We start from the raw sequence: 55,594 nt of genomic DNA on the forward strand, positions 1-55,594 counted from the left end.
ACGGCGACCCGCAACGGCCCTTCGAGGCCCGCCTGTACCTGGGCCTGGATGTACTGATCCGCATGGAGATCAGCCTGGCCTGGGCTCGCGACGGCCTGCTCGGCTTCGAATGCCAGCACATCGACCTCGACTCCATCAGCCACCTGCGCCGCCTGGTGGAACTGAACCTGGGCGACGAGGAACTCCTCGAGCGCGAGCTGGCCCTGCTGGTCAGCGCCCACGACGACTGAGGCGGGTCACTCGAAGAGGGCGTCCAGGGCCTGCTCGAGGCGCGTCACGGCGATCACCTGCAATCCCGCCGGCGCCTCCTTCGGCGCGTTGCCGAGGGGTACGATGGCACGCTTGAAACCATGCTTGCCGGCTTCCTTCAGGCGCTCCTGGCCGCTCGGCACCGGACGCACCTCGCCGGACAGCCCGACCTCGCCGAACACCAGCAGGTCGTGCGGCAGCGGGCGGTTGCGCAGGCTGGACATCACCGCCGCCATCAACGCCAGGTCGGAGGCGGTTTCCAGCACCTTGACCCCACCCACCACGTTGAGGAACACGTCCTGGTCGTAGGTCGGGATACCGCCGTGCCGGTGCAGCACCGCCAGCAGCATCGCCAGGCGGTTCTGGTCGAGGCCCAGGGTCACCCGCCGCGGATTCGCCAGGTGACTGGTGTCGACCAGCGCCTGGACCTCCACCAGCATCGGCCGCGAGCCTTCCCAGGTGGCCATCACCACGCTGCCGGGCACCGCTTCCTGGGCCCGCGTGAGGAAGATCGCCGAAGGGTTGCTCACTTCCTTCAGGCCTTTGTCGGTCATGCCGAACACTCCCAGTTCGTTGACCGCGCCGAAGCGGTTCTTCACCGCCCGCAGCAGGCGCAGGCGGCCGTCTGATTCGCCCTCGAAATACAGTACGGTGTCGACCATGTGTTCGAGCACCCGCGGGCCGGCCAGGGCGCCTTCCTTGGTCACGTGGCCGACCAGAAAGATCGCCGTGCCGCTCTGCTTGGCATAGCGCACCAGCATCGCGGCGCTCTCGCGGACCTGGGCGACGCCGCCCGGCGCCGATTGCAACTGCTCGGTGAAGATGGTCTGGATCGAGTCGATCACCATCACCCGCGGCTGCTCCTGGCGCGCGGTGGCGATGATGGTCTCGATGCTGGTCTCGGTCATCACCTTGAGCTTGTCTTCCGGCAACGACAGGCGCCGCGCGCGCATCGCCACCTGCTGCTGGGATTCCTCGCCGGTGACGTACAGCGCCGGGACGCGGCTGGCCAGGTTGCAAAGGGTCTGCAGGAGAATGGTCGACTTGCCGATGCCGGGATCGCCGCCGATCAGCACCACCGAACCGTCCACCAGGCCGCCGCCGAGAACCCGATCCAGTTCGGTGGAGCCGGTCGTGAAGCGCGGCATTTCCTCGACGCTGACCTCCGCCAGGGTCTTCAGGTTGGCCTGCTGGCCGGCCCAGCCGCCGCGGCCGGAGCCGCTCGGCGCGGCCTCGACGACGGTCTCCACCAGGGTGTTCCAGGCCCCGCAGTCCGCGCACTGGCCGGCCCATTTCGGGAAGGTCGCGCCACACTCGGTGCAGCCGTACATGCGCTTGGCCTTGGCCATGGGAACTCCTCTCGCGGGCAAAGCGCAGATGATAGCCGCTGGCTTGATTCCGATCAGCCTCGATCGACCGCGCTTCGCGCGACACTGATGGCCGGACAAGGAGACTTCCATGCGCACACTGCTGTTCCTGCACCTGCTGGGTGCCGCGATCTGGGTCGGCGGCCACCTGGTCCTGGCCCTCGGCATCCTCCCCGGCGCCCTGCGCCGCCGCGATCCCCAGGCGATCCGTGCCTTCGAGCAGGTCTACGAGCGGATCGGCATCCCCGCCCTGCTGCTGCAGGTGGTCAGCGGCCTGTGGCTGGCCAGCCTGTGGCTGCCGTTCGACCACTGGTTCGGCGCCACGCCGGTGGCCCGTGCCCTGCAGCTCAAGCTGCTGCTCCTGGCGGCGACCGCCGCCCTGGGCGTGCATGCGCGCCTGCGCCTGATCCCGAACCTGGACGCCGAGAGCCTGCCGAAGCTGGGCTGGCACATCGCCGCGATCACCCTGGTGGGCCTGGGTTTCGTCGCGGTCGGACAGAGTTTCCGTTTCGGCGGCGCCTTCTGAGCATGCCCACATGAAAAAGGGCGCCGGAGGCGCCCTTTTTCATGCCGTTGTCGTGAATGAATCAATGGCCTTTTCCGTTGGCCTTCCTCAGCCTCTCGGCGATTTCGTCCTTGAGTTGCACCCGTTGCTGCTTCAACCCCTGCAGCGCCAGGTCGTCGAGGGGTTCGCGACCGCCCTCGACCTCGTAGATGCGCTTGTCGAGGCTCTCATAGTCCGCCGCCAGGCGAGTGAAGTGGGCGTCGTTGCCATGAAGTTGCTTCAGTTCGGCATGAAAATCCGGAAACTCCCGGGAAAGCGGATGTTGCTCGAGCGGCATGACGGACCTCCTCTGACGTTGTATACGACACCTCCAGACTAGCCCAGCAGGCCTCCTCCGAACATTGCCCCCGATCACCTCGCCGCCGCAGTGCCGTTCAGTTCGCCGCGTCGCAGGCTTTCCACGCTGTTGCCCAACGCATCGCGGGCGCCAAGGTCGGCACCGCGCGCCGACAGCGCCTGGAGCAGCTCCTCGCGCTTGAACAGCGCCGCGTACATGGCCGCGGTCTGCCCTGCGCCGTTGCGCTGGTCGGGGCTGCATTGCGCGCCGATCAGGCGCCGGGCGATGCGGACCTCGCCCTTGAAGATGGCGCCCATCAGGGCGGTGTTGCCGCGCGCATCCTGGACGCAGGGGTCGGCACCGGCCTCCAGCAATTGTTCCACCGCTCCGCCATGGCCGTGGTAGGCGGCCAGGATCAGCGCGGTATAGCCCTTGGCATCCTGCACATCGAGGTCGAAGCCGGCCTCGACGAACTCCTTCAGCATGGCCTGGTCACCGCGTCGGGCGGCATCGAAGAAGTAGTCGCGCAACCGCGCTTCGACCTCGACCCCATGCACCTCGCCAGCTTGCGCGGCCAGCGCCGCGAGCAGCAAGCCTGCCAGAATCCAAGCTCGCATCGTCGTCATCTCCCACCAAACCGATAGAGGAAGGGCGGCCTGGATGGCCGCCCCGGTTGCGATCAATCCTGGAGCTTCGCCGCCAGTTGCCGGACGCGCTGCAGATCGGCCCCGGCCACCTTGGCCAGGCCCGTGCCGTAGTCGCTGTCAGCCTTGTAGAAGTAGGAAAGCATGATGTACTTGCTCTCGTCGTCGGTGATCGCCAACGCCCCGCCGAGACTGGCGATCAGGTCGGCCTGGTCCTTCTTGCCGTAGGAGCGGAACAGCTCGCCGGTCTGCTTGAAGTTCTGCTCGCGCTGGATCTTCGCCTGCTGGGTGGTGCCGCTCAGCGGGGTCCGCACGTAGCGGGCGCTGGCCTGCTCCTCGCGCGGATCGAGCCGGCTCGGCTGGTAGTTCACCCCGCTGGTACTGTGTCCGGCGTTCAGCGCGCCGTCCTGGTTGACGGTATTGACCTCGCTGCGCGGGCGGTTGACCGGCAGGCCCAGGCCGTTGGCGCCGACCCGGTACATCTGGGTATCGGCGTAGGCGAACAGCCGTCCCTGGAGCAGGCGATCCTCGGAGGGCTCGATGCCCGGCACCAGGTTCGACGGCGCCATGGCGACCTGTTCGGTTTCCTGGAAGAAGTTGTCGACGTTGCGGTTCAACACCATCTGGCCGATCTTGCGCTCGGGAATGCCCGGCCAGATCTTGGTCGCGTCCAGCGGGTCGAAGTCGAATTTCGCCAGGTCCTCGGGCTTGAGCACCTGGATGTACAGGTCCCATTTCGGGAAGTCGCCCTTCCGGATCGCGCTCACCAGGTCATTGGTCATGTGGCTGTAGTCGCGCCCCTGGACTTCCGCCACCTGTTTCGGATCGAGGTTCTTCTGGCCCTGCAGGCTCTTCCAGTGGAACTTCACGTAGTGCACTTCGCCCCTGGCGTTGACCAGCTTGTAGGCATGCACGCTGTTGCCGTCCATTTCCCGGTAGCTGGCCGGGGTGCCCTCGTTGGAATACAGCAGGGTCAGGGTGCGGGTCGCCTCCGGCACGTGGGAGAAGAAATCGAAGCGTCGCGAGTCGTCGTCGAGGTTACTGCGCGGGTCCGGCTTGAAGGCATGGACCATGTCCGGGAACTTGATCGCATCGCGGATGAAGAAGGTCGGGAAGTTGTTGCCCACCAGGTCCCAATTGCCGTCTGCGGTATAGAACTTGGTGGCGAAACCGCGCGGATCGCGCAGGGTTTCCGGGGAGTGGTTGCCGTGCACCACCGCGGAGAAGCGCACGAATACCGGGGTCTTCTCGCCCTTGCGGAAGACCTTGGCCATGCTCAGGTCGCTGATATCGGCACTGGCGACGAACTCGCCATGGGCGCCGGTGCCGCGGGCATGCACCACGCGTTCGGGAATACGCTCGCGGTCGAAACGTTGCAGCTTCTGCAGCAGTTGCACGTCCTGCAGCAGCACCGAACCGTTGGGCCCGGCGGTCTGCGAGTTCTGGTTGTCGCCCACTGGCGCACCGTTGTCACGGGTCAGGGTCGCGGCCTGCACGGACAGCGACAGGAGGCTGGCGGTCAGGCTTGCCGCCACCAGCAGGCGGCCGGGACGGAAGGCGTTCAGGGAAGGGTTCATGGAAGAGCTCCTAATGGCTTGTCAGGCGTCTTGTTGCGCCCGACCAAGGTAAGGAGCGCCGCCGGCGACGCTAAATTGAAAAACCTCACCGCGCCGATTAGGAATATCAATGCGCCCATGAATCGCAAAAAGAAATAAAAAAGACCGCCAGCCGAAGAAAGCCCGCGCTGGTGCACCAGGCACTCCCAGTTCGCTCGCCGGTAAACGAGTTCACCTTCGTTATTTGCCTGCGAAGTTAGGTCGGAGAACCTCGCCACTCCAACTTCAACTTCCGGCATCTGCATGGCGCAGTTCCAAGTTGCCGAAGTTGCTTTGTCTTCTTTCTTGGCGAATTCCTGAAAATCGACATGAGTGTAATGTTTTTCCTCTAAACTTCGTTTCTCCCCACAAGACCCGACGCAAACGTATGCCTTGCGAATTTTCGCGTTGCCGGGGGGAACCAAAACACCAATCTTCCAGCCTGAGCAACTTGCCGAAGGCTGCATTAGACTGCCTTTACCTATTAGCGAAATACAGGGAGTGAACCCATGGGTCTTCTGAGTGAATTCAAAGCCTTTGCCGTCAAGGGCAATGTCGTGGATATGGCTGTCGGTATCATCATCGGCGCGGCCTTCGGCAAGATCGTCTCGTCCTTCGTGGGCGATGTGATCATGCCGCCGATCGGACTGCTGATCGGCGGAGTCGACTTCTCCGACCTGGCGATAACGTTGAAGGCCGCCGAAGGCGACGTGCCGGCGGTGGTGCTGGCCTATGGCAAGTTCATTCAGACCGTACTCGACTTCGTCATCGTGGCCTTCGCCATCTTCATGGGGGTCAAGGCGATCAACCGCCTCAAGCGCGAAGAAGCCGTCGCGCCGTCCGAACCGCCAGTGCCGAGTGCCGAGGAAACCCTGCTGACCGAGATCCGCGATCTGCTGAAAGCCCAGCAGAACAAGTCGTGATCGCGTCGGCGGAACAATGAAAAAGGGCCCGAACGGGCCCTTTTTCATTGCCGGACAACACGCCGGGCGGCAGCGTTATCCGCCGCTACTGCGCGGGCACGCACCTACCAGTAGTTCTCCACCGCCACCTGCCCCGGGCGCCGCGTCAGACTGAGGTTCATGCCGCGAGCCTTCAGCACGGCGCGGGTGTCCTCGATCATCTGCGGGTTGCCGCAGAGCATCACTCGCGAATGCTCCGGGGTCAATTCCAGGTCGGCGACACGCTCCAGATCGCCGTTCTCGATCAGCGTGGTGATACGTCCGTTCAGGCAACCGGGTACCTGCTCGCGGGTCACCACCGGAATGAACTGCAGCTTGTGGGCATGCTCGGCCAGGTATTCGCGCTCGGCGAGGCCGGCGATCAGCTCGCGGTAGGCCAGCTCCTTGCTCTCACGCACGCTGTAGACCAGCTTGATGCTTTCGAAGCGCTCCCAGACTTCGAAGTCCTGCAGGATCGAGACGAACGGCGCCACACCGGTACCGGTGGCCAGCAGCCAAAGGTCACGACCATCCACGAAGCGGTCGAGGGTGAGGAAGCCGAAGGCCTGGCGATCGACCAGCAACTGGTCGCCCTCGCGCAGGCGGCTGAGTTCGCTGGTGAACTCGCCGTCCGGGACGACGATGGAAAAGAAGTCGAGGAATTCGTCATGAGGCGCCGAAACCATCGAGTAGGCGCGCCAGACGATACTGCCGCTGGGCTTGTACACGCCGAGCCGGGCGAATTGCCCGGCGCGGAACCGGAATCCCGCGTCACGGCTGGTACGCAGGGTGAACAGGTTGGGAGTCAGAGGCTGCACGTCGAGCAGCGTCTGGCGGGTGAATTTCTCTTCGCTGGCGGTCATGGTCCGCTCCGGATACCGATACTCCCCTAGTGTCCCGCAAAGCACCCGGCAGAAACACCCGCAAGGCTTGTGGCTATCCCCGCTGACGGGAATAGCCAGCGGCCGATCAGCGCTTGCGGTTGACCACCTGGGCCGCGCGCAACACGTCACTACCGATCTGCGCCTCGTAGTTCTTCCACAGCGGCTTCATGGCGTTGCGCCAGGCCTCGTGCTCTTCCGCGCTGAGGCTGACCAGGCGACTCTTGCCGGCTGCCAGCAGGTGCTCGCGCTCCTTCTGGTTGAGCGCTTCGGCTTCCTTGTTCACCACCAGGGTGACCTCGTCGACGATGCTCTCCAGTTCGGTGCGGGTCTGGTAGGGAATGCCGGTCCAGAACGCCGAACTGGTGATCAGCATGTAGCTGAGCGCGCCGTGATTGGTCTCGGTGATGTACGGCTGCACGCTGTCGATCTTCTGTCCGGCGAGGTTCGACCAGGTGTTCTCGGTGCCCTGCACGCTGCCGGCCTGCATGGCCTTGAGGGTCTCGGCGTAGGACAACTGCTTGGCGGTGGCGCCGAGCATGGCGAACTGCGCTTCCAGCACCGACGACGGCTGGATACGGAAGACCAGGCCCTTGGCATCGTCCGGCCGGTGCAGCTCGCGAGTGGCGGAAAGCTGCTTCATGCCGTTGTTCCAGTAGGCCAGGCCATAGATACCGTGCTTGGCCATGGAGCGCAGCAGTTCGCGGCTCTTGTCGCGCTTCTGGAAACGCTTCAGGGCCTCCAGGTCATCGAACAGGAACGGCAGGTCGAACACCTGGAGTTGCTTGGTATAGGGCTCGAACTTGGACAGCGAGGTGGCCAGCATCTGCACCTTGTTGGCGCGCAGGGCCTCGATCTCGTCGGCGTCGCCGAACAGCGTCGAGTTGGGGTAGACCTCGACCTTGACCTTGCCCGGCAGACGCTCCTCGGCAAGCTTCTTGAACAACAGCGCCCCCTTGCCCTTGGGCGTGTCGTCGGAGACCACATGGGAGAACTTGATCACGATCGGGCCGGCGTCCTCGGCATGGGCGACGGCGGAAACGGCGAACAGTGCGGCGAGCGCCACACCGACAAACGGCTTGAACATCGATGTACCTGTGCGATGGCAACGACGAGCCCCGCGACGGCTCGCACGGGTCTCGTTCGGGAAACGGGTTGGGTGACGGTCACCGCTCGAAGTGGCGAAGGCGCCCGTCCAGGCGCTACCGGGTCATGACAGGCGCTATCGAAGCCCTAGCCCGGTTATTATTGGCGTGCCCGGCTGGATGACTCGTCGGTAAGGAAACGACTAACCAGAGCCGGGTAAAGAATTTTTCGGCATATCCGTGTGCCGCACAAGCTGGAGAACTCCAACCAGCTCTCAGTTTCGACAGATTGTTAATTGACGAGCGGGATTCGCCCCGCCGGGAACCCGATGCCTCTATTCGCCACCCCCTTCGCCCAGCTCGACCTGGTCCGCCAGCCCGAGCAGGACGGCGAGCCCCTCCAGGCGTTCGACGCCGCCGACGAATACCTGCTCAACCAGTTGCACGAACGGGGCGTGACGGCGCAATGCCGGGTGCTGGTCCTCAACGACGCCTTCGGCGCCCTCGCCGCGAGCCTGGCGCCGCACGTCCAGGTCACCAGCAGCGGCGATTCGCACCTGGGCTTCCTCGCCCTGCGCAAGAACCTCGCGCGCAACGGCCTCGACCTGGGCTCGGTGCGCTTCGTCCCGGCCAGCGAAACCGCCGTGGGGCCCTTCGATCACGTACTGGTCAAGGTGCCGAAGACCCTCGCGTTGCTGGAGGAGCAACTGATCCGCCTGCACGGCCAACTGGCACCGGGCGCGCAGGTCGTCGCCGCGGGGATGGTCAAGCACTTGCCGCGCGCCGCCGGCGACCTGCTGGAACGCTACATCGGCCCGATGCACGCTTCGCTGGCGGTGAAGAAGGCCCGCCTGCTGATCGCCGAGGCAGCGGAGCGCCCGCAACCGCGCTCGCCCTATCCGACCCGCTATCGCCTGGAGCAGCCGCCGCTGACGCTGCTCAACCACGCCAACGTATTCTGCCGGGAGGGTCTCGACATCGGCACCCGCGCCTTCCTCCCGCACCTGCCACGCAGCCTCGGCGCGCTACGCGCCGCCGACCTGGGCTGCGGCAACGGGGTGCTCGGCATCGCCTACGCGCTGCTCAACCCGCAGGCCGAGCTGACCCTGGTGGATGAGTCGTACATGGCCGTGCAGTCGGCGCGGGAAAACTGGCGAGCGGCGCTGGGCGAGCGGCCGGCGACGTTCCGCGCCGACGATGGCCTGGCCGGCCAGGCGGCGGGCTCGCTGGACCTGGTCCTGTGCAACCCGCCGTTCCACCAGCAGCAGGTGGTCGGCGACTTCCTCGCCTGGCGCATGTTTCTCCAGGCTCGCGATGCCCTGGCGGCGGGCGGCGAACTGTGGATCGTCGGCAACCGCCACCTGGGCTACCACGCCAAGCTCAAGCGGCTGTTCCGCGGGGTCGAGCAGGTCGCGGCGAATCCGAAGTTCGTGATCCTGAAAGCGGGAAAATAGTCAGCCGAGCGCCGCCGGGGTGTCCACGTCGCGGAGTACGCCCGGATCGTCGCACGGCACCTCGCACCAGGCCGGACGATGGGCCTGCAGCACACGGCGCGCGCCCTGGTCGCCGTCCAGTTGCGCAAGCGCGTCCCAGAAAGCGCGGCCGAACAGCACCGGATGGCCGCGCTGACCGTCGTACAGGGGAAACACGATGGCTTCGGGAGTGGCCATCGCGGCCAGACGCTCGAGGGTATCGGCGGCGATCCAGGGCATGTCGCCGAGCAGGACGGCGATGGCCCGGGCCGTGCTGTTCCTCGCCGCCGCGACGCCGGCGGCCAGGCTGTGGCCCATGCCCAACGATGCATCGAGGCTGTGGACAAGCCGCTGCTGCGCCGGCAGGCCCAGGCTCGCCGGGGTGTCTCCGGCACGCACCACCACCCGCACCTCGGCGAACGCCTCGCGCGCCCGCGCCACGCTGGCCGCCAGCAGGGTCGTGCCATCAGCCAGGCGCGCCAGGCGCTTGTCGCTGCCGAAGCGGCGCCCCTGCCCGGCCGCCAGGACCAGGCACAGCACCTCGTCGGCGGCGACCATCAGAGCCGCTCGCGGGGAATGCCGTTGCGGATGCGAAGAATGTCCGCCAGCACCGCCAGGGCGATTTCCGCCGGCGTCTTGCTGCCGAGGTTGAGGCCGATCGGCGCGTGGATCCGCGCCAGTTCGGCATCGCCCAGGCCGCCGATGCGCCGCAGGCGCTCGAAGCGTTTCTCCGAGGTCGCCCGCGATCCCATCACGCCGATATAGAAGGCTTCGGTACGCACCGCCTCGAGCATCGCCAGGTCGTCGATCTTCGGATCGTGGGTCAACGCCACCACCGCCGTATCGGCGTGGCAACCGCCGTCGGCGATGAACAGCGAGGGCAGCTCGCGACGGATCTCGATGCCCTCCAGCACCACGCCGCGCAAGGCTTCTTCGCGCGGGTCGCAGAGGATCACCTCGAAGCCCAGGCCCTTGCCGAACTCGGCGCAGGCATGGGCGACGCTGGAATAGCCGGCCAGCAGCAGGCGCTGGGCAGCGCCGACGCGCAAGCGCACGCACTCGCCGTCGCGTTCAGCCCGAGAGCCGTGGCTGGAATCGTCGCGCAGGCTGCGCGCGCCGCTGCCCAGCTCGACCTCGCGCAGCAGGCGGCGCTGACCAAGCAACGCCGACTCCAGCTCGCGCAGATGGGCCTGGACATCGCAGTCCGGCGCCAGGTTTTCCACCAGTACGTCGAGGATGCCGCCGCAGGGCAGGCGGATGTTCGAGTTCGGGTCGTCGCCCTCGCCGTAGCGCACGATCACCGCGGGATCGGGGAAACCGCCGGCGGCGACCCGCTCGAGGAAATCATCCTCGACGCAGCCGCCGGACAGCGAGCCGATCCATTCACCGCTGGCGTTCACCGCCAGCAGCGATCCCGGCGCGCGGGGCGCCGAGCCGTAGGTCGTGAGCACGGTACAGAACCACACCCGTTCGCCGCCCACGGACCACTTCAGCGCCTTGCGGACCACCTGTAGATCGAGGTGTTGCACGATTCACTTCACCTTGACGGTATGCGCCGAAGCGCTCTCCATCTTCAATTGCACGACCTGTTGGGGACCGAGGTCACCGGGCAATCCGCCCCAGGTCTGGCGCAGGTAGTTGAGCAGGTCCGTGAGTTGCTCGTCGTCGAGTTTCCCGGCGAAACCGGGCATCGGTTGCATGCGTTCGAAGCCGGTGAACTGCTGTTCGACGATGCCGTCTTCGATCACTCGCAACAGATTACGCGGGTCTTGCAGGCGCAGGGTAGTGTTGCCGTTCATCGCCACCGCGATATGCGGCTTGCCCTCGCCTTCGCCGCCGTGGCAGCCGGCGCAGACGTTGAGGTACTGCTGGCGACCGCGCTTGCCGCTGTCGTTCAGCTGCGCCTCGGGCAGCGCCTGGACCACCTTGGCCGGCGGCGGCTGGTCGCCGAGCAGGTAGGTGGCCATGGCTGCCAGGTCGCTGTCGTCGAGGTGCTGGGTGCTGTGGTGCACCACCGGGAACATCTCGTTGAACATGCTGCCCTGGGCGCTCATGCCGTGCTTGAGGAAGCTCGCCAGGTCCGGCTGGGTCCAACCGCGCGCGGCAAGGTCGCCGGGCAGCAGGCTGGGCGCCAGGTAGCCGTTGAGCAGGCCGCCGCTCAGGCGCTTGTCCTGCTCCAGGGCGCCGGCCAGGTTGCGCGGGGTATGGCACTCGCCGCAGTGGCCGAGCACCTCGACCATGTACTGCCCGCGCTTCCAGGCCTCGCTGCGCCCTTCCTCCGGCTGCAAGCGCACGCTCTTGCCGTAGAGCAGGTTCCAGCCGGCCAGGCCCATGCGCACGTTGAACGGGAAGCTCAGGCTGGTCTGCGGCGCCGGCCGGGCGATCGGCTCCTGGGCCATCAGGTAGGCGTAGATGGCGTCGGCATCCTCGCGCTCGATCAGGTGATAGGAGGTGTAGGGCATCGCCGGATAGAGGTAGGCGCCGTCCTTGCGCTTGCCCTCGGTAAGAGCGGCGAAGAACTCGTCGGCGCTGTAGGCGCCGATGCCGTGTTCCTTGTCCGGGGTGATGTTGGTGCCGTAGATGGTGCCGAACGGCGACTGGATCGGCAGCCCGCCGGCGAACGGCGCGCCGCCCTCGGCAGTATGGCAGGCCATGCAGTCGGCGGCGCGGGCGAGGTATTCGCCGCGCTTGACCAGCGCCGCGTCGGCGCCGGCGGCGGAGGCCAGGAACGGCGACAGCGCGGCCAGCGCCAGGGCGAGGCCGGAAAGGGTGCGCTTCATCCTCAAGCCTCCTTGACCAGGCCGAGTTCGTCGAGCACGTCGCGGGTGGCGCTGTAGTAGCGCACGTAGCCGGTGCACCGGCAGATGTGATGGCCGAGGCTGTCCTCGATCGCCTGCTCCAGCTCGCTGCGCTTGATCGGCTGGCGCTGGGCTTTTTCCACCAGCACGGTGGCGGCGTTGACGAAGCCCGGCGCGCAATAGCTGCACTGGAAGGCGAACTGGTCGACGAACTTCTGCTGGATCGGGTTCAGCTCGCGGATGTCGCCATTCTCGTCGCGCTGGGCATGGCCCTCGATGGTGCGAACCTTCTTGCCGTCGAAGTAGTGCGCGCCGGTGATGCAGGTGCGCACTTCCTCGCTGGTGCCGTCCGGATTGTCGACGATCACCACGCAGGCATGGCAGATGCCCTGGCCACAGCCCAGGCGCGAGCCGGTGAGGTTCTGGTATTCGTGCAGGTAGTCGATCATCGGCAGGTCTTCGGCGACCTCCACCGGACCGACGGCTTGACCGTTGAGGGTCATCTGGAGCTTGCGGTTAGCCATGGAGGGCCTCCTTGATGCGGGCGGGAGTGATGGGCAGGTCGCGGACGCGCTTGCCGGTGGCGTGCGCCACGGCGTTGGCGATGGCGCCGACCACCGGGATCATCACCACCTCGGCGATGCCCTTGGCCGGGTCGGTCGGCGACAGCGGCGGGAGGATCTCCGCCGTCTGGCTCCACACCGCCACGTCCTTCGCCCGCGGCAACCGGTAGCGGTTGAAGTTCCAGTCCCCTTCCGCGGGGCCGCCCTCGTAGAGCGGCATTTCCTCCAGCAGCGCATGGCCGATACCCATGGCGATGCCGCCCTCCAGCTGGCCCTTGACCAGCTCCGGCACCAGCACCCGGCCGCACTCGATCCAGGAATGGTGGTCGAGCACCTGCACCTCGCCGCTGCCCTTGTTCACCTTCAGCTCGACCAGGGTCGCCACCGGACTGTAGTAGGTGACCATCGCGTTGTTCAGCTGGGTCGCCGGATAAGCCGGATTCTGCCGGTCGAGCAGGTGGAAGCCGGCGCTGTTCATCATCGCCTTCTTCACTCCCGGCGCGCCGTCGCCGTACTTCACCGCCATGGCGTCGAGCGGCAGGCGCTCGCGCACGCCATCGATGACGAAGTCCGCCTCGGCCCAGCTCCAGCGGTTGAAGCCGTGGACGCTGACGCCGGTGACCAGGCCCATCTCGTGGGCCTTCTTCGCCAGCTCGGTGAAGGGAATCGGCGCCAGGCCGTTGCCGGTCAACTGGCCGTCGACCCATACCGCGTTTTCGCGGCGCACCACATAGGGATTGGCCTGGCCGCCGAACGGACCGCTGCGCCACAGCTCCAGGGCCGCCGGCCACAGGCCGTGGTTGAACAGCACGCGCGCGGCTTCGCGGGTGGCGTGGCTGAAATAGAACGCCGAGTTGGTCGCCGACGACGGCGAGGCCAGCTTGCCGACCCAGCGCGGATCGCGTAGCGCGGCGTCCTGCTCGGCCTGGCTCATCAGGTAGGGATTGCCCTTGGTGGTGAGCCGCAGCTCGGGCCATTCGGTCTCGGCGGTCTTCACCTCGTCCGCCGGACGGCCGAGGAAGTCGCCGACCACGAAGGCCTGCGAGGTGGACATCCCGGTACCGATCTCGGTGCCGATGTGGCGCAGGCTGATGCGCCCGTCGGCGCTGAACTCGATGCTCGCCATCGGCGCCTCGGCGCCGGTGCCGAAGTCCTTCTGGCAAATGGCGAAGCCGACCCCATACCAGTTGTCCGGGTCTTCCGCGTCGAAGCGCTTCTTGCGTGCGTCGCGGTCCTTCCAGACCTCGTGGGCAGCGGCCTTGTCGAGGATCTCGTGCAGGCGCAGGGCACCGGCCGGGACCGCGCCCTGGGTGTTCTTCATGCCCGAGCGCAGGGCGTTGCGACGACGCAGGTCGATGGCGTCGACGCCCAGCCGGCCAGCGATCTCGTCGACCATCATCTCGGTCGCGGCCATGGTCTGCAGGGTACCGTAGCCGCGCATCGAGCCGGCCTCCACGCCGCGCGAATGATAGGCGGTGACCGCCAGGTCGTTCTGCGGCATGTAGTAGATCGACTGCGCGGCGGTGGCGCCCACCGCCGCCACCGAGGCGCTGTAGTTGGCGCGCCCGCCGCCGTCGGCGCTCATGTCGGCGCGGAAGATGCGGAAGCCGAGGTCGTTCCTGTCTACCGCCAGTTGGTAGCGGATGTCGAACGGGTGGCGCTTGATGCCGCTCTGGAACTGCTCGTAGCGGTCGTTGGCCAGGCGCACCGGCACACCCTCGCCATACAGCGCGGCGAGCGCGGCATAGAAGACGAAGATGTTGTTGTCCTTGGAGCCGTAGCCGACGGTATAGCCCGGATGGATGTTGAGCTTCTCCAGGGCGAAGCGCGACGGCTTGATCATGTGCACGCTTTCGTAGGCGACTTCGAACGGGCACTGGGTGGCGACCACGAAGTGCAAGGTCTTGCTCGCCGCGTCGTACCAGCCGTTGCCGTTGTCCGGCTCCAATGCCGCCGGCTCGATCGATGGGGTCTTGTAGCGCTCGTCGAAGACCAGCCAGTCCTGCGGCGGGTTTTCCAGTTGCTCGGCCATGCGCTTGGCATGGAACAGCCCCTGCTCGGTGAGGTCGCCGTGCAGCTTCGGCTCGCGGGTCCATACCGGTTTGCGGTTGAGGATGGTGGGGAACAGCATCGAGTCCTTCAGGCTGGAGAACTCGTCGTCCTCGTAGGGCGTCTTGCCGCCGACCCGGACGAAGCGATAGCTGCCGTAGGGATCGCCCTGGTACAGCGGGGCCTGGGCGCCATAGCGGATCGCCTTGTCGTTGAACTTGAGCTTGAGCTTGGCCCGGCGGAAGCGCTCGAAGTCGTTCCAGATCAGGATCGCCACCGGATGGCCGATGAACATCGGCACCTTGCCCGGCGGCAGGAGCGGATCGGGCGAATGCGCCTCGGGGAAGACGATGCCGTCCTTCTCCAGGTCGGCGGCGGTGACGATACGGTCCGGCTGCAACTCGGCGCCCAGCCAGGAAAGGTCGTGGCCTTCGTAGATGCGGTCGGCGCGAACGGTCTTCAGCAACATGGCGTGGCCTTGCTGCTGCGGCCAGCCGGGCATGTCCCTGGCGCGGATATCGCGGGCGAACACCTTGTTGCCGCAGACCTTGGACAAGGCGTCGTTACGGAAACGGACCTGACCGTTGCCCGCCATCCAGCGCTGGGCGGAAACGGTCACCTGGTTCTCGAACAAGGCAGCGAACGCCTGGCTGCCGAGCGGCGCCAGGGTGACACCCACGCCGGCGATCAACCCGCCCTGGAGAAAGGCGCGCCGGGATATATCACGGTTGGACATGCAAGTTCCTCTGGGTGGTACGGTTCCCACCCATGTCGTTATTCAGGCTTGAACAGCTCGTCCGGACGGACGAGGTGGAGCACGCAGGCGGAAAAACCTGACTCAGGAGTTAATTTTAGCGACAAGTCGCACCCGAGGAAAAGTCCCGTCTACCGCTGGAAGGCCCCATGGACACTCGACTTTGGTCGCCTGCCAGGCCGGCTCCAACCTTTTCGTGCGCTTCTCTGAATCTTCGATTTCGGCAATGGCAACAGCCAAGAGGTAACCACATGTTACTCTCCGCCCTCCTCTCGAAACGCCCGACCCCAGCATGTCCAGCCAACCCAGCTCCCTGCTCCGCCATCGTCCCTTCCTCGCCTTCTGGCTGGCCCGCGTCTGCACCGCCAGCGGCTTCCAGATGCTCACCGTGGCCATCGGCTGGCACATCTACGAACTGACCGGCAATGTCCTCGACCTGGGCCTGGTAGGCCTGGTCGAATTCCTCCCGCGGGTACTGTTCATGCTCCACACCGGGCATGTTGCCGACCGCTACGACCGACGCAGGATCGCCGCCCTCTGCCAGGCCGGCCAGGCCCTGGTGGCGGTGGCACTGGTGCTCGGCGCGGCTTCGGGAGAGATCACCCGCAACATGATCTTCGTCCTCGCCTTCGCCCTCGGTACCGCCCGCGCCTTCGAAATGCCGACCACCCAGGCGCTGCTGCCGAACCTGGTACCGGCCGGGCTGTTCCCGCGCGCGGTGGCCGCTTCGGCTTCGGCGATGCAGGCGGCGACCATTGCCGCCCCGGCCCTCGGCGGCCTGCTCTATGCGTTCGGTGCCTCCTGGGTCTACGTGCCGACCGCGACTCTCTACGTCCTCGCGTGCGTCCTGACGCTCAGCCTGCCGGTACGCAACCAGCCGCTCACCCAGGGCAAGGCCACCCTCGACTCGCTGCTCGCCGGCATCCGTTTCATCCGCAGCCGACCGGACATCTTCGGGGCGATCTCCCTCGATCTGTTCGCCGTGCTCCTCGGCGGCGCCACCGCCCTGCTCCCGGTGTTCGCCAAGGACATCCTGCTCACCGGGCCCTGGGGCCTCGGCCTGCTGCGCTCGGCTCCAGCGGTGGGCGCCCTGGCAATGTCGTTCTGGCTGGCGCACTTCAGCATCGAACGCAACGTCGGGCGGATCATGTTCCTCTCCGTGGGCATCTTCGGCCTGGCAACCATCGCCTTCGGCCTGTCGAAATCGTTCTGGCTGTCCCTCGGCGTGCTGGTGGTACTCGGCGCCGCGGACATGGTCAGCATGGTCATCCGCGGCGCCTTCGTGCAGCTCGAGACCCCCGACGAGATGCGCGGCCGGGTCAGCGCGGTGAACGGCCTGTTCATCGGCGCCTCGAACCAGCTCGGCGAGTTCGAGTCCGGGCTCACCGCACACTGGTTCGGCACGGTACCGGCAGTGGTCCTCGGCGGGATCGGCACCCTGGTGGTCACCGGAGCATGGATGAAGCTGTTCCCTAGCCTGGCGCAACGCGACCGCCTGCACTGAGGCCAATGCCGTCGCGCGCCGCTGCCCCGACAGCGGCGTATCGGCGATAACGCCTGGGGCGTTATCCGTCCTCCCCATGGAACACCGCACCTTCTCGGCAATAAGAAAGCCCGGCATCGAGCCGGGCTTTTCTCGCACCTTGCGGCGTTATCCCCGGTGTCAGGCGGGGCGCCGCATCTCCCGATGCAGGCGGTCGACGGTGCGCTCGCTACCGTTGTCGGCCAGGCGCAGATCGACGCGCCCCATGTCCTTGTGCAGACGGTCGACGGTCTGTTCGCTGCCGTTCTCGGCCAGGCGCGCCTCGCGGCTGGTCATGTCGCGGTGCAAGCGATCGATGGTCTGCTCGCTGCCGCTTTCGGCGACCCGGCGTTCTTCCTGGACGCGCGGCGCCTGGGTCTTGCGCAGGCGTTCGAGGGTACGGTCGGAACCGTCGGAGGCGATCAGTTGTTGGGCACCGCGCAGGGCGATGGATTCGACCCGCGGTGCAGCGAAGGCGGCATTGGCGGTCAGGGTAGCAAGGGCGATGGCGAGGATCAGCGGGCGTTTCATGGCAGTGGCTCCAGGTATTCGTTACGTGGGGCCATTCTCTGTTCGGGAAACTCGATTGGAAAACGAAGCGCGCCAATAGTATTCATCGACGTTTGAAATAGTGCGAAGAACCGCTCTAGTACAGGAGTTACAGCAAGAATACGCCTCTCCGACCGGCCTTGGCACGGATTGACGGCATCGATATGAAAAATCGAAGAAATCGAAAGCTTGAGAAAAACACTCGGAATTGAGCACGGACCTCCCTCTCCGCAGAACCGGAGAGGGGCTCCGTCAGCAGCCTCCGGAACGGAGGCCGGCAGGGTTCAGAAGCGCGCCACCACGTTGAACAGGACCCGCGTCTCGCGCTTCCCATCGCGCTGGTCGGCTGGCTCGCCGATGACCTGGCGGGCAATCTCCGGGTTGAACGACAACTGGTCGGTGAGGTTGAAGCGCACCCCGGCACCGATCGAGCCGAGCTTCTGCTGCTCGTCATCGTCCACGTCGAGGTTGTAGGTCTTGCCCCAGTCGTAGAAAGCGTAGGCCTGGTAGCTGCGCAGCCAGCTATAGCCCACCGCCTGGCCATAGCGCGGTTCGAGCTTCAGGGCGAAGCCACGGTCACCGGTGATGTTGCCCGGGGCGAAGCCGCGACCGATCCCGCTGCCGCCGACGCCGAAGCGCTCGCTCGGCAGCAACGGGTCGAAGCTGTACTGCCATTGCAATTCGCCATACACCGACCAGGGTCCACCGAGCCCTTGCAGACGCCCGATGTTGCCGTTGAGATAGACGAAACGTCCGTCGGCCACTTCGCGGGAACGACGTTCATCGTCCTTCTTGGTCGCGCCCCACATGTCCAGGCCGATGTTGTTGCGCACCTCCGCCAGGTTGATGCCCATCCAGCGGTCGACCCAGTCATAGGTCAGGCGTTGCTGGAACACCCGCACATGGTCACGACCGGGGTTCGAGGCGTCGCTGGCGAAGTCGCGCAGGCGGGTCTCGGTATCCTTCCACTGCAACGCCAGGCCGCCGCTCAGGTTCTGCGAGCGCGAGCGGATGAAGGGATGGTTGTAGGAAATGCTGCCTTCGGTGCTCTTGCTGACGCTGTCGAAGGGGAATACCGAGTCCGGGATGTCCGGGTTGACCTTCGAATAGGAACCCATGATCTGCAGAGTATCGCCGGCGAACATGCCGCCCAGCGGCAACGTGCCGCGCAACTGGATGTAGCGGGTGGCATCGCTGAACGGCGAGATCGCACCGAGCACGTCGATCTGCTCGTAGAAGCCCAGGCGGGAGAACTCGGTGGCGCCGAAGGCCAGGGTGGTCGGGTCGGTGTAGTGCGAACCGCGGTTGTCGAGGCTGACGAAGCCTTCGTATCGCTGCTGCTGCAAGGCCACGTCGAGGTTCGACGAGCCCAGCGCCTGACCCGGGCTGAGCACGCTCTGCACGTTGACCCCCGGCAGGTCGCCGACCAGCAGCAGGCCGCGCTCCAGGGTATCGGCATCCAGCGGACGTTTTTCGGTCAGCGGTGCGAGCAGTTCCTCCACCCGCACCCGCGGCCCATCGACGGTTCCCTTGATCTGCACGTGTTCGAGGTAACCCTCGATCACCTGCAGGCGTACCTTGCCGCCCTCGATGCTCTGCTCCGGCACCACTACCTGGGTCAACAGGTAGCCGTCCTGGCGGTACTTGGCGGTGAGGCGGTTGGCCAGGTCGACCAGTTCGGCCAGGGACACCTGCTTGCCGAGCATATGCTGGTAATAGGACTCGAGCACCGCCTTGTCATAGCGGGTGTTGCCTTCGATGCGTATCTCGCGCAGTTCGAAGCGGATCTGTTCGCTGCCTTGCGGCGCGACCTGCTTGGGCACCACCAGCGGCGCCTCGGGCTTGGCTTGCGGCTCGCTGCGGGGCTTGAAGCGTTCATCGAGCTGGGATGGCTGTACAGTCCCTGGCAACTCCACGGCGGCGGCGGAAGCAGCCAGCATCCCGCAGCCACAGAGCGTCACCCAGCGAAGCGTCCATTGCGAAGGTTTCATCATTCACCTCGGGCAGATGACGCACTACCGCCCGGAGACGATAGTGCGCATTGCGAAAAGGGTTAGAAATTCAGAGGCTTGTTGAAGCAGCTCCAGTAGTCGGCCAGGTAGCTCTGGTTCGAGCAACCCGCCCCACTCTCGGCCTCTGCCCTGAGCGGACGATCGGTGAACTGCCCCACCCGCTTGGCGCTGGCGTCCTCCGCCGGACCCGCGGCGGTAGCCGGCAGCAGGTTAGGATCGCTGACGTCCATGCCCAGAGCGTAGGCGCGCAGGAACGGGTTTTCGAGGAACGGGTTTTCCAGCGTGGTGGTGCGGTAGACCGCATCCCCGGGAGTATCCGGATCGCGCCCCTTCTGCAGTTCGCGCAAGTCGGAGAGCGCTGCCAGTTGCCCCAGGTCGCCCGGCGTGACCGGCAGCGGCAGGATGCTCAGCAGGTTGCCCTGGTAGTTGAGCTGGTAGTTGCCGCTGGTGAGGGCAAGCCCACCCTGGAGGATGTCGTACTGGCCTACGGCTTCGCCGCCCACCCGACCGAGCCCGCCGGCGAGCACCTGACCGGCGCTATCGCCATTCTTCAGGCCGGAAACCTGATAGGTCAGCGCCGGGTCGGCGGTGCCGACCTGCTTGCTCTTGGCATCGGCGAATACGTTGAGCAGCGCCTTGGTGATGGTCAGGTCATTACCCTGGTAGGCCAGGTCATAGTTGCCACTGGTCAGCACCAGGCCGCCCTGGTTGATGCCATACACACCCACGTTCTCGCCTGCGTCGCGGTTCAGCCCGCCGGTCAGGATCGAGCCGGCGCTGTCACCGTTCTTCAGGCCGCTGACCTGGTAGGTCAGGCTCGGGTCGGCATCGCCGTAGACCTTGGTCTTGGCATCGGCGATCACATTGAGCAGTGCCTTGGTGATGGTCAGGTTGTTGCCCTGGTAGCTCAGGTCGTAGTTACCGCTGTTCAATGCCAGGTCGCCCTGGTTGATGCCGTACACGCCGACGTTCTCGCCTGCGGCGCGGCTCAGGCTGCCGCCGTTGAGGACGGCACCGGCGGTATCGCCGTTCTTCAGGCCGCTGACCTGGAAGGTCAGGCTCGGGTCGGCGTCGCCATAGACCTTGGTCTTGGCATCAGCGATCACATTCAGCAGTGCCTTGGTGATGGTCAGGTTGTTGCCCTGGTAAGCCAGGTCATAGTTACCGCTGACCAGACCCAGGCCACCCTGCTGAATCGCATAGTTGCCTACGTTTTCGCCGGAGACACGAACCAGGCCGCCGCCATTGAGCACCGCGCCAGCGGTATCGCCATTCTTCAGGCCGCTGACCTGGTAGGTCAGGCTCGGGTCGGCATCGCCGTAGACCTTGGTCTTGGCGTCGGCGATCACATTCAGCAGCGCCTTGGTGATGGTCAGGTTATTGCCCTGGTAGCTCAGGTCGTAGTTGCCGCTGTTCAATGCCAGGTCGCCCTGGTTGATGCCGTACACGCCGACATTCTCGCCAGCCACGCGGCTCAGGCTGCCACCGTTGAGCACCGCGCCAGCGGTATCACCGTTCTTCAGGCCGCTGACCTGGTAGGTCAGGCTCGGATCGGCATCGCCGTAGACCTTGGTCTTGGCGTCGGCGATCACATTGAGCAGTGCCTTGGTGATGGTCAGGTTATTGCCCTGGTAGCTCAGGTCGTAGTTACCGCTGTTCAATGCCAGATCGCCCTGGTTGATGCCATACACACCCACGTTCTCGCCTGCGTCGCGGTTCAGCCCGCCGGTCAGGATCGAGCCGGCGCTGTCACCGTTCCTCAGGCCGCTGACCTGGTAGGTCAGGCTCGGGTCAGCGTCGCCATAGACCTTGGTCTTGCCGTCGGCGATCACATTGAGCAGCGCCTTGGTGATGGTCAGGTTGTTGCCCTGGTAAGCCAGGTCATAGTTACCGCTGACCAGGCCCAGTCCACCCTGGTTGATGCCGTACACGCCGACATTCTCGCCAGCCACGCGGCTCAGGCTGCCACTGTTGAGCACCGCGCCAGCGGTATCGCCGTTCTTCAGGCCACTGACCTGGTAGGTCAGGCTCGGATCGGCATCGCCGTAGACCTTGGTCTTGCCGTCGGCGATCACATTCAGCAGCGCCTTGGTGATGGTCAGGTTGTTGCCCTGGTAAGCCAGGTCATAGTTACCGCTGACCAGACCCAGGCCACCCTGCTGAATCGCATAGTTGCCTACGTTTTCGCCGGAGACACGAACCAGGCCGCCGCCATTGAGCACCGCGCCAGCGGTATCGCCATTCTTCAGGCCGCTGACCTGGTAGGTCAGGCTCGGGTCGGCATCGCCATAGACCTTGGTCTTGGCGTCGGCGATCACATTCAGCAGCGCCTTGGTGATGGTCAGGTTGTTGCCCTGGTAGCTCAGATCGTAGTTGCCGCTGTTCAATGCCAGGTCGCCCTGGTTGATGCCGTACACGCCGACATTCTCGCCAGCCACGCGGCTCAGGCTGCCGCCGTTGAGCACGGCACCGGCGGTGTCGCCGTTCTTCAGCCCGGACACCTGGTAGGTCAGTGCCGGATCGGCATCGCCATAGACCTTGGTCTTGGCATCGGCGATCACATTGAGCAGTGCCTTGGTGATGGTCAGGTTATTGCCCTGGTAGTTCAGGGTGTAATTGCTGCTGACCAGGCCCAGTCCACCCTGGTTGATGCCGTACACGCCGACGTTCTCGCCAGCCACGCGGCTCAGGCTGCCGCCGTTGAGCACGGCACCGGCGGTATCGCCGCGCTTGAGACCGGAGACCTGGTAGGTCAGCGCCGGATCCAGGTCGCCGTAGACCTTGGTCTTGGCATCGGCGATCACGTTCAGTTGTGCCGGGGTGATGCGCAGGTCGTTGCCGACGTAGCTGAGGGTGTAATTGGCCGTGTTGAGGCCCAGCCCGCCCTGGAGTATCCCGTAGTTGCCGACGTTCTCCCCGGCCACCCGGCCGAGGTTGCCGCTCAGCACGCCAGCGGCGGTATCGCTGTTCTTCAGGCCACTGACCTGGTAGGTGAGGGTCGGATCGGCGTCGCCATAGACCTTGGTCTTGGCGTCGGCGCTGACGATCAATTGCGCCGGCGTGACGGTCAGCTTGCCGTCCTGGCGCACCAGTTGGTAACGCTGGCTGAAATACTCGCTGCCATTGGCGTTACCGGTGATCGCGTACTGCCCGACATTCGACGCCTGGGTCGCCGTGGTGCTGGCGGTCGCCTGGTAGAGGTCGTTGAACTGACTGTTGACGTAGGCGTCGATGGCGTTGATGCCGGACATCGTGGCCGTCAGAGTCGGATTCACATCACCGTAGACGCGGGTAGCGTCATTGGCGGTCAGGGTGGCGGTCTGCTGGCGGGAAAGGATGTCGCCGGCAGTGGTGGTGGTCTTGAACATCTCCACCTGGGCGCGCTCGGCGAAGCTGTTGAACGCTCCCTCGCGCATGAACAGGTCCAGGCGGGTATCGACGCGGCTGGTCTTGCCGCCGAGGCCGAAGATCAGTTCCTCGGTCAGGCCGGTGCCGACGTCGTACTGCAGCTCGTCGGTCACGCCGATCACGCCGCCGAAGCCCTTGACGCCCCAACTGGTGCCCCAGTTTCCGGTCCAGGTGGTGACGCTGCCGTTGCCGGCGGCGACGGTGAACCCGCTGGGCGCACCGCCGTTCGGGGTGGCGGTGACGTTGCTGCCGTTGACCTGGTAGCGCAGGTTGGTCACCAGGTAGTCCGACGAGTCGTTGGTCGGGAAACTGGCGGAACCGCTGACCCGCCGATAGGGCAGCGCGGTGAACACCAGGCGGTCGAACTCGCTGTTGCCGTCGGCAGTCAGCGTGTAGTTGCCGGTGGTGCCAACGCTGTTGGCCTCGAGAATCCGCGTGCCGACGCTGGAGACGATGTTCTGCGCGGTGCCGGTCATGCTCTGGTTGATGAACGGATCGAACACCGTGCCGCTCGTGGTCACGCCGGTGGCGTTGCTCTGCCGGTACTTGAGCGTACCGTTGAAGGTCTGCAGCGCCAGGTTGCCGGCGTAGTTGTCCCAGGAAGCCAGGTCGATGCTACCGGCGCGGCCGGCGAGGTTGGCGGCGATCAATGCGGTACCGGCCTGCTGGCTGATCTTGCCGGCGGTGCTGGTCTGCATCCACAGGGTGCCGCTGCCCAGGTCGACGATGCCGCTGGTCTGCGGCGTGCCGCCGCTGAGGAAGCTGATGTTGCCGCCGGCGCGGATTGCCAGGCTGCCGTTGCGGAACAGGATCGGCGCAGAGATATCCACCGCACCGGCAGGTCCGGTGGCGATCAGCTCCAGGCCGCGACTGGCGCCGCCCAGGTTGCTGGTGATCAGCGGCGCTTCCACCGACAGCCGGTCGCTGGCGCTGAGGGTCACCTTGCCGCCTGCCAGCGCACCGGTAACCACCGAGGCATTCACCGTCGCGTCGCCGCTGGCGCCGTTGGCGCCCCCCACCGAGCCGGAGGTGCCGCCGGATGCGACGATGCGCAGGGTGGTCGGGTCGAGCAGCCAGGTGCCACCGTTGCCGTAGGGTGCGGCGACGCTGACGTAGGCGCTGTCGGCGATGCTCAGGTTGACCTTGCCGGAGGTCTCCACCAGGCCTCCGTTGCCGCCCTGGGCGCCGCCGCGCGCGAGGATCCGCCCGTCCATGCGGGTATTGCCGTCGGACCAGACCACCGCCAGGCCGCCATTGCCCTTGCCGGTAGCCGAGACGTCGATGCTGGCGCCCTTGGCCAGCGTAGCGTTCTTCGCTCGTGGCAACTCGCCGCGGCCCTGGAAGTCGCCGCCGATGCGCACGCTGCCGCCCTGTGCGGCGCCGCGGGCGTCGATGCTGGCGGTGCTCGCCAGGGCCACCTGCTGCCCGCTGACCAGCACGTCGCCGCCGCTCTTCGGACCGCTGACGTCGATCTTGCCGGCGACCTGGATGTCCCCGGACTTGCTTACCAGCGCCACGCTGCCCTCGCGCACCTCGGTGCCGCGGGCGAGGATCACGCCGGACAGGTTGACCGCGTTGTCGACCACCCGGGAAGCCTGCTCGGCGGTGATCAGCACGCTACCGCCGTCGGCCTGGATCGCGCCGCCGTTGCTGACCAGCGCCTGGGCATCCTGCGGCTTGCGGGTAACCGGGTCGGTCACGGCGATGGACACCAGGCCATCGCCGTAGAGGTCGATGGTCGCGGCGTTGCCGGCGGCCATCGCCACGGTGCCGAGGCGGGCGTTGATCACGCCGTTGTTGGCCACGGACGGCGCGACGAAGGCCGCCAGGCCTTTCTCCGCGACGCTGATGCTGCCGTCGTTGACGATCCGCGCGTCGGGGTTTCCGGGCTGGTCGAAGATCAGCTTGCCCTGGCGGAAGTGTTCGTCGCTGATGTTCGCCGTGGTGGTGATCAGGGAGCCCACGTCGACCTTGGCCGAGCCGCTGAATACCACGCCGTTGGAGTTGTAGATGATCACCTGGCCGGGCGCGGAGATGTGCCCGGCGATCACACTTTCCTGGCCTGCGGTGACCCGGTTCAGGGTCGACGAGGTCACGCCGGGCTGGTTGAAGCGCACCGCCTCGTCGGCGGAGACGTCGAAGCCCTTCCAGTTGATGATCGCGCGCTGGGTGCTCTGGTCGATCAGCGTGGTCTTGCCCTGCTGGCTGATCTTGATCTCGTTGGGGTTGAACTGGGCACCGGTAGGTGCCGCCATGGCCGCGTTGATGCTGGCGATGGCGAACATGAGGGTGCTGCTGGCGGCAAGGACGAAACGCCCTTCCCCACCAGCTTTCGAAGAGGTGCGCTTGCCGCGCTGGCTATCCGGACGGACCATGAAAATCTCCCTATCTGCGTGGCGCACGTCAGTTTTCCAGCACTGCATTTCGTCAGTTAAATGACGAAAATCTGAGAAGCAATTCACATTGCGCCTTGTGTGCCAAAAAAATGCCTTTCAGATCAAAAATTGTCCACTTGAAAGGGCGACCGTTCGTCGGAGTGACTCAAAAATGACACTACAGAGGTTAAATATGTAATACCGTCAAAAAACCGACAATACTTTCTGGATAATCACTGTCAAGAAAACCGGAAGACCTCCCTGGCACGCGGGTTTGCTAGGCTAGGCAGCCCCCGTCCGCTGCCGCCAAGGAACCGTCCATGAGCCATGCCCTGCGCGCCGTTTTCCTCGACCATGCCTCCCTCGACCTCGGCGATCTGGACATGCGCCCCCTGCACGCCGCCTTCGACGAGCTGCAACTGCATGCCGCCAGCCAGCCGCAGGAAGTCGCCGCGCGGCTGCACGGTGCGCGGGTCGCGATCAGCAACAAGGCGCCGATCGACGCGCAATGCATCGCCGCCTGCCCAGAGCTGGAATTGATCCTGGTCAGCGCTACCGGCACCAACAACATCGATCTCGCTGCCGCTCGCGAGCGCGGTATCGTCGTCGCCAACTGCCATGGCTACGGCACGCCCTCGGTAGCCCAGCACACCCTCGCGCTGCTGCTGGCCCTGGCTACGCGCCTGCCGGACTACCAGCAGGCGGTACGCGGCGGTCGCTGGCAGCAATCCAGCCAGTTCTGCCTGCTGGACTTCCCCATCGTCGAACTGGAAGGCAAGACCCTCGGCCTGCTCGGCCATGGCGAACTGGGCGGGGCGGTGGCGCGGCTGGCGGAGGCGTTCGGCATGCGCGTGCTGCTCGGTCAGTTGCCAGGACGGCCTGCCCGGGCGGACCGCCTGCCGCTTGGCGAACTCCTGCCACGGGTCGACGCCCTGACCCTGCACTGCCCGCTGACCGAGGACACCCGCGGGATGCTCGGCGCCGCCGAACTGGCGCTGATGAAGCCTGGCGCCTTCCTGGTCAATAACGCCCGTGGCGGCCTGGTCGACGAACAGGCGCTGGCCGACGCCCTGCGCGGCGGCCACCTGGGCGGCGCCGCCACCGACGTGCTCAGCGTCGAGCCGCCGAGAAACGGCAATCCGCTGCTGGCCCCCGACATCCCGCGCCTGATCGTCACCCCCCATAACGCCTGGGGCAGTCGCGAGGCGCGGCAGCGCATCGTCGGCCAACTGGCGGAAAACGCAGAGGCATGGAAGGCCGGGCGCGCCCTGCGGGTAGTCAACGCCGGCTGATACGGCGCTGCGGGCACCGCGCACGGATGAACGGCGATCCTCGCCGACAATCCATGCGGGTATGCCAGGCCCAAGCCTGTTAAGATTTCCCATTTTTTCCGGAGCCCGCATGGACCCTCGCAGTGAAGTGCTGCTGCGCCAGCGCCACCTCTTCGCGACCCCGCTGCTGCTGGCCGGCCTGCCCGCCGACGACCTGCTCGCCGAGCTACCGCAGGCCCAGGGCTGGAGCTGGCACGCCGGCGAGCAGGCGCAGTTGGACGCCCGCTTCCCCGACCGTAGCCGTTTCGACACGCGCGCGCCGACCGGCGCCTGGACTTCGGCCGTTCTGTTCCTGCCCAAGTCCCGCGAACTGACCGACTACCTGCTGGCCAGCCTGGCCGCCCGCCTGCCCGGCGGCGAACTCTTCCTGGTCGGCGAAAAGCGCGGCGGGATCGAGCGCGCGAGCAAGCAGTTGGCCGCCTACGGCAAGCCCCGCAAACTGGATAGCGCGCGGCATTGCCAGCTCTGGCAGGTGCGTATCGAACAGGCGCCGGCCGAGCCCGACCTGCACGCCCTGGCCCAGCGCTACAGCCTGCCGCTGGCCGATGGCGAGCTGCAGGTGGTGAGCCTGCCGGGGGTGTTCAGCCATGGCCGCCTGGATCGCGGCAGCGCGCTGCTGCTGGGGCAACTGCAAGCCCTGCCCGGCGGCCATCTGCTGGACTTCGGCTGCGGTGCCGGGGTACTCGGGGCGGTCCTCAAGCGTCGCTACCCCGCCAGTCGCCTGAGCCTGCTCGACGTCGACGCCTTCGCTGTCGAGAGCAGCCGACTGACCCTCGCCGCCAACGGCCTGGACGGCGAAGTGATCGCCGCCGACGGCATCGACGGCGCGCCGCGCGAACTCGCCGCAATCGTCAGCAATCCGCCCTTCCACCAGGGCGTGCACACCGACTACCAGGCCTCCGAGCGCCTGCTGCAACGCGCCGCCGAGCACCTGGCGCCGGGCGGCGAACTGCGCCTGGTCGCCAACAGCTTCCTGAAGTACCCGCCGTTGATCGAACGCCACCTCGGCCCCTGCCGGACACTCGCCGAAGGCGACGGTTTCCGCATCTACTCCGCCCGTCGCTCCTGATTTCTGCCTGGAACCCTGTGAATGAAGCTTTTCCTCTCCCTGCCCGCACGCCCGCAGCCAGACCCTTCCGTGGCCACCCGCCGGGAGGCCGCCGATGACTGACCTGAACGCCAGCCAGGGCCAGCAATTGCGGCGGGTGCTCAAGCCGCGCCACCTGAACATGATCGCCATCGGCGGCTCCATCGGCACCGGGCTGTTCGTCGCCTCCGGGGCCACAGTGGCCACCGCCGGGCCCGGCGGTGCGCTGCTTTCCTACGCACTGATCGGGCTGATGGTGTACTTCCTCATGACCAGTCTCGGCGAGATGGCCGCCTACATGCCCGTTTCCGGCTCGTTCTGCACCTATGGCAGCCGGTTCGTCGAAGATGGCTTCGGTTTCGCCCTCGGCTGGAACTACTGGTACAACTGGGCGGTGACCATCGCCGCGGAACTGGTGGCGGCGCAACTGGTGATGAGTTTCTGGTTCCCCGAGGTGCCGGGCATCTACTGGAGCGCGATCTTCCTGGGCATCATGTTCGGCCTCAACGTGATTTCCGCGCGCGGCTTCGGCGAGAGCGAATTCTGGTTCGCCCTGATCAAGGTAGTCACGGTGGTGATCTTCATCGGCGTCGGCCTGGCGACCATCTTCGGCATCATGCATGGCGTGGAGTCGCCCGGCTTCAGCAACTTCACCATGGGCGACGCGCCCTTCGTCGGCGGCTTCCAGGCGATGGTCGGGGTGGCGATGATCGCCGGCTTCTCGTTCCAGGGCACCGAACTGATCGGCATCGCCGCCGGTGAATCGGAAAATCCGCGGAAGAACATCCCGATCGCCATTCGCCAGGTGTTCTGGCGCATCCTGATGTTCTACATCCTGGCGATCTTCGTGATCGGCATGCTGATTCCCTACACCGACCCGAACCTGCTGAAGAACGATGCCAGCGACATCAGCGTGTCGCCCTTCACCCTGCTCTTCGAGCGCGCCGGCTTCGCCGCGGCGGCCGGGGTGATGAACGCAGTGATCCTCTCGGCGATCCTCTCCGCCGGCAACTCCGGCATGTACGCCTCGACCCGGATGCTCTACAACCTCGCCCTAGAGGGCAAGGCACCGCGCCTGTTCTCCCGCGTCTCGCGCAGCGGCGTGCCACGCAACGCGCTGTACGCCACTACCCTGGTCGGCGCCCTGTGCTTCCTCACTTCGGCCTTCGGCGACAGCACCGTCTACACATGGCTGCTGAACACCTCGGGCATGTGCGGCTTCATCGCCTGGCTGGGCATCGCCATCTCCCACTATCGCTTCCGCAAGGGTTACCTGGCCCAGGGCGGCCGCCTGGAAGACCTGCCCTACCGGGCCAAGCTGTTCCCCTTCGGGCCGCTGTTCGCCTTCGCCCTGTGCATGGTCATCACCCTCGGGCAGAACTACCAGGCGCTGGTGGGCGAACGCATCGACTGGATCGGCCTCCTCGCCACCTATATCAGCCTGCCGCTGTTCCTGGCGATCTGGCTGGGATACCGCTGGAAGAAGCGCGCACGCTTCGTTCGCTACCACGAAATGGACGTCAGCCCGACCAATACCTGACTCACCCTGCCGCCCAGCGATTCCTCGCGGATCGCTGCGGATGCCGGCACGTTTCCTTGCGATCAGGCTCCCTCGCCGCCCTCCCGGACGAAAGTTTCCGTCCCGGGCTTGCCCAAGCCGCCCGGCTTGGGCAGAATGCGCCCCGTCCTAGGGGAGTAGTCTCCCGCGAGCGCCGCACCGGCCTCGCCCGGCACGCGTCAACACACTTGGTCCGCAGACCATGGCGCGCGCGACCCAAGCCTGCCCAGACAGGCCAAGGGTTTGACAAGACCTATGACACGCACGATCTGACCCGGGGCGGGCAGATGGCGCGTGTCATGGTGATTGGTCGACCCGCCCCTTAGGAAGCCTGATGGAATCGCTGTTCGTCCCTACCCTCATCGTTGCCCTCGCGGAAATCGGCGACAAGACCCAGTTGCTGGCACTCCTGCTCGCGGCGCGTTTCCGCAAGCCGTGGCCGATCATCGCCGGCATCGTCGCCGCCACCCTGGCCAACCATTTCGCTGCCAGCGCGGTGGGCGCCTGGGTCGCCAGCTTCTTCTCGGAAGCCACCCTCAGTTGGATCCTCGCCGCCTCCTTCATCGCCGTCGCCCTGTGGACGCTGGTACCGGACAAGCTCGACGACGAAGAGTCCGGACTGAAGAAATACGGCCCCTTCCTCACCACCCTGATCGCGTTCTTCCTCGCCGAGATGGGCGACAAGACCCAGGTCGCCACGGTCATGCTGGCCGCCCAGTATCCGCATTTCTGGCTGGTGGTGATCGGCACCACCCTGGGCATGCTGATCGCCAACGTACCGGTGGTACTGATCGGCAACCTGGCCGCCGACAAGCTGCCGCTGACCCTGATCCGCCGCCTGGCCGCGGCCGCCTTCGCCGCACTTGGCCTGTACGCCGCCTGGCACGCCGCGCAATTGACCGGCTGGCTCTGAAGGACTGCGCCGCCGGGCCCGGGATGGCTGGGCGGCCAATGCAAAATGCATGGGAACGGCTACAGTTCAGGCAGGCACCGGATGCCTGCCCCACCACTCGCCCTCGAGAGCCGGAGATGCCCTCACACGACCTGAAACGACTCGCCCGCCATCACATCGAGCTGTCCTGGAACAAGGGCCGCATGGCGTTGGTGGAGCAGTTGCACAGCAAGGATTTCCTCTACAAAAGCTCGTTCATCGGCCGTCCCCTGGATACCGCCGGCTATATCCGCCTGCTGCAGGACATCCGCACGGCGATGCCGGACCTGGAGGTCGTGGTCGAAGACTGCATCGGCGAGGAACGCAAGGTGTTCACCTGGAGCACGCTGATCGGCACCATCGTCCGGCCGACCCTGGGCTATCCGGCCAGCGACAAGGTGCTGAGCATTTCCGCGATGGGCTTCTGGGTGTTCAACCCGCAGGGCCAGTTGCAGGAGCTGTGCACCATGTTCGACATGGAGAGCTTTCGCGCCCAGCTGGGACTGCAGACCCGACCCTTCGCGGAAAAAGCGCTGCCCTAGCCAACCGTCCTAGGCATTGAAATAGCCGTTGTCGCGGAACCAGTCGATGGCGCGCAGCAGGGTGTCGTCGAGGGCGGTGGTGGAGAAGAAGCCGAGTTCCTCGCGGGCCTTGCGTCCATCGAGGAACTGCCCGCCAGCCATCACCTCGATGGCGGTTTCGTCGAGCAGCGGCAACTGGCCGCTGACCCGGTAGCGCAAGCGGCCCAGGGTGGCCAGCGCGCGAGCCATGGCCATCGACATCGGCTGCGGCGCAGGCTGGCCGAGCAGCTCGGCGATGCGCCGGGTCAGGTCGGCCATTTCCAGGTTGTGCCCGGTCAGCAGGTAGCGCTCGCCGATACGCCCGCGCTCAAGGGCCATCAGCAGTCCGCGCCCGGCTTCGGCGGCATCGATGACGTTACGCTGGCCGGCGACGTAGTGGGTCATCTCGCCATTGCCGATGGCGGTGATCACGCGCCCGGTAGTCGGGCCGATGTCCAGTTCGCCGAGTACCATGCCGGGAATCCCGATCACCACCGGCAGGCCGTTGCGCGCCTGCTCCCGGGCCTGCTCGTCGAGCGCCCATTTGCACAGCACGTAGGAACTCTTGCCGCTCGGCAGGCTGTCGTAGAACAACCCCTCGTGGCCCGGTAGTCCCTGGGGATGGCGGGGCATGGCATATGCCGAACCGACATAGAGGATGCGCGGCACCCTGGCCTGCAGGCAGGCGGCATAGAACGGGTTGGTCTGGCCCAGCGCGCTGGCCACTTCCTCCTGCCAGCGGCGCGGCCGCGAAGGATAGTAGCCGGCGCTGAAGATCACCCCGTCGAGGCCGCGCAGGGCGCGTTCCAGGCCGGCGTGGTCGAGCATCTCGGCGACCCGGCACTCGGGCTCCAGATAGGCGAGACGCTGGATCTGCGAAGAAGGACGGTGGATCAGCACCAGATCGTGACCGGCGGCCCTGATGGCGCGCGCGGCGTGATGTCCCAGCAGGCCGGTGGCTCCGAGTACGGCGTATTTCACATGAGCTCCAGGGCGTGAGAGTGGCTGTTCGTCCACGGGTCCCGCAAGCGGGTCGGCCAGCAGTCTAGGCCGAACACCGGCGAGATACCAAACAGCAGGTTACGGAAATACACAACAGGCGTTTCCGATGGTAAGCCTGTCGGCGCGCCGGCCGCCCCCCGCGACCGCGCGCCCTGGCCTCACTTGCCGCGCCTGGCCTGCTGGTACAGCGGCATCACCTTGGGAATCGCGGCCTGGAGATTGGCCATCCGCGAACTGTCGGAGGGGTGGGTGCTGGTGAACTCGGGCTGGCTGGCGCCGCCGCTGGCCCTGCCCATCTTCTGCCAGAGGGTGATCGCCGCTTCCGGGTTGTAGCCGGCGCGGGCGGCCAGCTCGAGACCGATCAGGTCGGCTTCGTTCTCGTTGGCACGACTGTTGGGCAGGGTCATCAGGTAGTCGACGCCGGTATTGGCCAGTTGCAGGCTTTCCTGGCCGAGGCCGGCCAGGGCGCCGATCTGGCTGGCCACCTGCACGCCGTAGGCCTTGGACATGGCCTCGCGCCCATGCTCGCGCAGGGCGTGGGCGATCTCGTGGCCCATCACCGCGGCTATCTCGTCGTCGGTGAGCTTCAGCTTGTCGATCAGCCCGGTGTAGAAAATGATCTTGCCGCCGGGACCGCAGTTGGCGTTGAGCTCGTCGCTCTTCACCACATTGACTTCCCAGTTCCAGCCGGTGGCGTCCGGGCGGAAGGCGGCGGTCTGCGGGATCAGCCGCTGGGCGATCGCCTTGACTCGCCGCGCGTCGGCGCTGCTGGTATCGAGCACGCCGGCGCTTTTCGCCTCGCCGAGAGTCTTCTGGTACGACTGTGCGTACATCTGGTCGACTTCCTGGCTGGACAACATGCTGAACATGTATTGCTTGCGGTCGACGCCGACGGCGCCGCCACTGGTGGTGTTCACTGCCTGGCAACCGGCGAGCAGCAGCGCGCCGGCGAGGGTGGCGAATCGGAAGGGATGAGCCATGGTCCTTTGTTCTCCTCTGAAGGCCGAGCGCATGGTAGGCCGCGCCTCGAACGCCGGCAACAGCCGTTGGCGAGGAAATCTCCGACGGCCGATTAAGGATTTGCCGTCCTCCTGCCGATAAGCTCCTCAGAGACAATTCCAACAAGGGTCAGAAGTCCCATCATGAAGCTCAAGTCGATCCAGTTTTCTGTCGCCGCCCTCGCCGGCGCCAGCGTTCTAAGCGTCGTCGTGGTGCTGGTGCTGTACGCCCTGTTCGCCGGCGCGCGAACGCAGGAGCTGGTGCAGCAACGCACCCAGGGCCTGTTGGAGAAGGTCATCAACGAGCGCCTGGTGGCCCTGGCCCGCGCCCAGGTCAGCCAGATCCAGCGCGAGCTGGAGTATCCGCTGACGGTGGTCCACGGCCTGGCCAACAGCACCCGCCTGCTCGGCGAGCCGGGCGCCGACGGCATGCCGCAGCTGAACGCCAGCCGCGACGAAATCTCCGCGCTGCTGCGCAGCACCGTGCAGAACAACCCCAAGCTGCTCGACACCTTCATGGCCTGGGAACCCAATGCCTTCGATACCGATGCCGCCTTCGCCGGGCAACCCGGCAAGGGCTACGGCCCGGACGGCCGCTACCTGCCCTGGTGGTATCGCGGCGCCGACGGCAAGCCGATCGTGGAGGCCATGGCCGACAGCATCGATAGCGAAAAGCTGCTGCCCACCGGGGTGCGCGAGAACGAGTTCTATGCCTGTCCGAAAGAGAACAAGCGTCCCTGCATCATCGACCCGGCCCCTTACGAAATGGGCGGCAAGACCGTGATGATGTCGTCCTTCAACGTGCCGATCATGGTCGGTGACCAGTTCCGCGGCGCAGTCGGTGCCGACCTCTCGCTGGCCTTCATCCAGGACCTGCTCAAGCGCGCCGACCAGCAGCTCTACGATGGCGCCGGGGAAATGGCGCTGATCGCCAGCAACGGCCGCCTGGTGGCCTACACCCGCGACGACAGCAAGCTCGGCGAGCCCGCCGGCAGCGTCCTCGACGGCAACGAAGTGGACAACCTGAAGAACCTCACGGTCGACCAGCCGCTCTACGACATCGACGCCGAGCACGGCCACATCGAGCTGTTCCTGCCTTTCACCATCGCCGACAGCGGCGTGCGCTGGACCCTCATGCTGCAGATTCCCCAGGCGGCGGTATTCGGCGAACTGCAGCAACTCCAGGGCGAGCTGAGCGACCAGCGCCAGCAGGATATCCTCGGCATGAGCCTGGCCGGCCTGGTGGTAGCGGCCCTCGGCCTGCTGGTGGTCTGGCTGGTCGGCTACGGCATCGCCCGGCCGCTGCGCCAATTGGTCGGCATGCTCGACGACATCGCCCAGGGCGAAGGCGACCTCACCCGCCGCCTGAGCAGCGAGCGCGCCGACGAGCTGGGCTCCATCGCCAAGGGCTTCAATACCTTCCTTGGCAAACTGCAGAACATGATCGGCCAGGTGGTGCAATCGGTGCAGAAGGTCAGCGACTCCTCGGAGCACACCGCCGACATCGCCATCCGCACCAACCAGGGCGTGCAGCAGCAACTGGCGGAGATCGAACTGGTGGCCACCGCGGTCCACGAGATGACCGCCACCGCCCAGGACGTGGCGCGCAACGCCACCCACGCCGCCGAGGCAGCCAACCACGCGGACCAGGCCGCGCACCAGGGCAAGCAGATCGTCGAAAGCAGCTCGGCGGCGATCCAGGCCCTGGCCAGCGAGATTGGCCGCGCGGTCGGAGTGGTGCAGAACCTGGCCAAGGACAGCGAAAACATCAACGCGATCCTGGTGGCGATCCGCGGTATCGCCGAGCAGACCAACCTGCTCGCCCTCAACGCCGCCATCGAGGCCGCCCGCGCCGGCGAGCAGGGTCGCGGTTTCGCGGTGGTGGCCGACGAGGTACGCAACCTGGCGCAGAAGACCCAGCAGGCCACCGAAGAAATCCAGAGCATGATCCAGCAGTTGCAGCAGGGCACCCGCGACGTGGTGAAGGTCATGCAGGACAGCCAGGAGCGCACCGACGACAGCGTGCGCCATGCGCGCCAGGCGGCCGAGGCGCTGGAATCGATCACCCAGGCGGTATCGGTGATCAACGACATGAACACCCAGATCGCCAGCGCCGCCGAGGAGCAGAGCGCGGTGGCCGAGGACATCAACCGCAACGTCGCCAACATCGGCCAGGTCGCCAACCAGGTGGCCGGCGGCGCCGACGAGGCCTCGCAGGCCAGCGCCGAGCTGACCCGCCTGGCCGAGCAGCAGCGGCGCCTGGTGAATCAGTTCAGGGTCTAGCGTCAGGCCGGGGTCAGGCACTCCGGCCCGTCGGTTTCAGGCTTGTTGACGAAGCCGGCCAGGGCCACGCTGCGCAGGTTCGGCTGGGGCTTGGCGAGCAGGCTTATCAGCGCCGGCAGCGGCGTGTCCGGAGCCAGCCAGGTATCCTGCTCGGCCTCGTCGAGCAGCAGCGGCCGGCGGAACTCGGCGGCCGCCTGGGATACCTGGGCCACGCTGAGCCAGGTTTGTCCATGCACCGGATAGGCCTCCCAGATGCCGGCGAAGAACAACAGGCGCTCGCCGGTGGAGACCCAGTACGGACGCTTGCGCACCCCGCGCCATTCATAGAAGCCGTTGGCCGGCAGCAGGCAGCGGCGCTGCTGGAACGCCTCGCGGAACATCGGTTGCTCGGCGAGGGTTTCCGCCCGTGCGTGGCTGGGCGTACGCGACAGGTCGGTGAGCCAGGCCGGGGTCAGCCCCCAGCGCGCCAGGTCGGCGCGGCGCGCACCGGCGTCCTCGCGAACCATCAGCACCTGGTTCGCCGGAGAAATGTTCCACTGCGCCCGCCAATCCGCCGGAAAGCCCGGCAGGGCCGCCAGCGACGGATTCCAGCGGAACAGGGCGTAACGACCACTCATGCTTGGCACTGCCTGGTGAGGGAAAGCCGCACAGTGTAACCCGAAGCGCCACACTGGCCTTGCCGAACGCAAGCTGAATGAAACCCAATCTTAACTTGACGCGCCTATCCTCCAGGCTTAAGGTGCCGCCCGCATTCTGTAACCCACACAGGAGTCCTGCATTGGACAACAGCCCTAGTCGATTGCGACAGGTCCATCCGGCGAGCTAGTCCAGCAGAACCCTCTGCCACTGCCTCGCCGAACATGGCGGACAGTGGCGATCCGCATCCCGTCCGGGATGACGCATCCCCATTTTCCCTTCGTGTCCCTTCCCTCGCGCCAACCGCGCAGCGGGAAGCCGCGGTCCTGCGCAATCCATCGTCCCTTATCCGCGCGGACCGTCGGCCCGCGCCAGCTCCGGCCGTCGGCCGGCAACGAGGTGAAACATGGATTGGAAAGTATTTCTCCTGCGCGTCGCGGTCGCGCTGGTCCTGGGCGCCCTGATCGGCGCCGAACGCCAGCTGCGCCAACGCCTCACCGGCCTGCGCACCAACGCGCTGGTCAGCACTGGCGCCTGCCTGTTCGTGCTGATGACCCAGGGCGTGCCCGGCCTGGCCGGCGACGCTTCACGGATCGCCGCCTATGTAGTCTCCGGGATCGGCTTCCTCGGCGGCGGCGTGATCATGCGCGACGGCCTCAACGTGCGCGGCCTGAACACCGCAGCCACCCTCTGGTGCACCGCCGCCATCGGCGTCCTGTGCAGCATGGGCCTGCTGCTGGAGGCCACGCTCGGCAGCCTGGTGGTGCTCTGCGCCAACATCCTGTTGCGCGACATCGCCCAACGCCTGAACCGCCAGGACGTGTTGCCGGCCAGCGAGGCCGAGCAACGCTACGAAGTGCAGATCGTCTGCCGCGCCGAGGACGAGATCCAGGTTCGCAGCCTGATGCTGCACAGCCTCGGCAGCAGCGACCTGCGCCTGCAATCGCTGCACAGCGAGGATCTGGACAACCCGGCCAAGCTGGAAGTCCGCGCCGAACTGCTCGGCACCCCCGAAGCTCCGGCGCAGCTGGAACGCCTGGTCAGCCGGGTCAGCCTGGAGAAGGGCGTCAGCTCGGTGCGCTGGCAGGTCTTCGAACTGGCGGCCGACTGAGCGGCGGCCGCCTCAACACAACAGGCTGCCGGGGCCGCAGGGCTCCGGCGGCTCCTCGGCCAACGGGGCGGCGGCGTTGTAGGCGAGGATCAGTTCTCGCGCCCGCTCCGTCTGCTCGTCCACCACCAACAACGCCAGCAGTCCGCCAGGCGGCAGTTCGCCGATGGCGCCGACCAGGTGGCGGCCGCTGACATGGGCGGCGATCCCTTCGCTGGCGAGCATTCCCACCAGCATCTCGGCCTCCAGCAGGTCGGCCGGCTCATATACGCGCTGCATCAGTCATCCTCCCGGCGGACGTTCAGTGACCAGTCCTGCCCATCGGTGCGCAGGTCGAACAGGATCGGCCGGCAGCACACCGGGCAGTCCTCGTAGTACTGCTGGTCGCCGGCGCTCAGGTCGAGCAGCGCCTCGGCCGGTTCCCCGCAGTAAGGGCAGCTATAGGCCTGGCTTTCGAGCATCGCTGCACCCCCCTATGAGTTCCGTTTATAATCGCGCGGTTCAATTTTCGGCCACCCCCTTGGGCGGCCTTCGCAGCATCCATATGGAACCAGAAAGCATGATGGGCGAGTTCGAAGCCATCCGACCCTACAGTGACGCCGAAGTCCCCGCGGTATTGCAACGCCTCCTGAGCGACGACGCCTTCCTCGGCGCCCTGGTCCGCTACCGCTTCCCGCGCCTGGCCGGTCCCCTCGGTTGGCTGCTCAAACCTCTTATAGCCCATCGCCTGGCCCGCGAGGTCACCGGCATCCGCAGCGTCGCCACGCTGCAGGACAAGTTCGAGCCCTACGTCGACCACACCATCGAGAAGGCCACCGATGGCGTCACCTACTCCGGGGTCAATCGCCTCAAGCCAGGCTGCGCCTACCTGTTCATCGCCAACCACCGCGATATCGTGATGGACCCGGCCTTCGTCAACTACGCCGTGTACCACGCCGGCCTGCCGACCCCGCGCATCGCCATCGGCGACAACCTGCTGCAGAAATCCTTCGTCAGCGACCTGATGCGCCTGAACAAGAGCTTCATCGTGCACCGTTCGCTGAGCGGCCGGCGCGAGAAGCTCGCCGCCTACCAGACGCTCTCCGCCTACATCAACCACTCGATCCGCGAGGACCGCCAGTCGGTGTGGATCGCCCAGGCCGAAGGGCGGGCCAAGGACGGCGACGACCGTACCGACTCGGCGATACTCAAGATGTTCCACATGAGCCGTAAGGACGAACCCTTCGCCGAAATGGTGCGCGCCCTGCATTTCATCCCGGTGTCGATCAGCTACGAATACGACCCCTGCGACCTGGCCAAGGCCCGCGAGTTGCACACCCGCGCCAGCACCGGCGAGTACCGCAAGGCGCCGGGCGAGGACGATGCCAGCATCGCCCTGGGCATCACCGGCTACAAGGGCCGCGTGCACATCAACTTCGGCGCCGAGCTGGAGGGCGAGTTCAGCGACGCCAAGCAGCTGGCCGCCGAACTGGACCGGCAGATCCTCGGCAACTACCGTCTGTTCCCGGTGCACTACCTGGCCTACGAGATGAGCGAGAACCGCGACCCGGGCCTCGCCGTCCCCACGGCCGAGAGCCTGTTCGGCAGCGAGGAGCTGGAGAAGGCGCGCAAGGAATGGAACCGCCGCCTGGAGCAATGCCCGGCCGAGCAGCGCCCCTGGCTGGTGCTGCAATACGCCAACCCGGTGCTCAACCAATACCGGATCAAGCAGCAATCCTGAAGACGAAAGCCCGGCGCCGCCGGGCTTCTCCATCGGGCAACGGCTTCGAACCCGCAGGCGATGGACGGATAACCGCGATACGCTTATCCGCGTGCGGTTCGGCTCGCCGAGGCAGGGCTCTCAGAGCCGCGTGCTGGCCCAGCTGACCAGCAGCGCCAGGCCCAGGCAGGCGGTGCCGAATCGGTAGAAGAACAGGTTGATCCGCAGGGTCGCCTCGTCCATCGGCAATGCCGCCTCCCCCGCCTCGCCCTCCGCGGCCCAGCGCGCCAGGGCGCGACGCTCGCGTGCGCGGGTGGCCAGCAGCAGCCAGGCGCCGGCGACACCGAAGAACAGCGCAAGGCCGTTCATGGCCTGGGCGGGATGGGCGAGGAACAGCGCCCACAAGGCTTGCAAGGACATCGATAACCTCCGCAACAGGACCACACGCCGGGGCTACCGAATAACGCCTTGGGTGAGCTGATGACAGGACGGACCGTCGGGGACGGCGGGGAAGGACTGGTCGAATTCTATCCAGAATGCATGAGCGACGGCCAGCGGCACCCGGGTTGTCGCGACGAAGCGCAGCGGTTAGCAGCAATCCGTCTAAAAAAGGCGCGGCCTCGCCAGAGTGACCGACTAGTCTGAAATTGCTTTGCCGGTCACAGAACCCCACCCAGGCAAACGACAACACAGGAGAGTCGTCATGCTGGAAACCGCACCCCACGAACATAACTATCTGATCGACCACCTGGACGAGATCGAGGCCGTGATCGTCGATCTTTCCTTCAATGTCCAGGACGACCGCTGGCTGGTGTACTGCACCGCCTGCGGCCATGAACACCTCGACCTGCCTGAGACCGACGAACGCATCAGCATCGGCGAGCCGGACCCGTTCCACCAGGCCGCCTGAGTTTCCCGAGCGCATGAAAAAGCCCGGCATCCGCCGGGCTTTCTCGTTACCGCCGGCTCATTGCTGGCCGAGGGTCTGAGCGATGGTCGGGTCCTTGAACACGCGGGTCAGGGCGTCGCTGAGCACCTCGCTGACCAGCTTGCTGTTGGTCGCCTGGTTCGGCGCCATGCCGAAGCGCTGGTTCAGCGAGGCGCCATAGCGACCGGTGTAGCGCCGGCTGCTGTTCTGCACGTCGGCGCGGAAGGTCGCGGTGATGTCGGCCTGGGTGACGTAGACGCCGTCCTTCGGCGACTGGTACTTCAGCTCGGCCAGGGTCAGGGTCAGTTGCGGCGCGTTGTAGGCGTTGGCCGAAGGCGTGTAGCCGAGCAGGCGCACGGCCGTCTCGGCCTGGGCCTGGAGCTTGGGCACCACGTCCTCGCTACGGACGGTCAGGGTGCTGGTATCGGCGTAGAGGCCGCCGCGAGTGCCCAGGGACGGGCCGGGACGGCCATCGACCACCTTGACCACCACCGGCTGGCCATGGCCGACGGCGGTCAACGGTCCTTTAAGGACCGGTTGCGGGTCCAGTTGTTGCGGGCTCAGGGCGCAGCCGCCGAGAACCAGGGCGCTTGCGGTCATCAGGCTGAGCAACAGGCGATGCAGCATGCTCATCTCTCCATGGGTTGGGCACGAATGGCCGGCAGTATAACGGCGCCGCGAAGGCACCGCAGCATTGCCTTGGACGTTCGCCACGGGGCGCGGTTCCTCGCCTGTGGCAGGTGGCGCAGGGCACGCATGCCCGGCGTTTGGCAGATACGGCGCGGCGGATTGTCCCAGGGGGCTTTCGCCGGCGGGCACTTCGTGACCGGGAATGGGAAAAAAGTCTAAGGAGCGGGGTATTTTTTGATTTTCACCGTTATAATCGCCCCCCGATTATAAGGACGCCTCCTGATCGGGTTCCGGCCCCCGCGCCATCCCCCCACAGAGAGCCGCCAGTAGAGCGCTGCCCCATGAGGCAGACGCCCTGAAACGCCTGTAGCGAGTTTTTCGGCAAGGAATGCCGCATGACCCCGCACGATTCTGCGAAGGCATGCCCGCGACAGACGAGCCCTTCCGGCCCATGTCTCCAAAAGAGCGTGGATCGAAGGTATTTCACTACTTCACGAGAGTGTGGCGAGCAATGAAGAGTTTTGCGTCGGTAAGTGCGCCATTAGCGCTTGAAACAGCCCCCCGCAGACGCGACCGCAGCGGATACCTCATGACCAGAGCCTGACGGCCCGTTCCGTCGCGAATGTGCTTGCACGACCGGATGCCCGCATGGGCCAGCCAGGCTGCCAGATCGCCAGCCCCGCGCCCGGCATCCATAGGCGATGACGCCCGGCGTCCCGCCGTTGTTGCGAAGAATCGGACATGACGGCTCCCTCCGCCGCTGCCTGCCGGCCCGTACCGGCCTCGGCCCCGCCCCGTCTGTCGTCAATTTGGTGCTGAAGATTTTGGAGAAGCGTTAATGGCGCAAAACGATCACGAAACAGTCGACATGCTGCTGGTAGGCGCCGGCATCATGAGCGCGACCCTGGCGGTCCTGCTCAAGGAACTCGACCCCAACCTGAAGATGGAAGTCGTCGAACTCCAGGAGTCCGGCGCGATCGAAAGCTCCAACCCGTGGAACAACGCGGGCACCGGCCACGCCGGCCTGTGCGAGCTGAACTACACCCCGCAGTCGGCCGACGGCAGCATCGACATCAAGAAAGCCGTGGGCATCAACACCATGTTCGAGGTGTCGAAGCAGTTCTGGTCGCACCTGGTCGCCAAGGGCACCTTCGGCTCGCCGAAGACCTTCATCAACCCGGTACCGCATCTGAGCTTCGTGCGCGGCAGCGAAGGCATCGCCTACCTGAAGAAGCGCTTCGAATCGCTGACGAAGCACCACGCTTTCGAGACCATGGTCTACTCCGAGGACAAGGCCACCCTCGCCGAGTGGATGCCGCTGATGATGCCGGGTCGTCCGGCCGACGAAGCGATCGCCGCGACCCGCGTCGAGGGCGGTACCGACGTCAACTTCGGCGCCCTGACCAACCAGCTCCTGCAACACCTGGCGCAACAGCCGGGCGCGCAGATCCGCTACAACCAGAAGGTCACCCACCTGCGCCGCGCCGATAACGGCTGGCGGGTCACCGTCAAGGACACCCGCAACGGCGGCGACCGCGAGATCCAGGCACGCTTCGTCTTCCTCGGCGCCGGCGGCGGCGCCCTGCCGCTCCTGCAACTTTCCGGCATCCCGGAAGGCAAGGGCTTCGGTGGTTTCCCGGTGAGCGGCCAGTGGCTGCGCTGCGACAACCCGGAAATCGTCAAGCAGCACCAGGCCAAGGTCTACAGCCAGGCCGAGGTCGGCTCGCCGCCGATGTCCGTGCCGCACCTGGACACCCGTGTGGTGGACGGCAAGAAATCCCTGCTGTTCGGCCCCTATGCCGGTTTCTCCACCAAGTTCCTGCGCCATGGCTCGTTCCTCGACCTGCCGCTGTCGGTACGCCCGGGCAACATCCTGCCGATGCTCTCGGTGGCCCGCGACAACATGGACCTGACCCGCTACCTGATCGGCCAGGTCATGCAATCGCCGGAACAGCGCCTGGAAGCCCTGCGCAAGTTCTACCCCGAAGCCAGGGCCGAGGACTGGCGCCTGGAAGTCGCCGGCCAGCGCGTGCAGATCATCAAGAAGGATCCGAAGAAAGGCGGCATCCTGCAGTTCGGCACCGAGCTGGTGGCCGCCCACGACGGCTCCATCGCCGCCCTGCTGGGCGCCTCGCCGGGCGCCTCGGTGACCGTCTCGATCATGCTCGGCCTGATCGAGCGCTGCTTCCCGGAGCAGGCCCGCTCGCCGGAGTGGAGCGCCAAGCTGAAGGAAATCTTCCCGGCTCGCGAGAAAGAGCTGGAAAGCGACGCCGAGCTGTACCGCAGCGTCAGCAGCCGTTGCAGCGAGGTGCTGGAACTGACCGCGAAGAACGACGTGCAGGCCCCGGTCAACGCCGAGTGAGCCGCGCGCTATGGAACAAGCCGCCTTCGGGCGGCTTTTTCATTTGTGGAGTCAGGCGCCGGCCTCGCAATTGATCATCCAGGACACCCCGAAACGGTCCACCAGGGTACCGAAACAGGGCGACCAGAAGGTCTTGCCCAACTCCAGCTCGACCCGCCCGCCGTCCTCCAGCAAGGCGTCATAGCAGCGCCGCGCCTGCTGCGGGTCGCGGGTATTCAGTGAAAGGGAAATCCCGGAGATCGGCTGCAACGCCGGCCCGTGCCCGTCCGAGGCCATGATCTGGCTGTCGCCGATCTGCAGGTTGGCGTGCATCACCTTGTCGCACCAGCCTTCGGGCACCACCACCGGACCGGGCGCCTCGTCGAAACGGAACAGGAAACTCACCCTGGCACCGATGGCGTGTTCATAGAAACGCAGGGCCTCTTCGCAACGGCCGTTGAAGCAGACGTAGGGCTGGACGTACATGGGAACCTCGGCAGGCTGTTTTTCCTGTGAGTGTAGAAAAGCAGCAGCCTCTCGCAGAGCGAATAAAGCAGTCCTGGCCATTCGCCCCCCCCTGTCTCCCTGGCGCTCCGCAATGCGAGAAGGCCCGTATGCCTATCGTCCCTTGCCACCGCCAGCCGCCATTCGGATGCTGGCGTTCTCCGACGGGCGTGACTCGGCGGACCGCGCAACGAAAAAACCCGCCGAAGGGCGGGCTTTTCGCTGCATGGCCGGCTCAGGCGCCCTTGGCCGCCTGCAGCGCTTCGATGTAGGGCACGGCCTGGCGCTGGTCGGCGACCAGGGCGACGAAGTCGTTGCCCTTGGTGTCGCGCGCATCGAGATCGTAGCCGGCTTCGCGGAAGAAGGTGAGGAAGCGCTCGAAGTCGTCGATGCGCAGGCCGCGATAGGCCTTGATCAGCTTGTGCAGCGAGGGGGGCGTGTCGTCGGCCGGCTCGACGCCGAGGAACAGCTTGATCGACTCGTCACTGATCTCTTCGCCAATGATCTGTTTCTTGTCTTTGCGCATCGCTTTCTCTCAACGGCTCTGGGGCCGGGCTCGCCCGGCGCGGGATAAGGCCAGGCAGTTTACTCCCGGCGCGCGGCGAGGCTCAACGCGCGCGTACCGCGCCGGTGTGCAGGTCGGCCCAGACATGGCCGTTGGGATAGGCGAGGAACTGGCAATAGACCGTCTGGTTGCGCAGCAGGTCGAGCAACGCCGGGTACTGCGCCAGCGGGTAGTTGAGCGTGAGGGTGCGGGTCCCGGCATCGTAGACCGGCTTCTTCAGGCTCTTGCCTTCGCTGTCGAACTGGATCAGCACCTGGGCCAGGGTCGCGCCCTTGCTCAGCGGCTTGCCCTTCAGGCGCAGCAGGGTCGGCGTGGTGATCGGGATCGGCTGCTGGTTGGACTGCCGCTGGTTGCCCAGCACCACGCTGTACTCGGTGATCTGGATCAGTTGCTGCTGCTCCGGCGCCTCCTGGCGCAACTGGCCGTCGTCGGGCGGCAGGAAGCGCGCGTGCATCGGGGGATTCTCGGCGGCCAGGCCGGCCAGACTGACGAACAGGAGCAGGGAGCCGCACAGGCTACGGGCGAACATCGGGACCTCCGGACAGGGCGAGCCGGCACTCTAGCATGGCTGCCGACCCGCCGCCGAAGCGCTCAGGCGAACTGGGCGCGCATCCAGTCCCGGTAGGCCGGCGCATCGGCGCTGCCTTCGGCAGGCGCCCAACTGGCGAACTCGCCTTCGCCGAGCGGGCGGTAAGGCCCGGCCTTGCATTCGAACAGGATGCTGTCCGGCTCCAGCACCACCAGGGCATGGAACACCCCGGGCGGCAGGTCGACACCGGGGCAGTCCCCAGCGGCGCTCAACTCGCGCTTGTCGAGGAGTTCCCCGTCCTCGGCGAAGACCAGCAGGCCGAGACGGCCCTTGAGCACGATCAGCGCCTCGGCCTTGCCCGCATCCAGGTGCCGGTGCGGCGGGATGTAGGTATTCGGCTGGAGGCCCACCGCCATGCGGTGGCAGGGCTCCTCCATGCGGTGGAAGTTGTGATGCTGGCGACCACGCGGCGCGTTACCCGCCCCGCTCGCCAGTTCGGCGAACAATTGCTGGTCGAGGTAGCGCGGTCCGGCCATCTCAGAGCCCCTTGACCGCGAAGATGCCCGCGGCGTTGCGCCAGTAGCCCTTGTAGTCCATGCCGTAGCCGAACACGTAGCGGTCGGCGCAGTAGAGGCCGGTGAAGCTGGCCTTGAGGTCGGGCCGGGCCTTGCGCTCGTGTTCCTTGTCCACCAGTACGGCGGTGTGCACCGCGCGTGCGCCGGCATGCTTGCAGAAGTCGATGATCGCCGAGAGGGTGTGCCCTTCGTCGAGGATGTCGTCGATGATCAGCACGTCACGGTCGATGAAGGAGATTTCCGGCTTGGCCTTCCAGAACAGTTCGCCGCCGGAGGTCTCGTTGCGGTAACGGGTCGCATGCAGGTAGGACAGTTCGAGGGGGAAGTCGAGCAGCGGGAGCAGCTTGCCGGAGAAGATCAGGCCGCCGTTCATCACGCAGAAGACCACCGGGTTGGTCTCGCCGAGATCGCGGTTGATCGCCTCGGCGACGCGACCGATGGCTGCCTCGACCTCGTCGTTGTTGAACAGGCAGTCGGCTTCCGCCCTGACTTGGCGGATGTGCGCGAGATCGACGGACATGGTGCTTCTCCCTGGCTGGGCTGAGAAAAAGTCGGCAAAGGTACTCATCCGGTCGCCATCGGGCAACCCCCGGCGGTCGAGTGCGAATCAGAATAATGGTCCAGACTGTGCGGAATGCATTACGCTAGCGCAATTTTTTTGCCCGCCCCCGTTGGAGACAGTCGCCCATGCCCGTACATGAGATCCGCCACCCCCTCATCCGCCACAAACTGGGCCTGATGCGCCGTGCCGATATCAGCACCAAGAACTTCCGCGAACTGGCCCAGGAAGTCGGCGCCCTGCTGACCTACGAGGCGACCAAGGACCTGCCCCTGGAACAGTACGAAATCCCCGGATGGGCCGGCCCGGTGACGGTGGAGAAGATCTCCGGGAAGAAGATCACCGTGGTGCCGATCCTGCGCGCCGGCATCGGCATGCTCGACGGCGTGCTCAGCCTGATTCCCGGCGCCAAGGTCAGCGCGGTCGGCGTCGCCCGCAACGAAGAGACCCTGGAAGCACGCACCTACCTGGAAAAACTGGCGCCGGACATCGCCGAGCGACGCTCGCTGATCATCGACCCGATGCTCGCCACCGGTGGCTCGATGGTCGCCACCATCGACCTGCTGAAGAAGGCCGGCAGCAAGGAAATCCGCGCCATGGTGCTGGTCGCCGCCCCCGAGGGCATCGAGGCGGTACGCAAGGCCCACCCGGACGTGATCATCTATACCGCCTCGATCGACGAGAAGCTCGACGAGAACGGCTACATCATTCCGGGCCTGGGCGACGCCGGCGACAAGATCTTCGGTACCAAGCAGAAGGAAGCCTGAACATGGGCGATGCCTTCCAGGAGCCGCTCTGGCGCCAGGTGCTGTCAGGCGCACAGATGCTGTTCGTCGCCTTCGGCGCGCTGGTGCTGATGCCGCTGATCACCGGTCTGGATCCCAACGTCGCGCTGTTCACCGCCGGCCTCGGGACCCTGCTGTTCCAATTGGTGACCGGGCGCCAGGTACCGGTGTTCCTCGCCTCCAGCTTCGCCTTCATCACCCCGATCATCCTCGCCAAGGGCCAGTTCGGCCTGGCCGCGACCATGGGCGGGGTAGTCGCCGCCGGCTTCGTCTACACCTTCATGGGCCTGGCGGTGAAGATCAAGGGCACCGGCTTCATCGATAAACTGCTGCCGCCGGTGGTGATCGGCCCGGTGATCATCTCGATCGGCCTGGCGATGGCGCCGATCGCGGCGAACATGGCGATGGGCAAGGCCGGCGACGGCAGCGAGTTGCTGCCGTACCGCACCGCGATGATGATCTCGATGCCGGCGCTGCTCACCACCCTGGTGGTGGCGGTATTCGGCAAGGGTATATTCCGCCTGGTGCCGATCATCGCCGGCGTGCTGGTCGGCTTCGCCCTGTCGTTCGTCTTCGGCGTGGTCGACACCGCCGCGATCGTCGCCGCACCCTGGCTGGAACTGCCGAAATTCACCGCGCCGGAATTCAACTGGCAGGCGATCCTGTTCATCGTCCCGGTGGCCCTGGCCCCGGCCATCGAGCATATCGGCGGGGTCATCGCGGTGGGCGGCGTCACCGGCCAGGACTACCTGAAGAAGCCCGGCCTGCACCGCACTCTCCTCGGCGACGGCCTGGCCACCTCGGCTGCCGGCCTGTTCGGCGGACCGCCCAACACCACCTACGCGGAAGTCACCGGCGCAGTGATGCTGACCAAAAACTACAACCCGAAGATCATGACCTGGGCGGCGGTGATCGCCATCACCCTGGCCTTCGTCGGCAAGTTCGGCGCGATCCTGCAAAGCATCCCGGTACCGGTGATGGGCGGCATCCTCTGCCTGCTGTTCGGCACCATCGCCTCGGTCGGCATGAACACCCTGATCCGGCACAAGGTCGATCTCTCGGAAGCGCGCAACCTGGTGATCGTCTCGGTGACCCTGGTGTTCGGCATCGGCGGCGTGCTGATCGGCAGCGGTACCGGCCCCGACGACATCGGCCTGAAGGGCATCGCCCTGTGCGCCATCGTCGCCATCGTCCTCAACCTGTTGCTGCCGGGCAACGACGGCTGGCAGAACAAGGCGCTCGACGAACAACACAAGGATTCACACTGAAAACAACGGACGGAACACTTCGCTGTTCCGTCCATTTTCCACCCGCCACGTTATTTTCAAAAGCATGTAGCCAATCGCTTACTACTTTGTAATTAAACTTCCCTGTATTTTCCAAATAATCACGTCATCTAACTGGCAGAGGCTTATTCGCGCTGCTATATAGCCAGTCAAGCATGACTGGCGAGCCGCTCTGCGCCGCACCCGGCGCGTCGCCAGCCATGAACTTCGAGTTTGGCGGATATATAAGGCCGATCATTTAAAGTCGTGGGAACTTTATTTATCCGCCAACATCGTCCTGCGCCACCGACATTCGTTATCGACAGGAAGTTAGAGATGAATAAACGCATTCCGGCAGTCTTGTTGTTCTGTGCCTGCGCCAGCCTGCTGGGCACCGCCCAGGCCGCCGGTACGCTGATCGGCCAGGTCGGCGTGCAGATGGTCATCGGTGCCGGCTGCACCATCATCAACGGCAGCGTCAGCGGCGGTATCAACCAGTGGGGAACCCTGGACTTCGGCAGCCATTCCGACCTCACCAACGTGGTCGACGCGCAGACCGTCGGCACCAGCGGCAATATCCAGATCCAGTGCAGCACCGGCCTGACCCCGAGCCTGACGGTGAACGCAGGCCTGCACGCCAGCGGCGGCCAGCGCTACATGCAGAACACCACCACCACCAGCAGCACCATCGCCTACAACATCTATTCGGACGCCGCGCGCAGCGCGCTGATCCAGGCCAACACACCGGTGGACATCTCCTCGGTCTCCACCGGCACCGCGGTCAACATCCCCCTCTATGGCCGCGTGGTGCCCACCGGACAAAGCACACCCACGCCGACGGCGGGGACCTACACCGACACCCTGCTGGTCACCATCGCCTGGTAAGACGCGCCGCCAGGCGCGGCGCCGGGCAGCATGGTCCTGGGGGGACCGATGAGCCTGAACCGCTACTTCACCGGAGGACTGCTCTGCCTGCTCGGCTGCAACCCGGCAAACGCGCAGACCGCCACCATCGTCCTGAGCGCCACGCTGCTCCCGGCCTGCGAGGCAGGTAGCGTCGGCAGCGGCGGCGCGATCACCTTCGGCACCCTCGACTTCGGCCAGTACGCCTCCCTGAACAACGCCATCAGCGCCACCAGCCAGCAAGGCGCAGGCTCCATCCGGGTCAGGTGCGTCAGCGGCCAGACCTATGCGATCACGCTCGACGGCGGGCTCTACGGCAGCGTCGCCACGCGGCGCATGGCGAACATCGCCAACACCGCCCTCACCCTGACCTACAACCTGTACAGCGACCGCCCCGGCGGCATCGTCTGGGACAACACCACCGGCGTTGCCGCCACCGGCAACGGCAACGACCAGTGGTACCCCATCTACGGCCTGGTGCCGGCACAGACCACGCCGGTCGCCGGGACCTACCGCGACACCGTCAACGTGACCATCAGTTGGTGATGCCGATGTCCAGCCGGCGTCTATTCCTGTCGCTTCTCCTGCTCCCGCTGCCGAACCTGGTCGCGCATGCCGATCCATCGCCGATCAGCCGCGCCTTCCAGGTCCAGGCGGTGGTCGCCAACGGCTGCGCCTTCGGCACCGCCATCAGCAACAACGCCTATGACCTCGGCACCCTGAGCTTCGGCACCCTCGGCAACCTGGCCAGTCCGGTTAACGTCGCCAGCAGCTCCGGGGCCGGCTCCATCGTCCTGACCTGCACTCCGGGAATGACCGTCTCCGTCGCCCTCGACTACGGGGTCAATGGCGGCAGCAGCAGCCAGCGCTACCTGAAGCGGGTGAGCGGTAACGAGACCCTCGCCTACCAGCTCTACCAGGATGCCGCCTACTCCCAGGTCTGGGGCAACGGGGCACTCGCGCGGACCATCGCCAACTTTCCCGCCAGCACCCAGACCTACACGGTATACGCGCGCCTGTTCGCGGTCGGCAGCCTGCCGTCCGCCGGCAACTACCGCGATACCGTCACCGTCACCCTTTCGTTCTGAGCCGTCATGGAGGATCACATGCCCAGTCCACACCTACCTCTCCGCCCCGGCCGCTGGCTTGCGGCGCTGCTGGCGCTGTTCCTGGGCGGCCCGGCACAAGCCGCCAGTGCGGTGCTGATCTGGCCGATCAACCCGGCCATCGAAGCCGACCAACCGGCCACCGCGCTGTGGCTGGAGAATCGCGGCAAGCAACCGGTGACCCTGCAGGTGCGCGTGCTCGGCTGGTCCCAGGCGGATTTCCAGGACGTCTATCGCAACCAGCAGGCAGTGATTCCCAGCCCGCCCTTCGTCAAGGTCGAGCCGGGCCGCCGGCAACTGGTCCGGCTGATCCGCCAGGGCGGCCAGCCCAGCACGCCGGAGGACGCCTACCGGGTGCTGATCGACGAAGTGCCCGACGGCGACGCGGGGCAGACGCAACGAAGCCCCGGTCTCGCCCTGCAGTTCCAGATGCGCTATTCGGTACCGCTGTTCGTCAGCGCCGACGGCGTCTGGACCCAGCCGCGTAGCGATGTCGAGCGCGACCCGGCCGACGCGACCCGGCCGAAGCTGGCCTGGCGGCTGGTCGAGGAACAGGGCAAGCGTTACCTGCAGGTGCGCAACGAGGGTAGCGTGCACGCCCGCCTCAGCCATGTCCGCTGGGAGGGCAACGGCCGCAGCCTGGCGCTGCTGGACGGCCTTCTCGGCTACGTGCTGCCCGGCCGGCAGATGCGCTGGCCGCTGCCGCCGGGGCTGCTGCCGGACTCCGGCATGACCCTGAAACTGCAACTGGCGGACAACGACGCGCCGATCAGCGTTCCCGGGTACTGAGGCGGACGTCGGTCCCGTGCCTCGCCCGTGTCAGCGGCGCTCTCGCCGCCACCGCTCGCTACTGATCGGCCTGGCGCTGCTCTCCCCTGTCCATGCGGCGGACTACCTGGCCGGACTGCCGCCGCCGCAACCCGCTCCGTCCGGCGGCGGCAACGCCCTCTACTACCTGGAACTGGTGATCAACGGCCGCGACAGCGGCCAGGTGGTGCCGGTCAACGCCGCCGATGGCCATTATCTGCTCGACGCCGCGGCCCTGCGCGAAGCCGGCGTGCGCCTGCCTGACAACCCCGCCGGACAGGTCGCGGTGGACGCCCTGCCCGAGGTCCGGGCGGACTATGACAGCGCCAGCCAGCAACTGCACCTGCAAGTGCCGCCGGACTGGCTGCCGGAGCAGCGCTTCGACGATCCCGGACTGGTCGCCCGCGCCCCGGCGCGCAGCAGCCTCGGCGCGCTGTTCAACTACGACCTGTACTACTCGGACCCCGCCGACGGCGCCACGCCCTGGCTTTCCGCGCTGCTCGAGCAACGCCTGTTCGACGGCTTCGGGGTGATCTCCAACACCGGCGTCTACACCCGCTATTTCGGCGACGCCGACAACCTCGACAGCCGCTACCTGCGCTACGACACCTACTGGCTGTACAACGACGAACGCAACATGCACAGCTACCAACTGGGCGACTACGTCAACGGCGCGCTGAACTGGACCACCCCGGTACGCATGGGCGGCTTTCGCTTCGCCCGCAACTTCGGCGTACGTCCGGACCTGGTCACCTATCCGCTGCTGCGCTTCGACGGCCAGGCCGCCGTACCCAGCACCGTCGACCTGTTCATCAACGGCTACAAGGCCAGCAGCGCCGACCTGCAACCCGGTCCCTTCGCCATCAGCAACGTGCCGTACATCAACGGAGCCGGCGAAGCCACGGTGGTGACCACCGACGCCCAGGGCCGACAAGTGGTGACCAGTCTGCCGTTCTACGTATCCAACACCCTGCTGGCGCGCGGCCTGAGCGATTTCGACCTGTCCGTCGGGCGCCTGCGCGACGACTACGGCCTGCGCAACTTCTCCTATGCCGACAACGCCGCCAGCGGCATCTACCGCTACGGCGTCAGCGACCGCCTGACCCTCTCCACCCACGCCGAGGCCGCCAGCGACCTGCGCCTGCTCGGCATCGGCGGCGACATCGCCGTGGCCACCTTCGGCACCCTCAGCCTGGCGGCCAGCGGCAGCGACGGCCAGGGCGACAGCGGCCAGCAATACCTGCTCGGCTACTCCTACTATTCGCGACGGCTCGGCCTCAGCCTGCAACACATCGAGCGCAGCGCCGGCTATGGCGACCTCGGCACCCTGGACGGCGAGTACCAGTTGAGCCGGCGCACCGACCAGGCTACCGCCAGCCTGACCTTCGACGAGCAGGGCACCATCGGTACCGGCTACTTCGACATCCGCGCCCGCGACGGCAGCCGCACGCGCCTGGCCAACCTCTCCTATAGCCGCCCGATCGGCAGCCGCAGCAGCTTCTACCTGGCGCTGAACAAGGATCTCGACGGCGACGGCTACAGCGCGCTGATGCAACTGGTGATTCCCTTCGACATCAACGGCCTGCTGAACATCGGCGTCACCCGCGACAGCGACCGGCGCTACAGCGAGCGGGTGATCTGGAGCCGCTCCACACCGAGCCAGGGCGGCCTCGGCTGGAACCTCGGCTATGGCGGCGGCGCCAGCCGCTACCAGCAGGCCGACCTGACCTGGCGCATGCAGAACGTGCAACTGCAGGGCGGCCTCTATGGCGAGACCGGCAACTACACGCGCTGGGCCGATCTCAGCGGCTCGCTGGTATGGATGGACAACGCCGTGTTCGCTAGCAACCGGATCAACGACGCCTTCGTCCTGGTCAGCACCAAGGGTTATCCACAGGTGCCGATCCGCTACGAGAACCAACTGATGGGCAGCACCGACGACAACGGCCACCTGCTGGTGCCCTGGGTCGCGGCCTACTACCCGGCGAAGTTCCAGATCGAGCCGCTGGACCTTCCGGCCAACGTCAGCGCGCCCGAAGTCGAGCAGCGCGTGGCGGTACGCCAGGGCAGCGGCCTGCTGCTGGATTTCCCGATCCGTGCCGTAGTCGCCGCCAGCATCAACCTGGTGGACGAGCGCGGCGAACCGCTGCCGCTGGGCAGCCAGGCCGAAGAAACCGGCAGCGGCCAGCGCGCCAGCGTCGGCTGGGACGGCCAGGTCTATTTCGAAGGATTGCAAAGCGACAACCAGCTACGCGTGGTCCGCCCCGACGGCCGGGCCTGCCAGGCACGCTTCCGCCTGGACACGCGCAAACCCACCGTCAGCCAGGTCGGCCCGCTGACCTGCTCGGCCCCGATCGGAGATACGCCATGAGCCGCCACTCCACGTCCGCCTGCCTGCTCGGCTTCGCTACGCTCTGCGCCAGCCCGTTGCTGCTCGCCGCCTGCACCACCAGCTCCGGCACCGGCAATTTCGGCAGCCTGAGCTCGTTCACCGTGGCCAGCACCGCCCAGACCATCACCGGCACCACCGGCTTCAAGTGCACCGGCAGCCTGTTGTCGATCCTCAGCACCAACACCATCGACGCGACCATCGCCAGCACCGCCAATCCGCTGGGCACCACGCCGCGGCTGTACAACGCCGCCAGCGGCACCTACCTGCCCTACAGTATCTGCAAGGACAACGGCTGCGGCACCGTCTACAACGTCGGCTCGACGGTACGCTGGAGCAGCACCACCTTCCTCGGCATCCTCGGCCTGTTCAACGCCACCGACGGCAGCCTGCCGCTGTACCTGCGCACCGCCACCGGGGTGACCCTGCCGGCCGGCACCTATACCGATACCATCGGCCTGAACTGGGCCTGGCACCTGTGCGCGGCGGGCATCGGCCCAGTCTGCGTATACGACGACGGCACCGCCAGCAGCAGCGTCAACGTTACCCTGACGGTGCTCAAGGACTGCTTCATCGACAGCGCTCCGGACCTCAGCTTCGGCAGCGCCGCGCTGGTCTCGGCCTTCACCGCGGTGAACCAGAACATTGGCGTGCGCTGCACCCTGAACGCCACCTATACCATCGGCTTCGACAACGGCAACAACTTCAGCGGCGGCTGGCGGCGAATGCTCAGCGGCGCCAACGCGATCCAGTACAACCTCTACAAACCGGGAGACTCGACGGTCTGGACCACCAGCAACACCCAGGCAGGCACCGGTAGCGGCGCCGCGCAGAACGTGCCGTACCGGGCCATCGTCAACCCGGCCCAGGGCAACGTCCCCGCCGGTACCTACAGCGATACCGTGCGGGTGATCCTCACCTACTGAGTCAGGCCGGCTGCCGGGACGCCTTCCAATCCTCGCCGCCCTCGCCTTCCCGTCGCAGGCTCCAGTCCTTCAGGTGCTCCAGGCTGGCGCGATAGGGCTTGAGGCCGATCCCCAGCAGGACCACCGCACCGAGCACCGCGGCCAGGGTCACCAGCAGCAGCGAGTAGCGCAGCGCCATGTCGTCGGCGAAGACGAAATCGGTGACCAGCGCCACCGCCGTCGGGCCCACGCCGAGACCGAACAGGGTGACCACGAACAGGTAGATCGCCGAGGCCTGGCCGCGCATCGAGTTGGGCATGATCTCCTGGATCGCCGCCGGGGCCACGCCGAACGGCATGCTCAGGAAGAACACCGTCGGCGCCATCAGCGCCGCCGCCCAATTGGCGTTGTCCAGCAGCGGATAGACCAGGGTGAAGGGAATCACCGCCCAGGCGGCGAGCAGCCCGACGCGCATGTTCGCGTCGCTACGCCCGCGCTTCGCCCAGTAGTCGGCCAGGCGCCCGCCGAAGACGATGCCGAGACAGCCGAACACCGCGACGATGCTGCCGTAGACCACCCCGACATGACCGGCGTCCCAGCCGTGGGTGCGGACGAAGAAGGTCGGCACCCAGGCGCCGCTGCCGTAGCCGGCGAAGGACAGGCAGGCGAAACCGAAGTTGTGGCAGAGCACGGTCTTGCGGTTGGCCCGCAGGTAGGCGCCGACCTCGCCCAGCGGCACCGCCACGCCTGCGCCGACTCCGCGCCGGGCCGGCTCGCGGATCGCCAGCAGCAACAGGCAGAAGAGCACGCCGGCGGCGCCGAGGATGAGGAAGATCAGTTGCCACGGGCGCACCTCGCCGAACAGCGGCAGATGCACGTCGCCCTGGGCCGAGGCAAACTTGATCACCAGCCCGCCGAGCAGGAAGGCCAGCCCCGAGCCCAGGTAGATGCCCATCGAGTAGACGCTGATCGCCGTCGCCCGACGCTCGCGCGGGAAGCTGTCGGCGATCAGCGAATAGGCCGCTGGCGACAGCGCCGCCTCGCCGACCCCGACGCCGACCCGGAAGGTGAGGAATTGCCAATAGCTGCGCGCCAGACCGCAGGCCGCGGTCATCGCGCTCCACACCAGCACGCCGAACAGGATCAGGCCGCGCCGGCTGCGGTTGTCGGCCATGCGTCCGAGCGGGATACCGCAAAGGGTGTAGAACAGGGCGAAGGACAAGCCCATCAGCAGGCTCATTTCCGTATCGCTGATGGCCAGGTCGCGGCGGATCGGGCCGACCAGCAGGTTGAGGATCTGCCGGTCGATGAAGGACAGCACATAGGCGACCATGAGGATCGCCACCGTGGTCCAGGCCGCAAGGTTGGAGGGATAGCCGTTATTGTTGTTATGCATGCCGAACTCCTGGACGCCGCCGAAGCGGCGGATGCGAAGGGAGGGTCGACAGGCAGGATAAGCCGGCAACATCCGGGCTTATACCCAGGGCAAGGGACTATAGAACTGCTGAATGCGGGAAGCGGGTTCCGGCGAATGACCGCCAGGTCATTCGCCGCCGCATGCGCTCAGAGCCTGTCCAGCATCTCGCGAGCTGGGCGGGGAAGCGGAGCTGACGAGCGGCAAATGAGCACTTCAAAGCCGTCATACCGCGCCGCGCAGCGGATCATGAACAGGCTCTCAGAGCGGCCTGGCCAAGCGCCCGCTCATCTCGGCCAGGGCGCCGACCCAGGCGGGGTGGTCGTTGAGGCAGGGAATCAGCACCAGGTCCTCGCCGCCGGCACTGATGAACTGCTCGCGGCCGCGCATGCCGATTTCCTCCAGGGTCTCGATGCAGTCGGCAACGAACGCCGGACACATCACCAGCAGGCGCTTCACCCCGCGCTGCACCAGTTCGTCGAGCTTGGCGTCGGTATAGGGCTCGATCCACTTGGCGCGCCCCAGGCGCGACTGGAACGACACCGACCAGCGCCCCTGCTCCAGGCCGGCGCGCTCGGCGAAGGCCTCGGCGGTGCGCAGGCACTGGCTGCGGTAGCAGAGGGCGAGGGCTTCGGGGCTGACGTTGCGGCTGTTCTCGGCCAGCAGGTCGTGGGCAGGATCCTTCACCAGCTTGCGGATGTGCCGCTCGGGCAAGCCATGGAAGCTCAGCAACAGATGGTCGTGGGGCTGCTGCAGGTACGGACGCACGCTTTCCACCAGGGCATCGAGGTAGACCGGCTGGTCGTAGAACGGCGGCAGCGTGCTGACCTCCAGGCCCAGGCGATGGGCGGCGATCACCCGGCGCACCTCCTGTTCGGCGGTGGTCGTGGTGCTGTCGGCGAACTGCGGATACAGCGGCGCCAGGGTCACCCGCCGGATACCACGGCGCGCCAGGTCGAGCAGGACCTTCTCGATGGCCGGCTGGCCGTAGCGCATCGCCAGTTCCACCGGCCCATGCGGCCAGTGCGGCTTCATCGCCTCCTGCAGGCGACGACTGAGGACGATCAGTGGCGACCCTTCGTCCCACCAG

Annotated in this window: 52 protein-coding genes and 1 riboswitch (2 of these 53 only partly in view); of the genes, 23 read left to right on the forward strand and 29 right to left on the reverse strand. The window is 66.2% G+C overall.

Annotated features, from left to right (window positions below):
- Nucleotides 1-230, forward strand: the 3' portion of a protein-coding gene (mapZ, locus tag ACYAF3_RS06250; RefSeq protein WP_003094864.1) for a cyclic di-GMP-binding protein MapZ. The gene continues 148 nt to the left of window position 1, outside the view; the window shows 230 of its 378 coding nt (coding positions 149-378); its start codon lies off the left edge, out of view; its stop codon occupies nt 228-230.
- 6 nt (nt 231-236) lie between these two features.
- Here the strand turns inward: mapZ and radA are convergent, their stop codons facing one another.
- Entirely contained in the window at nt 237-1,598 is a 1,362-nt protein-coding gene (radA, locus tag ACYAF3_RS06255; RefSeq protein WP_003094867.1) for a DNA repair protein RadA, read from the reverse strand.
- 109 nt (nt 1,599-1,707) lie between these two features.
- Here radA and ACYAF3_RS06260 point away from each other — a divergent pair, with 109 nt between their 5' ends.
- Nucleotides 1,708-2,142 carry a CopD family protein gene (locus ACYAF3_RS06260; RefSeq protein ID WP_003112796.1) on the forward strand — a complete coding sequence of 145 codons (435 nt, stop codon included), beginning with the start codon at nt 1,708-1,710 and terminating at the stop codon, nt 2,140-2,142.
- Between the two features lie 61 nt (nt 2,143-2,203).
- Here the strand turns inward: ACYAF3_RS06260 and ACYAF3_RS06265 are convergent, their stop codons facing one another.
- The 4 genes from ACYAF3_RS06265 to ACYAF3_RS06280 all read right to left on the reverse strand — a co-directional run bounded on the left by ACYAF3_RS06265 (nt 2,204) and on the right by ACYAF3_RS06280 (nt 5,164).
- Complete coding sequence (locus tag ACYAF3_RS06265; RefSeq protein WP_003104887.1) at nt 2,204-2,458, reverse strand: HP1242/YdcH family protein; 255 nt, start codon at nt 2,456-2,458, stop codon at nt 2,204-2,206.
- A gap of 74 nt (nt 2,459-2,532) precedes the next feature.
- A complete protein-coding gene (locus tag ACYAF3_RS06270; protein ID WP_079744055.1) occupies nt 2,533-3,084 on the reverse strand; it encodes an ankyrin repeat domain-containing protein in 552 nt (183 codons plus the stop codon).
- A gap of 53 nt (nt 3,085-3,137) precedes the next feature.
- Entirely contained in the window at nt 3,138-4,679 is a 1,542-nt protein-coding gene (gene katB / locus ACYAF3_RS06275) for a catalase KatB (RefSeq protein ID WP_003094881.1), read from the reverse strand.
- On the reverse strand, nt 4,676-5,164 hold the full coding sequence (locus ACYAF3_RS06280) for a hypothetical protein (RefSeq protein WP_169433242.1): 489 nt from the start codon (nt 5,162-5,164) through the stop codon (nt 4,676-4,678). Before ACYAF3_RS06280 ends, katB begins: the two co-directional genes overlap by 4 nt.
- Nucleotides 5,165-5,206: 42 nt before the next feature.
- Between ACYAF3_RS06280 and mscL the strand changes: the two genes are divergently transcribed.
- A complete protein-coding gene (mscL, locus tag ACYAF3_RS06285) occupies nt 5,207-5,620 on the forward strand; it encodes a large-conductance mechanosensitive channel protein MscL (RefSeq protein ID WP_003104883.1) in 414 nt (137 codons plus the stop codon).
- A 104-nt stretch (nt 5,621-5,724) separates the two neighbouring features.
- On the opposite strand, the gene ACYAF3_RS06290 is transcribed toward mscL, so the two are convergent.
- Nucleotides 5,725-6,501, reverse strand: coding sequence for a ferredoxin--NADP reductase (locus ACYAF3_RS06290; protein ID WP_023084835.1), 777 nt, complete (start codon nt 6,499-6,501; stop codon nt 5,725-5,727).
- 106 nt (nt 6,502-6,607) lie between these two features.
- Nucleotides 6,608-7,606, reverse strand: coding sequence for a DctP family TRAP transporter solute-binding subunit (locus ACYAF3_RS06295; RefSeq protein ID WP_003121339.1), 999 nt, complete (start codon nt 7,604-7,606; stop codon nt 6,608-6,610).
- A 327-nt stretch (nt 7,607-7,933) separates the two neighbouring features.
- Here ACYAF3_RS06295 and ACYAF3_RS06300 point away from each other — a divergent pair, with 327 nt between their 5' ends.
- Nucleotides 7,934-9,058, forward strand: a complete 1,125-nt coding sequence (locus ACYAF3_RS06300; RefSeq protein WP_003121341.1) for a methyltransferase — start codon at nt 7,934-7,936, stop codon at nt 9,056-9,058.
- On the opposite strand, the gene ACYAF3_RS06305 is transcribed toward ACYAF3_RS06300, so the two are convergent.
- Genes ACYAF3_RS06305 through ACYAF3_RS06325 form a run of 5 tightly spaced genes read right to left on the reverse strand, consistent with a single transcriptional unit; the run spans nt 9,059 to nt 15,222 of the window.
- Nucleotides 9,059-9,634, reverse strand: a complete 576-nt coding sequence (locus tag ACYAF3_RS06305; RefSeq protein WP_003104875.1) for a nucleotidyltransferase family protein — start codon at nt 9,632-9,634, stop codon at nt 9,059-9,061.
- Nucleotides 9,634-10,605 (reverse strand): XdhC family protein, encoded by a 972-nt coding sequence (locus ACYAF3_RS06310; protein ID WP_023090856.1) that lies wholly within the window; start codon nt 10,603-10,605, stop codon nt 9,634-9,636. Before ACYAF3_RS06310 ends, ACYAF3_RS06305 begins: the two co-directional genes overlap by 1 nt.
- Nucleotides 10,606-10,608: 3 nt before the next feature.
- The gene (locus ACYAF3_RS06315; protein ID WP_095396906.1) at nt 10,609-11,856 is read right to left on the reverse strand and encodes a c-type cytochrome; all 1,248 of its coding nucleotides are present in this window, start codon (nt 11,854-11,856) and stop codon (nt 10,609-10,611) included.
- 2 nt (nt 11,857-11,858) lie between these two features.
- Nucleotides 11,859-12,398 carry a (2Fe-2S)-binding protein gene (locus tag ACYAF3_RS06320; RefSeq protein WP_003094903.1) on the reverse strand — a complete coding sequence of 180 codons (540 nt, stop codon included), beginning with the start codon at nt 12,396-12,398 and terminating at the stop codon, nt 11,859-11,861.
- Nucleotides 12,391-15,222, reverse strand: a complete 2,832-nt coding sequence (locus ACYAF3_RS06325; RefSeq protein WP_003123414.1) for a xanthine dehydrogenase family protein molybdopterin-binding subunit — start codon at nt 15,220-15,222, stop codon at nt 12,391-12,393. The genes ACYAF3_RS06320 and ACYAF3_RS06325 overlap by 8 nt, the downstream gene beginning before the upstream one ends.
- A 310-nt stretch (nt 15,223-15,532) precedes the next feature.
- Between ACYAF3_RS06325 and ACYAF3_RS06330 the strand changes: the two genes are divergently transcribed.
- Nucleotides 15,533-16,744: an MFS transporter gene (locus tag ACYAF3_RS06330; protein ID WP_003094912.1), complete on the forward strand. Its 1,212-nt coding sequence runs from the start codon at nt 15,533-15,535 to the stop codon at nt 16,742-16,744.
- Nucleotides 16,745-16,903: 159 nt separating this feature from the next.
- Here the strand turns inward: ACYAF3_RS06330 and ACYAF3_RS06335 are convergent, their stop codons facing one another.
- The 3 genes from ACYAF3_RS06335 to ACYAF3_RS06345 form a co-directional block, all read right to left on the reverse strand.
- On the reverse strand, nt 16,904-17,293 hold the full coding sequence (locus tag ACYAF3_RS06335; protein ID WP_003106768.1) for a hypothetical protein: 390 nt from the start codon (nt 17,291-17,293) through the stop codon (nt 16,904-16,906).
- 302 nt (nt 17,294-17,595) lie between these two features.
- Entirely contained in the window at nt 17,596-19,302 is a 1,707-nt protein-coding gene (gene cdrB, locus ACYAF3_RS06340) for a two-partner secretion system transporter CdrB (protein WP_003094915.1), read from the reverse strand.
- Nucleotides 19,303-19,364: 62 nt separating this feature from the next.
- On the reverse strand, nt 19,365-25,106 hold the full coding sequence (locus tag ACYAF3_RS06345) for an MBG domain-containing protein (RefSeq protein WP_121377778.1): 5,742 nt from the start codon (nt 25,104-25,106) through the stop codon (nt 19,365-19,367).
- 320 nt (nt 25,107-25,426) lie between these two features.
- On the opposite strand from ACYAF3_RS06345, the gene ACYAF3_RS06350 reads away from it, so the two are divergent.
- The 5 genes from ACYAF3_RS06350 to ACYAF3_RS06370 all read left to right on the forward strand — a co-directional run bounded on the left by ACYAF3_RS06350 (nt 25,427) and on the right by ACYAF3_RS06370 (nt 30,555).
- A complete protein-coding gene (locus ACYAF3_RS06350) occupies nt 25,427-26,398 on the forward strand; it encodes a 2-hydroxyacid dehydrogenase (RefSeq protein ID WP_023084832.1) in 972 nt (323 codons plus the stop codon).
- A 109-nt stretch (nt 26,399-26,507) separates the two neighbouring features.
- Nucleotides 26,508-27,506 (forward strand): class I SAM-dependent methyltransferase, encoded by a 999-nt coding sequence (locus ACYAF3_RS06355; protein WP_003117439.1) that lies wholly within the window; start codon nt 26,508-26,510, stop codon nt 27,504-27,506.
- Nucleotides 27,507-27,600: 94 nt separating this feature from the next.
- Nucleotides 27,601-29,064: an amino acid permease gene (locus ACYAF3_RS06360; protein ID WP_003094922.1), complete on the forward strand. Its 1,464-nt coding sequence runs from the start codon at nt 27,601-27,603 to the stop codon at nt 29,062-29,064.
- Between the two features lie 138 nt (nt 29,065-29,202).
- A riboswitch (yybP-ykoY riboswitch) is annotated at nt 29,203-29,327 on the forward strand.
- An 89-nt stretch (nt 29,328-29,416) separates the two neighbouring features.
- A complete protein-coding gene (locus tag ACYAF3_RS06365; protein ID WP_057387096.1) occupies nt 29,417-29,995 on the forward strand; it encodes a TMEM165/GDT1 family protein in 579 nt (192 codons plus the stop codon).
- Between the two features lie 116 nt (nt 29,996-30,111).
- On the forward strand, nt 30,112-30,555 hold the full coding sequence (locus tag ACYAF3_RS06370) for a nuclear transport factor 2 family protein (protein WP_003099368.1): 444 nt from the start codon (nt 30,112-30,114) through the stop codon (nt 30,553-30,555).
- Nucleotides 30,556-30,564: 9 nt separating this feature from the next.
- Here the strand turns inward: ACYAF3_RS06370 and ACYAF3_RS06375 are convergent, their stop codons facing one another.
- On the reverse strand, nt 30,565-31,590 hold the full coding sequence (locus ACYAF3_RS06375; protein WP_003121034.1) for an NAD-dependent epimerase/dehydratase family protein: 1,026 nt from the start codon (nt 31,588-31,590) through the stop codon (nt 30,565-30,567).
- A 143-nt stretch (nt 31,591-31,733) separates the two neighbouring features.
- Nucleotides 31,734-32,555 carry a M48 family metallopeptidase gene (locus tag ACYAF3_RS06380; protein ID WP_003099360.1) on the reverse strand — a complete coding sequence of 274 codons (822 nt, stop codon included), beginning with the start codon at nt 32,553-32,555 and terminating at the stop codon, nt 31,734-31,736.
- Between the two features lie 162 nt (nt 32,556-32,717).
- Between ACYAF3_RS06380 and ACYAF3_RS06385 the strand changes: the two genes are divergently transcribed.
- Nucleotides 32,718-34,856 (forward strand): methyl-accepting chemotaxis protein, encoded by a 2,139-nt coding sequence (locus tag ACYAF3_RS06385; protein WP_003099358.1) that lies wholly within the window; start codon nt 32,718-32,720, stop codon nt 34,854-34,856.
- Between the two features lie 2 nt (nt 34,857-34,858).
- Here the strand turns inward: ACYAF3_RS06385 and ACYAF3_RS06390 are convergent, their stop codons facing one another.
- Entirely contained in the window at nt 34,859-35,473 is a 615-nt protein-coding gene (locus ACYAF3_RS06390) for an SOS response-associated peptidase (RefSeq protein ID WP_003114707.1), read from the reverse strand.
- A gap of 425 nt (nt 35,474-35,898) precedes the next feature.
- Between ACYAF3_RS06390 and ACYAF3_RS06395 the strand changes: the two genes are divergently transcribed.
- Nucleotides 35,899-36,603 carry an MgtC/SapB family protein gene (locus tag ACYAF3_RS06395; RefSeq protein ID WP_003094941.1) on the forward strand — a complete coding sequence of 235 codons (705 nt, stop codon included), beginning with the start codon at nt 35,899-35,901 and terminating at the stop codon, nt 36,601-36,603.
- Between the two features lie 12 nt (nt 36,604-36,615).
- Here ACYAF3_RS06395 and ACYAF3_RS06400 read toward each other — a convergent pair whose 3' ends face one another.
- Nucleotides 36,616-36,879, reverse strand: coding sequence for a putative signal transducing protein (locus ACYAF3_RS06400; protein WP_015648026.1), 264 nt, complete (start codon nt 36,877-36,879; stop codon nt 36,616-36,618).
- On the reverse strand, nt 36,879-37,061 hold the full coding sequence (locus tag ACYAF3_RS06405; RefSeq protein WP_003094945.1) for a CPXCG motif-containing cysteine-rich protein: 183 nt from the start codon (nt 37,059-37,061) through the stop codon (nt 36,879-36,881). Before ACYAF3_RS06405 ends, ACYAF3_RS06400 begins: the two co-directional genes overlap by 1 nt.
- 98 nt (nt 37,062-37,159) lie before the next feature.
- On the opposite strand from ACYAF3_RS06405, the gene ACYAF3_RS06410 reads away from it, so the two are divergent.
- Nucleotides 37,160-38,320 carry a 1-acyl-sn-glycerol-3-phosphate acyltransferase gene (locus ACYAF3_RS06410; RefSeq protein WP_003099351.1) on the forward strand — a complete coding sequence of 387 codons (1,161 nt, stop codon included), beginning with the start codon at nt 37,160-37,162 and terminating at the stop codon, nt 38,318-38,320.
- A 120-nt stretch (nt 38,321-38,440) separates the two neighbouring features.
- Here ACYAF3_RS06410 and ACYAF3_RS06415 read toward each other — a convergent pair whose 3' ends face one another.
- On the reverse strand, nt 38,441-38,719 hold the full coding sequence (locus ACYAF3_RS06415) for a hypothetical protein (RefSeq protein WP_003146038.1): 279 nt from the start codon (nt 38,717-38,719) through the stop codon (nt 38,441-38,443).
- Nucleotides 38,720-39,002: 283 nt separating this feature from the next.
- On the opposite strand from ACYAF3_RS06415, the gene ACYAF3_RS06420 reads away from it, so the two are divergent.
- On the forward strand, nt 39,003-39,209 hold the full coding sequence (locus ACYAF3_RS06420) for a hypothetical protein (protein WP_003094951.1): 207 nt from the start codon (nt 39,003-39,005) through the stop codon (nt 39,207-39,209).
- Between the two features lie 57 nt (nt 39,210-39,266).
- On the opposite strand, the gene ACYAF3_RS06425 is transcribed toward ACYAF3_RS06420, so the two are convergent.
- Nucleotides 39,267-39,854, reverse strand: a complete 588-nt coding sequence (locus tag ACYAF3_RS06425; RefSeq protein WP_003094953.1) for a YajG family lipoprotein — start codon at nt 39,852-39,854, stop codon at nt 39,267-39,269.
- Nucleotides 39,855-40,695: 841 nt separating this feature from the next.
- Here ACYAF3_RS06425 and mqo point away from each other — a divergent pair.
- Nucleotides 40,696-42,219, forward strand: a complete 1,524-nt coding sequence (gene mqo, locus ACYAF3_RS06430) for a malate dehydrogenase (quinone) (protein WP_003099345.1) — start codon at nt 40,696-40,698, stop codon at nt 42,217-42,219.
- A gap of 51 nt (nt 42,220-42,270) precedes the next feature.
- Here the strand turns inward: mqo and ACYAF3_RS06435 are convergent, their stop codons facing one another.
- The 5 genes from ACYAF3_RS06435 to ACYAF3_RS06455 all read right to left on the reverse strand — a co-directional run bounded on the left by ACYAF3_RS06435 (nt 42,271) and on the right by ACYAF3_RS06455 (nt 44,891).
- Nucleotides 42,271-42,684 carry a VOC family protein gene (locus ACYAF3_RS06435; RefSeq protein WP_003094957.1) on the reverse strand — a complete coding sequence of 138 codons (414 nt, stop codon included), beginning with the start codon at nt 42,682-42,684 and terminating at the stop codon, nt 42,271-42,273.
- 253 nt (nt 42,685-42,937) lie between these two features.
- On the reverse strand, nt 42,938-43,228 hold the full coding sequence (locus ACYAF3_RS06440) for a PA4642 family protein (RefSeq protein ID WP_017001468.1): 291 nt from the start codon (nt 43,226-43,228) through the stop codon (nt 42,938-42,940).
- A gap of 82 nt (nt 43,229-43,310) precedes the next feature.
- On the reverse strand, nt 43,311-43,796 hold the full coding sequence (locus ACYAF3_RS06445) for a hypothetical protein (protein ID WP_003094962.1): 486 nt from the start codon (nt 43,794-43,796) through the stop codon (nt 43,311-43,313).
- Nucleotides 43,797-43,858: 62 nt separating this feature from the next.
- Nucleotides 43,859-44,332 (reverse strand): WbuC family cupin fold metalloprotein, encoded by a 474-nt coding sequence (locus ACYAF3_RS06450; protein ID WP_003094965.1) that lies wholly within the window; start codon nt 44,330-44,332, stop codon nt 43,859-43,861.
- A 1-nt stretch (nt 44,333) separates the two neighbouring features.
- Nucleotides 44,334-44,891: a hypoxanthine-guanine phosphoribosyltransferase gene (locus tag ACYAF3_RS06455; RefSeq protein WP_003099341.1), complete on the reverse strand. Its 558-nt coding sequence runs from the start codon at nt 44,889-44,891 to the stop codon at nt 44,334-44,336.
- Nucleotides 44,892-45,058: 167 nt separating this feature from the next.
- Between ACYAF3_RS06455 and upp the strand changes: the two genes are divergently transcribed.
- The 8 genes from upp to ACYAF3_RS06495 all read left to right on the forward strand — a co-directional run bounded on the left by upp (nt 45,059) and on the right by ACYAF3_RS06495 (nt 53,111).
- Nucleotides 45,059-45,697, forward strand: coding sequence for a uracil phosphoribosyltransferase (gene upp, locus ACYAF3_RS06460; protein WP_003094968.1), 639 nt, complete (start codon nt 45,059-45,061; stop codon nt 45,695-45,697).
- A gap of 2 nt (nt 45,698-45,699) precedes the next feature.
- On the forward strand, nt 45,700-46,983 hold the full coding sequence (locus ACYAF3_RS06465) for a uracil-xanthine permease family protein (RefSeq protein ID WP_003094970.1): 1,284 nt from the start codon (nt 45,700-45,702) through the stop codon (nt 46,981-46,983).
- A gap of 333 nt (nt 46,984-47,316) precedes the next feature.
- A complete protein-coding gene (locus tag ACYAF3_RS06470) occupies nt 47,317-47,865 on the forward strand; it encodes a Csu type fimbrial protein (protein WP_003099340.1) in 549 nt (182 codons plus the stop codon).
- A gap of 30 nt (nt 47,866-47,895) precedes the next feature.
- On the forward strand, nt 47,896-48,429 hold the full coding sequence (locus ACYAF3_RS06475) for a Csu type fimbrial protein (protein ID WP_003146046.1): 534 nt from the start codon (nt 47,896-47,898) through the stop codon (nt 48,427-48,429).
- Nucleotides 48,429-48,971: a Csu type fimbrial protein gene (locus ACYAF3_RS06480; protein ID WP_003099337.1), complete on the forward strand. Its 543-nt coding sequence runs from the start codon at nt 48,429-48,431 to the stop codon at nt 48,969-48,971. The genes ACYAF3_RS06475 and ACYAF3_RS06480 overlap by 1 nt, the downstream gene beginning before the upstream one ends.
- Nucleotides 48,972-48,989: 18 nt before the next feature.
- On the forward strand, nt 48,990-49,778 hold the full coding sequence (locus tag ACYAF3_RS06485) for a fimbrial biogenesis chaperone (RefSeq protein WP_023097003.1): 789 nt from the start codon (nt 48,990-48,992) through the stop codon (nt 49,776-49,778).
- Between the two features lie 16 nt (nt 49,779-49,794).
- Nucleotides 49,795-52,167 (forward strand): fimbria/pilus outer membrane usher protein, encoded by a 2,373-nt coding sequence (locus tag ACYAF3_RS06490; RefSeq protein ID WP_031756240.1) that lies wholly within the window; start codon nt 49,795-49,797, stop codon nt 52,165-52,167.
- A complete protein-coding gene (locus ACYAF3_RS06495) occupies nt 52,164-53,111 on the forward strand; it encodes a Csu type fimbrial protein (protein WP_003099330.1) in 948 nt (315 codons plus the stop codon). The genes ACYAF3_RS06490 and ACYAF3_RS06495 overlap by 4 nt, the downstream gene beginning before the upstream one ends.
- Before the next feature lies 1 nt (nt 53,112).
- Here ACYAF3_RS06495 and ACYAF3_RS06500 read toward each other — a convergent pair whose 3' ends face one another.
- Nucleotides 53,113-54,486: a spinster family MFS transporter gene (locus tag ACYAF3_RS06500; RefSeq protein WP_003099328.1), complete on the reverse strand. Its 1,374-nt coding sequence runs from the start codon at nt 54,484-54,486 to the stop codon at nt 53,113-53,115.
- A gap of 279 nt (nt 54,487-54,765) precedes the next feature.
- Nucleotides 54,766-55,594, reverse strand: partial view of a ferrochelatase gene (gene hemH, locus ACYAF3_RS06505; protein ID WP_003099324.1) — the 3' portion only. The gene runs 194 nt beyond the window's last position; the window shows 829 of its 1,023 coding nt (coding positions 195-1,023); its start codon lies beyond the right edge, outside the window; its stop codon occupies nt 54,766-54,768.

It is taken from the genome of Pseudomonas sp. TZ252, from assembly GCF_056110345.1.

Excerpts from the sequence above, each read along its gene's own strand:
- ACYAF3_RS06500 (WP_003099328.1), bottom strand. The coding sequence starts at position 54,486 with ATGCATAACAACAATAACGGCTATCCCTCCAACCTTGCGGCCTGGACC.
- ACYAF3_RS06380 (WP_003099360.1), bottom strand. The coding sequence starts at position 32,555 with ATGGCTCATCCCTTCCGATTCGCCACCCTCGCCGGCGCGCTGCTGCTC.
- ACYAF3_RS06410 (WP_003099351.1), top strand. The coding sequence starts at position 37,160 with ATGATGGGCGAGTTCGAAGCCATCCGACCCTACAGTGACGCCGAAGTC.
- ACYAF3_RS06300 (WP_003121341.1), top strand. The coding sequence starts at position 7,934 with ATGCCTCTATTCGCCACCCCCTTCGCCCAGCTCGACCTGGTCCGCCAG.
- ACYAF3_RS06480 (WP_003099337.1), top strand. The coding sequence starts at position 48,429 with ATGCCGATGTCCAGCCGGCGTCTATTCCTGTCGCTTCTCCTGCTCCCG.
- ACYAF3_RS06420 (WP_003094951.1), top strand. The coding sequence starts at position 39,003 with ATGCTGGAAACCGCACCCCACGAACATAACTATCTGATCGACCACCTG.
- ACYAF3_RS06445 (WP_003094962.1), bottom strand. The coding sequence starts at position 43,796 with ATGTTCGCCCGTAGCCTGTGCGGCTCCCTGCTCCTGTTCGTCAGTCTG.
- ACYAF3_RS06485 (WP_023097003.1), top strand. The coding sequence starts at position 48,990 with ATGCCCAGTCCACACCTACCTCTCCGCCCCGGCCGCTGGCTTGCGGCG.
- ACYAF3_RS06395 (WP_003094941.1), top strand. The coding sequence starts at position 35,899 with ATGGATTGGAAAGTATTTCTCCTGCGCGTCGCGGTCGCGCTGGTCCTG.
- radA (WP_003094867.1), bottom strand. The coding sequence starts at position 1,598 with ATGGCCAAGGCCAAGCGCATGTACGGCTGCACCGAGTGTGGCGCGACC.
- katB (WP_003094881.1), bottom strand. The coding sequence starts at position 4,679 with ATGAACCCTTCCCTGAACGCCTTCCGTCCCGGCCGCCTGCTGGTGGCG.
- ACYAF3_RS06405 (WP_003094945.1), bottom strand. The coding sequence starts at position 37,061 with ATGCTCGAAAGCCAGGCCTATAGCTGCCCTTACTGCGGGGAACCGGCC.
- ACYAF3_RS06385 (WP_003099358.1), top strand. The coding sequence starts at position 32,718 with ATGAAGCTCAAGTCGATCCAGTTTTCTGTCGCCGCCCTCGCCGGCGCC.
- ACYAF3_RS06370 (WP_003099368.1), top strand. The coding sequence starts at position 30,112 with ATGCCCTCACACGACCTGAAACGACTCGCCCGCCATCACATCGAGCTG.
- ACYAF3_RS06450 (WP_003094965.1), bottom strand. The coding sequence starts at position 44,332 with ATGGCCGGACCGCGCTACCTCGACCAGCAATTGTTCGCCGAACTGGCG.
- ACYAF3_RS06425 (WP_003094953.1), bottom strand. The coding sequence starts at position 39,854 with ATGCTGCATCGCCTGTTGCTCAGCCTGATGACCGCAAGCGCCCTGGTT.
- ACYAF3_RS06280 (WP_169433242.1), bottom strand. The coding sequence starts at position 5,164 with ATGCAGCCTTCGGCAAGTTGCTCAGGCTGGAAGATTGGTGTTTTGGTT.
- ACYAF3_RS06270 (WP_079744055.1), bottom strand. The coding sequence starts at position 3,084 with ATGACGACGATGCGAGCTTGGATTCTGGCAGGCTTGCTGCTCGCGGCG.
- ACYAF3_RS06390 (WP_003114707.1), bottom strand. The coding sequence starts at position 35,473 with ATGAGTGGTCGTTACGCCCTGTTCCGCTGGAATCCGTCGCTGGCGGCC.
- ACYAF3_RS06345 (WP_121377778.1), bottom strand. The coding sequence starts at position 25,106 with ATGGTCCGTCCGGATAGCCAGCGCGGCAAGCGCACCTCTTCGAAAGCT.
- ACYAF3_RS06440 (WP_017001468.1), bottom strand. The coding sequence starts at position 43,228 with ATGCGCAAAGACAAGAAACAGATCATTGGCGAAGAGATCAGTGACGAG.
- cdrB (WP_003094915.1), bottom strand. The coding sequence starts at position 19,302 with ATGAAACCTTCGCAATGGACGCTTCGCTGGGTGACGCTCTGTGGCTGC.
- ACYAF3_RS06335 (WP_003106768.1), bottom strand. The coding sequence starts at position 17,293 with ATGAAACGCCCGCTGATCCTCGCCATCGCCCTTGCTACCCTGACCGCC.
- ACYAF3_RS06265 (WP_003104887.1), bottom strand. The coding sequence starts at position 2,458 with ATGCCGCTCGAGCAACATCCGCTTTCCCGGGAGTTTCCGGATTTTCAT.
- ACYAF3_RS06365 (WP_057387096.1), top strand. The coding sequence starts at position 29,417 with ATGGAATCGCTGTTCGTCCCTACCCTCATCGTTGCCCTCGCGGAAATC.
- ACYAF3_RS06470 (WP_003099340.1), top strand. The coding sequence starts at position 47,317 with ATGAATAAACGCATTCCGGCAGTCTTGTTGTTCTGTGCCTGCGCCAGC.
- ACYAF3_RS06400 (WP_015648026.1), bottom strand. The coding sequence starts at position 36,879 with ATGCAGCGCGTATATGAGCCGGCCGACCTGCTGGAGGCCGAGATGCTG.
- ACYAF3_RS06355 (WP_003117439.1), top strand. The coding sequence starts at position 26,508 with ATGGACCCTCGCAGTGAAGTGCTGCTGCGCCAGCGCCACCTCTTCGCG.
- ACYAF3_RS06475 (WP_003146046.1), top strand. The coding sequence starts at position 47,896 with ATGGTCCTGGGGGGACCGATGAGCCTGAACCGCTACTTCACCGGAGGA.
- ACYAF3_RS06455 (WP_003099341.1), bottom strand. The coding sequence starts at position 44,891 with ATGTCCGTCGATCTCGCGCACATCCGCCAAGTCAGGGCGGAAGCCGAC.
- ACYAF3_RS06495 (WP_003099330.1), top strand. The coding sequence starts at position 52,164 with ATGAGCCGCCACTCCACGTCCGCCTGCCTGCTCGGCTTCGCTACGCTC.
- ACYAF3_RS06320 (WP_003094903.1), bottom strand. The coding sequence starts at position 12,398 with ATGGCTAACCGCAAGCTCCAGATGACCCTCAACGGTCAAGCCGTCGGT.
- upp (WP_003094968.1), top strand. The coding sequence starts at position 45,059 with ATGCCCGTACATGAGATCCGCCACCCCCTCATCCGCCACAAACTGGGC.
- ACYAF3_RS06260 (WP_003112796.1), top strand. The coding sequence starts at position 1,708 with ATGCGCACACTGCTGTTCCTGCACCTGCTGGGTGCCGCGATCTGGGTC.
- ACYAF3_RS06350 (WP_023084832.1), top strand. The coding sequence starts at position 25,427 with ATGAGCCATGCCCTGCGCGCCGTTTTCCTCGACCATGCCTCCCTCGAC.
- ACYAF3_RS06325 (WP_003123414.1), bottom strand. The coding sequence starts at position 15,222 with ATGTCCAACCGTGATATATCCCGGCGCGCCTTTCTCCAGGGCGGGTTG.
- ACYAF3_RS06295 (WP_003121339.1), bottom strand. The coding sequence starts at position 7,606 with ATGTTCAAGCCGTTTGTCGGTGTGGCGCTCGCCGCACTGTTCGCCGTT.
- mqo (WP_003099345.1), top strand. The coding sequence starts at position 40,696 with ATGGCGCAAAACGATCACGAAACAGTCGACATGCTGCTGGTAGGCGCC.
- ACYAF3_RS06465 (WP_003094970.1), top strand. The coding sequence starts at position 45,700 with ATGGGCGATGCCTTCCAGGAGCCGCTCTGGCGCCAGGTGCTGTCAGGC.
- mscL (WP_003104883.1), top strand. The coding sequence starts at position 5,207 with ATGGGTCTTCTGAGTGAATTCAAAGCCTTTGCCGTCAAGGGCAATGTC.
- ACYAF3_RS06415 (WP_003146038.1), bottom strand. The coding sequence starts at position 38,719 with ATGTCCTTGCAAGCCTTGTGGGCGCTGTTCCTCGCCCATCCCGCCCAG.
- ACYAF3_RS06435 (WP_003094957.1), bottom strand. The coding sequence starts at position 42,684 with ATGTACGTCCAGCCCTACGTCTGCTTCAACGGCCGTTGCGAAGAGGCC.
- ACYAF3_RS06330 (WP_003094912.1), top strand. The coding sequence starts at position 15,533 with ATGTCCAGCCAACCCAGCTCCCTGCTCCGCCATCGTCCCTTCCTCGCC.
- ACYAF3_RS06305 (WP_003104875.1), bottom strand. The coding sequence starts at position 9,634 with ATGGTCGCCGCCGACGAGGTGCTGTGCCTGGTCCTGGCGGCCGGGCAG.
- ACYAF3_RS06360 (WP_003094922.1), top strand. The coding sequence starts at position 27,601 with ATGACTGACCTGAACGCCAGCCAGGGCCAGCAATTGCGGCGGGTGCTC.
- ACYAF3_RS06290 (WP_023084835.1), bottom strand. The coding sequence starts at position 6,501 with ATGACCGCCAGCGAAGAGAAATTCACCCGCCAGACGCTGCTCGACGTG.
- ACYAF3_RS06315 (WP_095396906.1), bottom strand. The coding sequence starts at position 11,856 with ATGAAGCGCACCCTTTCCGGCCTCGCCCTGGCGCTGGCCGCGCTGTCG.